At 44.8% G+C, this 57,671-nt stretch carries 49 protein-coding genes, 3 tRNA genes and 1 other RNA gene (1 of these 53 cut by a window edge); 21 read left to right on the forward strand and 32 right to left on the reverse strand.

Annotation, left to right across the window (positions count from 1 at the left end):
- The 6 genes from OO016_RS09910 to OO016_RS09935 all read right to left on the reverse strand — a co-directional run.
- Positions 1 to 1,901 carry the 5' portion of a glycoside hydrolase family 3 C-terminal domain-containing protein gene (locus tag OO016_RS09910; protein WP_266013149.1) on the reverse strand. The gene continues 280 nt to the left of window position 1, outside the view, so only the first 1,901 of its 2,181 coding nucleotides appear in the window; its start codon is at positions 1,899 to 1,901; the stop codon falls past the left edge of the window.
- Positions 1,902 to 2,447: 546 nt separating this feature from the next.
- Positions 2,448 to 2,521: transfer RNA gene (locus OO016_RS09915), tRNA-Arg, on the reverse strand.
- Positions 2,522 to 2,719: 198 nt separating this feature from the next.
- Entirely contained in the window at positions 2,720 to 3,352 is a 633-nt protein-coding gene (locus OO016_RS09920) for a hypothetical protein (protein WP_266013151.1), read from the reverse strand.
- A 12-nt stretch (positions 3,353 to 3,364) separates the two neighbouring features.
- On the reverse strand, positions 3,365 to 4,267 hold the full coding sequence (locus OO016_RS09925) for a toll/interleukin-1 receptor domain-containing protein (RefSeq protein ID WP_266013153.1): 903 nt from the start codon (positions 4,265 to 4,267) through the stop codon (positions 3,365 to 3,367).
- A 112-nt stretch (positions 4,268 to 4,379) separates the two neighbouring features.
- Positions 4,380 to 5,765 carry a caspase family protein gene (locus tag OO016_RS09930; RefSeq protein WP_266013155.1) on the reverse strand — a complete coding sequence of 462 codons (1,386 nt, stop codon included), beginning with the start codon at positions 5,763 to 5,765 and terminating at the stop codon, positions 4,380 to 4,382.
- Between the two features lie 34 nt (positions 5,766 to 5,799).
- Complete coding sequence (locus OO016_RS09935) at positions 5,800 to 7,872, reverse strand: tetratricopeptide repeat protein (protein ID WP_266013157.1); 2,073 nt, start codon at positions 7,870 to 7,872, stop codon at positions 5,800 to 5,802.
- 75 nt (positions 7,873 to 7,947) lie between these two features.
- On the opposite strand from OO016_RS09935, the gene OO016_RS09940 reads away from it, so the two are divergent.
- Positions 7,948 to 8,085, forward strand: coding sequence for a hypothetical protein (locus OO016_RS09940; protein ID WP_266013159.1), 138 nt, complete (start codon positions 7,948 to 7,950; stop codon positions 8,083 to 8,085).
- Between the two features lie 157 nt (positions 8,086 to 8,242).
- Here the strand turns inward: OO016_RS09940 and OO016_RS09945 are convergent, their stop codons facing one another.
- The gene (locus OO016_RS09945; RefSeq protein ID WP_266013161.1) at positions 8,243 to 8,929 is read right to left on the reverse strand and encodes a hypothetical protein; all 687 of its coding nucleotides are present in this window, start codon (positions 8,927 to 8,929) and stop codon (positions 8,243 to 8,245) included.
- Between the two features lie 151 nt (positions 8,930 to 9,080).
- Positions 9,081 to 10,109: a zinc-dependent alcohol dehydrogenase family protein gene (locus tag OO016_RS09950; RefSeq protein ID WP_266013163.1), complete on the reverse strand. Its 1,029-nt coding sequence runs from the start codon at positions 10,107 to 10,109 to the stop codon at positions 9,081 to 9,083.
- A 195-nt stretch (positions 10,110 to 10,304) separates the two neighbouring features.
- Here OO016_RS09950 and OO016_RS09955 point away from each other — a divergent pair, with 195 nt between their 5' ends.
- From OO016_RS09955 to OO016_RS09965, 3 genes are all read left to right on the forward strand, one after another.
- Entirely contained in the window at positions 10,305 to 10,604 is a 300-nt protein-coding gene (locus OO016_RS09955) for a hypothetical protein (protein ID WP_266013165.1), read from the forward strand.
- Positions 10,605 to 10,770: 166 nt separating this feature from the next.
- A complete protein-coding gene (locus tag OO016_RS09960; RefSeq protein WP_266013167.1) occupies positions 10,771 to 11,220 on the forward strand; it encodes a hypothetical protein in 450 nt (149 codons plus the stop codon).
- 60 nt (positions 11,221 to 11,280) lie between these two features.
- Positions 11,281 to 11,559 carry a heavy-metal-associated domain-containing protein gene (locus OO016_RS09965; protein WP_266013169.1) on the forward strand — a complete coding sequence of 93 codons (279 nt, stop codon included), beginning with the start codon at positions 11,281 to 11,283 and terminating at the stop codon, positions 11,557 to 11,559.
- A 128-nt stretch (positions 11,560 to 11,687) separates the two neighbouring features.
- Here the strand turns inward: OO016_RS09965 and OO016_RS09970 are convergent, their stop codons facing one another.
- The 4 genes from OO016_RS09970 to OO016_RS09985 all read right to left on the reverse strand — a co-directional run bounded on the left by OO016_RS09970 (position 11,688) and on the right by OO016_RS09985 (position 15,968).
- Complete coding sequence (locus OO016_RS09970) at positions 11,688 to 12,932, reverse strand: cation:proton antiporter (protein ID WP_266013171.1); 1,245 nt, start codon at positions 12,930 to 12,932, stop codon at positions 11,688 to 11,690.
- 462 nt (positions 12,933 to 13,394) lie between these two features.
- A tRNA-Pro gene (locus tag OO016_RS09975) sits at positions 13,395 to 13,469 on the reverse strand.
- Positions 13,470 to 13,705: 236 nt separating this feature from the next.
- Positions 13,706 to 13,789, reverse strand: a tRNA-Ser gene (locus OO016_RS09980).
- A gap of 130 nt (positions 13,790 to 13,919) precedes the next feature.
- Entirely contained in the window at positions 13,920 to 15,968 is a 2,049-nt protein-coding gene (locus tag OO016_RS09985) for an HD family phosphohydrolase (protein ID WP_266013173.1), read from the reverse strand.
- A 114-nt stretch (positions 15,969 to 16,082) separates the two neighbouring features.
- Between OO016_RS09985 and OO016_RS09990 the strand changes: the two genes are divergently transcribed.
- A complete protein-coding gene (locus OO016_RS09990; protein WP_266013175.1) occupies positions 16,083 to 17,258 on the forward strand; it encodes an acetyl-CoA C-acyltransferase in 1,176 nt (391 codons plus the stop codon).
- 21 nt (positions 17,259 to 17,279) lie between these two features.
- A complete protein-coding gene (locus tag OO016_RS09995; protein WP_266013177.1) occupies positions 17,280 to 18,032 on the forward strand; it encodes a C40 family peptidase in 753 nt (250 codons plus the stop codon).
- Between the two features lie 54 nt (positions 18,033 to 18,086).
- Here OO016_RS09995 and OO016_RS10000 read toward each other — a convergent pair whose 3' ends face one another.
- Both OO016_RS10000 and gyrA read right to left on the reverse strand, forming a co-directional pair.
- A complete protein-coding gene (locus OO016_RS10000) occupies positions 18,087 to 19,349 on the reverse strand; it encodes a tetratricopeptide repeat protein (RefSeq protein WP_266013179.1) in 1,263 nt (420 codons plus the stop codon).
- Between the two features lie 34 nt (positions 19,350 to 19,383).
- Positions 19,384 to 21,927, reverse strand: coding sequence for a DNA gyrase subunit A (gene gyrA, locus OO016_RS10005; RefSeq protein WP_266013181.1), 2,544 nt, complete (start codon positions 21,925 to 21,927; stop codon positions 19,384 to 19,386).
- A 260-nt stretch (positions 21,928 to 22,187) separates the two neighbouring features.
- Here gyrA and OO016_RS10010 point away from each other — a divergent pair, with 260 nt between their 5' ends.
- Both OO016_RS10010 and OO016_RS10015 read left to right on the forward strand, forming a co-directional pair.
- On the forward strand, positions 22,188 to 24,740 hold the full coding sequence (locus OO016_RS10010; protein ID WP_266013183.1) for an ATP-dependent Clp protease ATP-binding subunit: 2,553 nt from the start codon (positions 22,188 to 22,190) through the stop codon (positions 24,738 to 24,740).
- Between the two features lie 189 nt (positions 24,741 to 24,929).
- On the forward strand, positions 24,930 to 25,337 hold the full coding sequence (locus tag OO016_RS10015) for an STAS/SEC14 domain-containing protein (protein ID WP_266013185.1): 408 nt from the start codon (positions 24,930 to 24,932) through the stop codon (positions 25,335 to 25,337).
- A 16-nt stretch (positions 25,338 to 25,353) separates the two neighbouring features.
- On the opposite strand, the gene OO016_RS10020 is transcribed toward OO016_RS10015, so the two are convergent.
- A complete protein-coding gene (locus OO016_RS10020; protein WP_266013187.1) occupies positions 25,354 to 26,904 on the reverse strand; it encodes an NAD(P)H-hydrate dehydratase in 1,551 nt (516 codons plus the stop codon).
- 263 nt (positions 26,905 to 27,167) lie between these two features.
- On the opposite strand from OO016_RS10020, the gene thrA reads away from it, so the two are divergent.
- From thrA to OO016_RS10060, 8 genes are all read left to right on the forward strand, one after another.
- The gene (thrA, locus tag OO016_RS10025) at positions 27,168 to 29,612 is read left to right on the forward strand and encodes a bifunctional aspartate kinase/homoserine dehydrogenase I (RefSeq protein ID WP_266013189.1); all 2,445 of its coding nucleotides are present in this window, start codon (positions 27,168 to 27,170) and stop codon (positions 29,610 to 29,612) included.
- 3 nt (positions 29,613 to 29,615) lie between these two features.
- Positions 29,616 to 30,545: a homoserine kinase gene (locus OO016_RS10030; RefSeq protein WP_266013191.1), complete on the forward strand. Its 930-nt coding sequence runs from the start codon at positions 29,616 to 29,618 to the stop codon at positions 30,543 to 30,545.
- Positions 30,546 to 30,569: 24 nt separating this feature from the next.
- Positions 30,570 to 31,865 carry a threonine synthase gene (gene thrC, locus OO016_RS10035; protein ID WP_266013192.1) on the forward strand — a complete coding sequence of 432 codons (1,296 nt, stop codon included), beginning with the start codon at positions 30,570 to 30,572 and terminating at the stop codon, positions 31,863 to 31,865.
- A gap of 105 nt (positions 31,866 to 31,970) precedes the next feature.
- Complete coding sequence (gene gcvT / locus OO016_RS10040; protein ID WP_266013194.1) at positions 31,971 to 33,062, forward strand: glycine cleavage system aminomethyltransferase GcvT; 1,092 nt, start codon at positions 31,971 to 31,973, stop codon at positions 33,060 to 33,062.
- Positions 33,063 to 33,911: a sugar nucleotide-binding protein gene (locus OO016_RS10045; protein ID WP_266013196.1), complete on the forward strand. Its 849-nt coding sequence runs from the start codon at positions 33,063 to 33,065 to the stop codon at positions 33,909 to 33,911.
- A gap of 39 nt (positions 33,912 to 33,950) precedes the next feature.
- Entirely contained in the window at positions 33,951 to 34,235 is a 285-nt protein-coding gene (locus OO016_RS10050) for a 4a-hydroxytetrahydrobiopterin dehydratase (RefSeq protein WP_266013198.1), read from the forward strand.
- A 68-nt stretch (positions 34,236 to 34,303) separates the two neighbouring features.
- On the forward strand, positions 34,304 to 35,014 hold the full coding sequence (locus OO016_RS10055; protein ID WP_266013200.1) for a YebC/PmpR family DNA-binding transcriptional regulator: 711 nt from the start codon (positions 34,304 to 34,306) through the stop codon (positions 35,012 to 35,014).
- 138 nt (positions 35,015 to 35,152) lie between these two features.
- Complete coding sequence (locus OO016_RS10060; RefSeq protein WP_266013201.1) at positions 35,153 to 35,656, forward strand: hypothetical protein; 504 nt, start codon at positions 35,153 to 35,155, stop codon at positions 35,654 to 35,656.
- Between the two features lie 91 nt (positions 35,657 to 35,747).
- On the opposite strand, the gene OO016_RS10065 is transcribed toward OO016_RS10060, so the two are convergent.
- Genes OO016_RS10065 through OO016_RS10090 form a run of 6 tightly spaced genes read right to left on the reverse strand, consistent with a single transcriptional unit; the run spans position 35,748 to position 40,913 of the window.
- Positions 35,748 to 36,287, reverse strand: coding sequence for a 1-acyl-sn-glycerol-3-phosphate acyltransferase (locus OO016_RS10065; protein ID WP_266013203.1), 540 nt, complete (start codon positions 36,285 to 36,287; stop codon positions 35,748 to 35,750).
- A 32-nt stretch (positions 36,288 to 36,319) separates the two neighbouring features.
- A complete protein-coding gene (locus OO016_RS10070; protein WP_266013205.1) occupies positions 36,320 to 37,441 on the reverse strand; it encodes an iron-containing alcohol dehydrogenase family protein in 1,122 nt (373 codons plus the stop codon).
- A 6-nt stretch (positions 37,442 to 37,447) separates the two neighbouring features.
- Positions 37,448 to 38,146: an HAD family hydrolase gene (locus OO016_RS10075; protein ID WP_266013207.1), complete on the reverse strand. Its 699-nt coding sequence runs from the start codon at positions 38,144 to 38,146 to the stop codon at positions 37,448 to 37,450.
- Positions 38,137 to 38,865 carry a 3-deoxy-manno-octulosonate cytidylyltransferase gene (gene kdsB / locus OO016_RS10080; protein WP_266013209.1) on the reverse strand — a complete coding sequence of 243 codons (729 nt, stop codon included), beginning with the start codon at positions 38,863 to 38,865 and terminating at the stop codon, positions 38,137 to 38,139. The genes OO016_RS10075 and kdsB overlap by 10 nt, the downstream gene beginning before the upstream one ends.
- A 12-nt stretch (positions 38,866 to 38,877) precedes the next feature.
- On the reverse strand, positions 38,878 to 39,447 hold the full coding sequence (locus OO016_RS10085) for a DUF4126 domain-containing protein (RefSeq protein ID WP_266013212.1): 570 nt from the start codon (positions 39,445 to 39,447) through the stop codon (positions 38,878 to 38,880).
- Between the two features lie 32 nt (positions 39,448 to 39,479).
- On the reverse strand, positions 39,480 to 40,913 hold the full coding sequence (locus tag OO016_RS10090) for an ATP-dependent DNA helicase (RefSeq protein ID WP_266013214.1): 1,434 nt from the start codon (positions 40,911 to 40,913) through the stop codon (positions 39,480 to 39,482).
- Between the two features lie 255 nt (positions 40,914 to 41,168).
- On the opposite strand from OO016_RS10090, the gene OO016_RS10095 reads away from it, so the two are divergent.
- Genes OO016_RS10095 through rsmD form a run of 3 tightly spaced genes read left to right on the forward strand, consistent with a single transcriptional unit; the run spans position 41,169 to position 43,181 of the window.
- Complete coding sequence (locus tag OO016_RS10095; protein ID WP_266013216.1) at positions 41,169 to 41,819, forward strand: hypothetical protein; 651 nt, start codon at positions 41,169 to 41,171, stop codon at positions 41,817 to 41,819.
- Positions 41,797 to 42,630 (forward strand): DUF3822 family protein, encoded by an 834-nt coding sequence (locus tag OO016_RS10100; protein ID WP_266013218.1) that lies wholly within the window; start codon positions 41,797 to 41,799, stop codon positions 42,628 to 42,630. Before OO016_RS10095 ends, OO016_RS10100 begins: the two co-directional genes overlap by 23 nt.
- Positions 42,630 to 43,181, forward strand: coding sequence for a 16S rRNA (guanine(966)-N(2))-methyltransferase RsmD (gene rsmD / locus OO016_RS10105; RefSeq protein WP_266013220.1), 552 nt, complete (start codon positions 42,630 to 42,632; stop codon positions 43,179 to 43,181). The genes OO016_RS10100 and rsmD overlap by 1 nt, the downstream gene beginning before the upstream one ends.
- On the opposite strand, the gene rnpB is transcribed toward rsmD, so the two are convergent.
- Positions 43,179 to 43,483: RNase P RNA component class A (gene rnpB / locus OO016_RS10110), an RNA gene on the reverse strand. The two genes, rsmD and rnpB, sit on opposite strands and share 3 nt — an antisense overlap.
- Before the next feature lie 133 nt (positions 43,484 to 43,616).
- Here rnpB and OO016_RS10115 point away from each other — a divergent pair.
- Both OO016_RS10115 and OO016_RS10120 read left to right on the forward strand, forming a co-directional pair.
- The gene (locus tag OO016_RS10115) at positions 43,617 to 45,410 is read left to right on the forward strand and encodes a DNA polymerase III subunit gamma/tau (protein WP_266013222.1); all 1,794 of its coding nucleotides are present in this window, start codon (positions 43,617 to 43,619) and stop codon (positions 45,408 to 45,410) included.
- 119 nt (positions 45,411 to 45,529) lie between these two features.
- The gene (locus tag OO016_RS10120; RefSeq protein WP_266013224.1) at positions 45,530 to 46,111 is read left to right on the forward strand and encodes a MiaE family protein; all 582 of its coding nucleotides are present in this window, start codon (positions 45,530 to 45,532) and stop codon (positions 46,109 to 46,111) included.
- Between the two features lie 30 nt (positions 46,112 to 46,141).
- Here OO016_RS10120 and ppk1 read toward each other — a convergent pair whose 3' ends face one another.
- The 10 genes from ppk1 to lon form a co-directional block, all read right to left on the reverse strand.
- Positions 46,142 to 48,199, reverse strand: coding sequence for a polyphosphate kinase 1 (gene ppk1 / locus OO016_RS10125; protein ID WP_266013226.1), 2,058 nt, complete (start codon positions 48,197 to 48,199; stop codon positions 46,142 to 46,144).
- Positions 48,199 to 48,687 (reverse strand): SixA phosphatase family protein, encoded by a 489-nt coding sequence (locus tag OO016_RS10130; protein ID WP_266013228.1) that lies wholly within the window; start codon positions 48,685 to 48,687, stop codon positions 48,199 to 48,201. The genes ppk1 and OO016_RS10130 overlap by 1 nt, the downstream gene beginning before the upstream one ends.
- Positions 48,688 to 48,732: 45 nt before the next feature.
- Positions 48,733 to 49,377, reverse strand: coding sequence for a pyridoxamine 5'-phosphate oxidase (gene pdxH, locus OO016_RS10135; RefSeq protein WP_266013229.1), 645 nt, complete (start codon positions 49,375 to 49,377; stop codon positions 48,733 to 48,735).
- A 99-nt stretch (positions 49,378 to 49,476) separates the two neighbouring features.
- Complete coding sequence (locus OO016_RS10140; RefSeq protein ID WP_266013231.1) at positions 49,477 to 50,382, reverse strand: ribonuclease Z; 906 nt, start codon at positions 50,380 to 50,382, stop codon at positions 49,477 to 49,479.
- Positions 50,383 to 50,477: 95 nt separating this feature from the next.
- Positions 50,478 to 50,810, reverse strand: coding sequence for a ribonuclease Z (locus tag OO016_RS10145; RefSeq protein ID WP_266013233.1), 333 nt, complete (start codon positions 50,808 to 50,810; stop codon positions 50,478 to 50,480).
- A gap of 4 nt (positions 50,811 to 50,814) precedes the next feature.
- Complete coding sequence (locus tag OO016_RS10150) at positions 50,815 to 51,744, reverse strand: aspartate carbamoyltransferase catalytic subunit (RefSeq protein ID WP_266013235.1); 930 nt, start codon at positions 51,742 to 51,744, stop codon at positions 50,815 to 50,817.
- A 2-nt stretch (positions 51,745 to 51,746) separates the two neighbouring features.
- Entirely contained in the window at positions 51,747 to 52,286 is a 540-nt protein-coding gene (pyrR, locus tag OO016_RS10155) for a bifunctional pyr operon transcriptional regulator/uracil phosphoribosyltransferase PyrR (RefSeq protein WP_266013237.1), read from the reverse strand.
- A gap of 146 nt (positions 52,287 to 52,432) precedes the next feature.
- The gene (gene rpsA / locus OO016_RS10160) at positions 52,433 to 54,265 is read right to left on the reverse strand and encodes a 30S ribosomal protein S1 (RefSeq protein ID WP_266013239.1); all 1,833 of its coding nucleotides are present in this window, start codon (positions 54,263 to 54,265) and stop codon (positions 52,433 to 52,435) included.
- Positions 54,266 to 54,476: 211 nt separating this feature from the next.
- Entirely contained in the window at positions 54,477 to 55,169 is a 693-nt protein-coding gene (cmk, locus tag OO016_RS10165; RefSeq protein ID WP_266013241.1) for a (d)CMP kinase, read from the reverse strand.
- 49 nt (positions 55,170 to 55,218) lie between these two features.
- Positions 55,219 to 57,636 carry an endopeptidase La gene (gene lon, locus OO016_RS10170; RefSeq protein WP_439649322.1) on the reverse strand — a complete coding sequence of 806 codons (2,418 nt, stop codon included), beginning with the start codon at positions 57,634 to 57,636 and terminating at the stop codon, positions 55,219 to 55,221.
- Between the last annotated feature and the right edge of the window lie 35 nt (positions 57,637 to 57,671).

Here is a 57,671-nt window from a genome sequence, read left to right on the forward strand (position 1 = left end):
CCTTCATATTGGCCAACATTTTTAACCGTACACCTAATCTCCACCTCCTGGCCTTTTTTGATTATTGAGGATGACAGGCTAATATCACGGTAAGCAAAAGAAGTGTAACTCAATCCATATCCGAATGGATACATGGGTTCTGCGGTCATATAGCGATAGGTCCTGCCTTTCAAATTATAATCCTCATATGGAGGTAACTGATCAAGTGATTTTGGAAAAGTGATGGGTAATCGTCCTGACGGGGATACTTTTCCAAACAAAACATCAGAAAGGGCATGACCTCCTTCTTCACCGGGATACCAGGTCATTAGTACGGCGTCTGCCAGTTCGTGGACTTCAGTAAGATTCATGGGGCAGCCGCCGGTGATCACAGCTATTACAGGTTTGCCGTGATCCCCTCTGATTTTCCTCAGGTATTCCAACTGGTTTTCAGGAATGTTATAGTCTATACGATCACCAAAATAAGGGGATGAAATAGATTCTCCTTCTTCACCTTCGATGTGGCGGGTCAGCCCCATGGCTACGATGGTAACATCTGCCTCGGCCGCTTCTCCGGTTGACCAGTCGACCGGATTGATATTCTTTCTATCCAAAGTTGTTCCCGGGCTGTACTGCACCTGGCTGCTACCAGAAACCCCGGCGGTGATTCCTTCCAGGAAGGTGACCATGTTCGGGTTTACGCCAAAATAATTCCCCAGAAGTGCGTCAATAGAAGCTGCATTGGGGCCCACAACATAGAACCTTTTGAGATTATCTTTTAAAGGAAGTACGCCGTTGTTTTTAAGCATGACAATGGACCTGCTTGCGGCCTCATTAGCCAGCTCCCGGTGTTCCTTGCTATCCACTACCTCATAGGGAATGGTGTTGTATGGATTTTTCTCCCCGGGATCGAACATACCCAGTTTAAATCTTGTTTTAAGCAGTGGCCTAAGCCTTTCATCTATAAGTGATTCATTTGTCAACCCTATCTTAACAGCTTCTGCCAGGGCCTTATAAGTAACTCCACAGTTGAGATTAACACCGTTTTCCAGGGCTAATACAGCAGCTTCTATTGAATTTGATACGGTGCCATGACCAATATCTGAAAAGAAATCGGTAAGGGCCCAGCAATCGCTAACCACGTGACCTTTAAATCCCCATTTGTCAAACAAAATTTCCGAGAGCAGATAATTACTGGCACAACAGGGTTCATCATTGGTGCGGTTATAGGCGCACATAACGGATTCCACACCTGCATTCACCAGGGATTCAAATGCAGGGAGATAGGTCTCATACAAATCTTTTTGGCTTACCACGGCATTAAACTCATGCCTTAACTTTTCAGGCCCGCTATGCACCGCATAATGCTTTGCGCATGCGGCCGTTTTGAGGTACCGGGGATGATCCCCCTGTAATCCCCTCACAAATGAAACGCCGAGCAAACTGGTCAGATAGGGATCTTCCCCATAGGTTTCCTGGCCTCTTCCCCAACGGGGGTCCCTGAATATATTTAAATTGGGAGTCCAGAAAGTGAGGCCTGTATACCTGTTGTAATTCTCTGCCTCCTGAGCAGCATTATACATGGCCCGGGCTTCATCAGAAATGGCCGAAGCTACCCGATAAACCAAATCTTTGTCGAATGTAGCGGCCAGTCCTATCGCCTGGGGAAATACGGTTGCCTTTCCGGATCGGCCAACCCCATGCAGGGCTTCGTTCCAATAATCATAGGGAGGGATGTCCAGTCGGGGAATGCCTGAAGTATTCATCAGCATCTGGTCAACTTTTTCCTCAAGCGTGAGCCGACTGATCAAATCATCAACCCGGGTGTCCAAATCTACTTCCGGGTCGAGATATTTGGGTTGTGCCTGTAAGGAAGAGCACCCAATAACGGTTAAAATCAACATTATCAATTGGTTGTTCATTACCTACTATTTTGATTATTTACAGCTCATGCTCTGCCATTGCGGGAGGCCAGTTAAGGTAAGGTCTCGGTAAAGCATAATAAGGTTCTCTAAGATAACAAAATAGAGCAAGCCTTCGGAACCAATTACTCTGAAATACACCCATTTAAAACCCTTAATGGAATGTGATTTTCAATCGTCTTTGATATCCTCACTTGCGAACCAGGTGGGTTATATGCTTCTGTTGTATTTGGGTTTTTCCCCCTTAAAGGCCCAGTTTTGTGCCTAAGTGCGGCACAGGATTATCCACATGATCCTTTGCAATCCCGCCTGAAAATACATACCCTGCAATGCCTGACGGCTTTGCAGTATTTTATATCCTCTCGAAATACTAATGAATCAAGGATTACTTACGTGATCCTTTGCAATCCCGCCTGAAAATACATACCCTGCAATGCCTGACGGCTTTGCAGTATTTTATTCCCCTTCGAAAGGTTAAAGCAAGCTTTGCCTTTCTCCGGGAAAAAAAATACCCCGCAACCTTCGTTGCGGGGTATGTGCTTTAAGTGATCGCGACAGGATTCGAACCTGTGACCGTCTGCTTAGAAGGCAGATGCTCTATCCAGCTGAGCTACGCGACCTTGTGTTGCGTTGCGAAGCTGCCTGTCCTTCGGAGTGAAACGAAGAAGGAAGCCCCGCGACCTTGTAAACTTTCTTTCGGCGGGGCAAATATACAGATGTTGCTTATAGTTCGGAAATAATGCTGTCAGAATTTAACTAAATCAAAAGCCCTGTTCAAAAACAGGGCTTATAGATAGTATAATAAAAATACGACAAAGCTATTGGGCATATTCAATTAGAGCCCAGACAGACTCACTTCCCGAGGCCTCGCATCTATTCTTTATCCGGACGGTCTTCCCATTAACCAATACTCCTGTTTTGGTAGGGTTTGAAGACCCGCAATCATCTATGCCTATAGCTCCATTTCGCACGTTAATATCCGTATTGAATTTTACGAAATCACCGTCCAATGCAAGGTCTACCTTCTCGAACAACTTGTTTCCGTTGGTTTCTATCAATTGCACGTATCCGCTCTTGTTAAGGAGATTATTTACCGCACGAATCAAATCTTCACCATGGATAGAATCATTGGGGTTCTGTGCTTTATAAGAGGAATATCCTTTTAGAGTATTTATAGTTTTGGCCCCTTGCCAAAGATCACCCACACTTACCCGAACCATGGAATCCAGTTTCCGCTGTAACTCCTTTTCACTTTCAACTAACTGCTCATTGGCATCATTCAATAGTATTTTGGCATCATTCGCTTCTTCCGCTTTTGCTGAAGCATAAAAACCAAGTCCTATCGAAGCCAGTACAAATATGGCAACCAGTACCCAAAGGGTATTATTGATTCTTCGACTCTTCCTGGTAATCCTTTCAATTTCTTCAATTCTTTCTTTGATTTTACTCATAACTGTTGTTGGTTAAGCGTCTATATAAATTTGGAACTCATCTTCCAGGGCAAAAATGTCATTTTTAGTGAAGCTGATCTGACCTCTTTCCATTCTGTTCAGTCTCCGTTCAAATGTTTGTACGCCCCGAAGTCTTTCTTTGTTTACTTTTTCCGAATTCAGGTTTAATCCACTGAAGGTGGTTGGCAATCCGCCACCGACAAATCCACCAGCCCATTGGATCTTATCCTGCATCCCTTCTATGGCTTCAACAAATTCCGGGATGAAAATGGCCACGGCTACCAGGACCGCGCCTATGGAAACCCCTAAAATTTTATTGAATCTGGAATTCTTTATCTGTTGCTTGAGTTTGAACTTGTAAAATTCAAAATCATCCTTGAGATCAGCCAGCAATGCAGCTTCCTCCGAACTGCTCTGCTTATCCTCTTTAACTTCTTCAGCAACTTCAATGCTTTGTTTTGATGCTGGCTCCGCAGGAGTGGTCTCCAACTCCGGAGTCTCCTGTTTAACTTCCACGGGGGCTACCCCTGCTGCATCTAGAAGGGCGGCGATTGCCGCATTTTTATCACTTTGGAAATCGACCATTGGAATGCTTCTCCAGCGTAATTTCTTGGATAAATCACAAGGGCCTGCTTTTACAACGAACAGGCTTTTTCCATTATCCTTGGCAAGACCTTTCTGATCTTTTACCCAATCATCGGAAAGTGCATTTTTGGAAGCCACGATGGCTACCAAACCAGAAGACAAAATCGCTTTTTCAACGAGTTCAACTTCATCTTGATCAGGATCGATGTTTTTGAGATTTAAGCTTTCTATCCAAACTTCTGCGCCAGCCTTTTTAAGCATCTGTGCAATTTCCAACGCAACATTCAAATCCTTATCGGAATGAACGATAAATATAGAACCGGAAGACATTGGTTAATTGTTTTTGGTTGTTAGTACGTGAAAATGTACAAAATTTTCTTTATTAATGCCCATCTGCCCTCTGATTTTGATTTCGGCAGACAAGTTTTCTTTTTCCAGAGAATCAGCCCAAAAGGGTAGTTTCCAGGAATTTCAGGAATGGATCCTCGGGATTGTCATTATATAAAGTTGTATAAACCTTATGTGCATCCTGGTATATTTTCATCCGGGCCCGGATGCCCCCCTCCCCGCCTACTTTGGCATAGTGTTCTTTAGCTTCATCAAGTCGGTACAAATAAATGCAGGCCTCTCCCATGGTCCCAAACTTGTCCGGACTGGGGTAGAAATAATCCTTTGCCGCATCATGGGCCTGTTTTGCGTAATCCCGCATTTGTTTTTTGTTCAGGTCCAGCATCAGGTATAAAAATGCCAGGTTGATGGCATTAAGAAATACCTGTTCACCATCTTCATCGGCCAGGGCCAGTTCCAATGCCTCCTGGTGACATTTCAATGCGTGCTGACCATCTGCCTCATAATTGGTTTCCAGATAACGGCCCTTGTACAGATCCCCAAGTGCATTGAGCAAATCGGCATCGTTATGGGCGCGCTCGTGCTTCTCCAAAAGTTCAATAGCATGGTCCCTCCGCCCAATGATCTCCATGGATTGCAGCAATTTGATAAAACTGCGCTCATCTATCTTATCTGCTTTCCGCTCCAGGTCAGCTACAATAGCTTCATGGGTATCAATATTTTTAGGGAAATGGCTGAGCACTACATTTTCGGACATCTGGAACTTGGCAAAGGGTTGTTGTTGTATAGGTTCCTCAGTTTTGGGGTTTAATACCCTGATAGCCCTGCGAGGAACTTCTTCAAAGATATATTCCACTACATCCGTGATAGTTATTTTGGGGTCCATAAAAGGGGAAGTATGTTTTCCGGATAACACTTCCAGGAGGCATTCCGTAAAAAGGCTGTTTTCGTCTCCCGGCAGCCGCCAGGATTTCTGATTGTCCTGGCAGGAAGCTACCACCCACACCCCGCCTTCGTCATTGAGTTTCTGGGCAAGGCCGTAAAAATCCTCAAGGCCACTTTGCAACATCCCTTCTGCATGGCAGCAATCCAGGAACATCACCAGGTTTTTGGAATCCAGGGCATTGATCTTATCCCTCAATTCTTCAGCTTTTACCCAGGTTGTGGCGTAATTTTCCGCGGTCATCCCATAGGGTTGGAGATAAAACTTATGCTGGCTGGTATATTTCCCCCCGTGGCCTGAGTAGTAAAAAAGGATGGATGAATCCTGGTCCGTTTTTTCCCTGAGCTCGTCAAAGGCCCCTAAAATGCCAGCTCGGTCGGCCTCCTTCCCTGTACGGAGAATAACATTCTCTTTTGGATAACCCACCAAACCAGGATCAATCAAGGTGTCACGCAGTTTAATGGCGTCGTCAATGGTATAGGGAAGGTCGTCCCCCACTCCAATGATCAGGGCAAACTGGTTCTTATGTACAAGCATAATATTTAGGAATGTTTTTGGTTGGTTGAACTTTTTAATGCCAGAATTGCATAACCTTTTTAAATTTTGGCTGCTCTTTATAATCTTGTAAGAAGATATCATACTGGTAATTATCAGGCAGGTACCTTCTACCCGCAGCTGCTGCCTTCAGAAGATAGTTTAAGGCCTGATCCTGGTTTCCAAGGGCACCATAATACTGGGCGAAGGAATAATCTACTATCCCGTATTGAAAAGGCGCTCTGGAGGCCTCAATACGTTTCATCACTTCTGTTGCCTGAGCTTCTCTGCCCGTCAGCGCATAGGTTATAGCCAGGTAAGTCTGGTGTTTTATATCATCAGTGCGCCCTTCCAACAAAGCCTTTAGTGCTTTTTCTGCCTGGGGATACTGCCGGGCAAAAAAATAGCTCTCCGCCATCAGCTCCTTCTCGTATTCGGTTTTTATATCGTCCGGAATAAAGGTTTGCATTATTCTCAGGAAATAACGTTCTGCTTCCTCCTCATCTTTGACCAGAAGGAATTCTTTAGCTGTGTAAAACGTTAAATCACCCCAATCATCTTTTTTCGCAACCAGCTTAAAATTAGCCACCAGATCGTCCACCTCCTGTTTCTTTCCCAACATCACATATGCCTTTATCAGAATCTTTTTCAGAAATAGGTTTCCTCCGGTTTTTGAGAAAGGGGCCACAAGATTCACAACCTCCTCTGGTCTTCCCAACTCCAGATCGGCCAGGCCCTTCAGGTAATATCGAAATTCACACCACCTACATTTGTCCAGGTCAATGTCATCCATTTGCATCTTTTCATAAATGGTGTCCACAGCCTGCGGCATGTTTACAAATTGCTGTGCCAGGGTCATCATACTGTAATTGGTTTCCGGATCCCTGGGAGATAGATTGTATTCCTTTTGCAGGTAGAAAAAAGTATTGCGGTTGTTTCCCTCCAGCATGGCCTCATAAAAGTTGAGCAAGTCCAATTGCCTGCTGTTATTAGTCGATTCTTTGGAGAGTACACTCAATAGAGAGTCGGCGATTACGAAGTCACTATCATTGTAGTAATATGCAACCCGTAATACTTTAGGTTCGAAATAAGTACTATCCTCCTCAATAGCCTGGTTCAATAAGCGCAATTCTTCTTCTGATTCCCCTGCCCGTCCTTTTTCCTTGGCTAAAAGAAGACTCTTATATGCTTTATAGGTAGGTGGTCGTTCCTGCAAATTGTTCTTTTTATCCTTGTCTGTGATCAGGTATCCCAGCACACGTTGTTTCAGTGATTCAATACAATCCAGGGGCGATTCCGGGTTGCATTCCACCGGTGCAAAGGTCATCAGGGTCTGATCCATGTTAGAATCCGTCAGTGAGGCTTGGATCAGCAGATTTCCCTTATTGAGGTAATAATCCCCGATAATTACCTTGGAGGGTTTCAGGTATTCGGTAAGGATCCCATTTTCCCCAGATGGGATAATAGAAGCTTTCAGTATATTGGAATAGTCCTCAACTAATTTGGGGGAGATCACCTCCCCCACCTTATATTGAGTAATTCCGTGCATGATCCAGTCCACGGCAATCTTGCCTACCATATCGTATTGCTCGTCTCCGGTATTGTTGTCAAACTTTAATATGGCAATCTTATCCGTGGATTTTGCCTCTAGAAGGCTATTCAAATACGGGGTTTTATCCGGCAAAAGGTTGTTCCTTACAATGAAAAGGGTAGACAAGGCCGAAAGCAGGACAATCACGGACAGGCCTATGAAATACATCTTGCGAAACTTCCTGTCTATGCCTGCCGATAGCGTAAGGGCCTCCTTTTCGGGATCAATTTCAATCCCAGATTTGGAAGAGGCCAGGTTTTTCCCCAGTGCCTCTGTTGCCGCATCACTTTCTTCTATATGTTCTTCTTTGATGCGGTAACGCCAGATAAAATATACGTAAATGGGAAAACCTATAATCAGAATCAGCAGGAGATAGGTAAGGGAAATTTTAGGAAATCCCAGTGGTTCTGAAATCAGCGCAAATACCTGAAGAAACACCCAGCTGGAGACGATATAGATGGACAGGTTTTTAAATACATCCTTCTCCCTGCACTCTTGAAAGAATTCCTTCAGATTCATAACTTGGGCTGGTTATTTTGGATAAGTTAGATATTTTGACTAATATAGATAGAATTAACCTTTTAAACACAAGTTATGTCAAACGAAGAACACAAGAATAAAGCATCCTCCAAAGATGGAGTTAAAGTAGATCCGCGTGCCTCCTCCAAGGATGGAGTTAAAGTAGATCCTCGTGCCTCCTCCAAGGATGGAGTTAAAGTAGATCCTAAGTAAAAAGCACAGACTTCCAACCAAATGATCTAAAGAGAACCGACTTTGAATAGCAAAATTGTTTCTTAAAAAAACTAAAAACCGGACCAATTGGCCCGGTTTTTTATTCTATAGGATTGTTATATATCTTCTCCTAAGTTTATTTGCTTTTCATGGATACCTACTCGGAAACCGATGCCTTGCTAAGATTAACTCCGTTCATGAGCAACATAATACCCATTGCCAGTGCCCAGATCACTTTAACATGGAAAAGGGGCTTGTAGATCTCCCAGTGCTCCGGGATGAGCATTACAATTCCCATAGCGGCAAATCCCAGAACTATAGTAAACCAGCCTAGCCAGGACTTTACAATACTCCATTTAACAAGTCCGCTACCCAGCAATACAAGGCCCACTCCGGAAAATACACGCCCGAACCTGAAAAAACAGGTAACATATTGATTGGTGAAGAGGAGGCCGTCCATGAATTCCTGGATTTCTTCAGGAGATTTTCCCATGGTTTTTCCAACACCCCATGCACCGAAGTTGTAATAGTATGCACTTCCTATAGCCAGGATTAGGCTTCCAGCAATGACCATTCCTGCCCCGGGCGACAACAGCACTCCAAAGGGCCTTTTGGCAGTCACTGTCAAAAAGGCAAAAAGGGCAACGGCCAATGCAACCCATCCAAAAATATGGATCCTGAACATCCAGATCCAGTACCATACATCTTTACCAATCTCTGTGAAATCCTCACTTTTAATGTACTCCCCGATATGATGCGGAGACAAGGCCCAGCCAACCCATAAAAGAGCTGCAGCCGCAATAAAAAACCAACCGGTTAATCTTGTTTCAAAATTTTTAATCATGATCTAACTTTAGTCTTTGGTATTTAATTTGAAGGTTTGTGTCAGGAAATTTTTCCAAAAAAAGCTGGAATAACTACCAGAAATAAAACGCAGCAAAATAGGACTAATAAAAGGCTAGGAATGTAACTATTGTTACACTGCCTGTTCAGTCTTAACTGATAACCAATACTTTGGCGCCACGTATTTGCTTATTTTTTAAATCGATCAAAGCCGAATTGGCGGCTTCCAGAGGATATTCCTTCACCTTAGGTCGTATACGGGCGGCGGCGGCCAGTGCAAGAAATTCAGAAACATCCCTGCTGGTCACATTTGCCACGGATTTTACCTCTTTCTCCAGCCAAAGGTGATCCGGATAAGATAATTTAATCAGATAATCCTTGTCTGTATTTTCCTTTCGAATAGCATTGATGATCAGTCGACCTCCTTTTTCAAGATTACACAGTGCCTCAACTACCGGCTTCCATGCGGGGGTGGTATCTATAATGCAATCGAGTTTCACGGGAGGTTTATCCGATGTATCCCCGGCCCATGCAGCGCCTAATTCCACTGCAAATTTCCTTTCTTCCGGATTTCTCGCAAAAACATAGACTGACGTGTTGGGAAACAGGAACCTGACCATTTTCAACACCAGATGGGCCGAGGCACCAAACCCCGTAAGGCCTAAACATTGTCCGTCTTTTAATTGGCTTAGTTTTATGGATCGATATCCAATGGCTCCCGCACATAGTAACGGGGCAGCTTCGGCGTCGCTGAAAAATTCAGGAATTAGGTGTACATATTTTTCAGGAGCTACCATATATTCGGCGTATCCACCGTTAACATCCCTTCCTGTTGCCCTGAATTCATCGCAAAGGTTTTCATTTCCGGATGTACAAAATTTGCAGTTGCCACATGCAGAGTATATCCATGCTACCCCTACCCGTGTTTCCAGCTTCAATGATTTAACGCCTCTTCCTAGTTTTACAACGGTACCAACAGCCTGATGCCCCAATACCACTGGTAGTTTTTTGGGGGGCGTTCTTCCCTCAATCTCATCCAGTTCCGTATGGCAGACCCCACAGGCAGCTACCCTGATCAGCACTTCGCCAGGGCCAGGATTGGGGACAGGTATATCTGCCAACTGGAGTGGATTTTTGTTCTCCTTTAAGGAGGTCAACTGATAGAGCATCATTGCTCTCATAGTTCAAATTTTGTCCTAAAAGTACCCGTTGGCAGACTGATTGACAATGACTTAAATCATTCAGAAATCAGATAAGGAATAATCAGTAATTCATTTCTATCCAGCCCTGAAATTATATTCGTCTACTGATCAAAATCATTTTATAAAAAGCTAATCCGGGCTAGCTTTATACATAATCTATAAATGCTTTAAGCTATGATGGATTTCATATACAGGCCTAAAAATCAAAACATTAATGAAGCTGAATGGCAGGAACTTAACGCATTGACAGAACAATGGCGTTCGGATCTTTCCTTTTACGCAGAAGACCTGCAGTATCTACATCAAATTATTGGAAATTACTTTCTGAAGTTGTCCAAAAAGGGGGATACTGAATTAGTTCGAAAAATAAAATTGAGCCTGATCGAAATGGATGAGGAGTCCCAGGTGCTGCAGGATCGTGTGAAAAGGCATCTACACTACCTGCAGGGACTCATGGATGGCCCTTTTAAATAGAAAGGCTGTCGGAAATACATTTAATCCGCTTAGGAAAATAGGTTTATCCTTCATGATTATGCTGATAAACTTCAGCAAGGAAATCCTAGACTTATAATGACCAAAATCATTTCAATAGAATCTGATTCGGCCTAGCTTTATATATAATCTATAAATGCCTTAAGCTATGAAAGATTTCAGATATCGACCCAAGGACCAGTACATTAATGAAGCCGACTGGCAGGAACTTTATGTATTAACAGAACATTGGCTTGCGGATCTTACCTTTTACGCCGAGGACCTTGATTTTCTGCGTCACATTATTGGTAAATATTTCATGTGGCTCTCTAAAAAAGAGGATATTGATTTGGTTCGGGAGATAGAACTAAGTCTTATCGAAATGCATCATGAATGTGAAGATTTAATGAAAAGAGTGGAAAAACACCTGCACCATCTGGCAGAACTGATTGATGATCCTTTTAAGTATGACTCACATGCATTCAGAGTGGAACATGAACTGCTGGAAGATGACATCATGGTATTTGTCAAAAAGGTAAGGAAACAGCGAAAGGAAACCTTCTCGGTTACCAACTATGTTGTGGAAGAGGAGGAACTATGGGATAAAGAAGAGGTTTAAAGCCTTGTAGCAAATAACAATGCAAAAAAGTTCAGTAAGACAACTTATAATTTAATTAAAATGAGTCTATTATCAGATCATATTATTCCCGGGGATTCCGGAAAGATTTTCACAACCAATGCATCTGAAGAAAAGGATTTAAAGCGAATTAAGCGCGTTGTAATGGCTGTTGAAGGAGTACATGATGTTTTGATCGTAAAAGAGGTATTTCCAAGGGAATTTATCGTTCATACACGCAAACTCGTGGCGATCAGCGATATCGAAAATGCCGTAAAGCTTACAGGCTTTCATGTGATTCCTAAAGGTATTTTCACCTGGCAGTCTCAGGAGCCTAAATAAAGGGTATTACAAACTTATAGAAGCATTGATTGTATACAGGTTTAATGACCTTGCTGTATAGTCTCCATTCCTATGCGCAAAGCCATACGTTTATCCTTGTGTCTCATAAGTATGAAGTACTCCCGTTACTATGGTTTTAATTTAAGCTTTGTTATCAGTTTCTCAACGGTAAGCCCCTGCACCAGTATTGAAAATATGACTATCACATAAGTTACCACTAAAAAAAGATCTCTTTCCGTTGATTCTGTCAGGCTCAGTGCCAGGGCTATTGAAATTGCCCCCCTGAGGCCTCCCCAGGTCATCAGTAATGTTGTGTTGGGAACAAAATCCAGTCGTTTTTGAAAGATTTTCACCGGAGCCAGCAAGGAAATAAAGCGACATGCCAGAACAATAGGAATTGCAATAAGTCCGGCATAGATATAGGTTGTGTTGAATTCCAGGACCAATATTTCCATGCCGATCAAAACAAACAAGATAGTATTGAGAAGTATGTCTATCAATTCCCAAAATTTATCAACGTATTCCTCAGTCAGTTCAGACATGGCTTGCTCCCGTGTTTTATTAGCTCCTATCATTAGTCCGGATACCACCATGGCCAGTGGTGCTGATACGTGAAGGTGTGTTGCTATAACGGTTCCGGTCATTACCGTTGCCAGGGTAATAATCACTTCTATATTGTAATCATCAATTTTTTTCATGAAGAAATAGGTCAGCCAGCCAAGAATGAATCCCAATAGCAATCCTCCAAAAACTTCAACCGCAAATAATTCTAAAATAGCGGAAAGAGAAAACCCGGTTCCGCTTCCACTGGCCAAACCAAAAATGGTCAGAAAGATAACAACACCCACTCCATCATTGAATAGGGACTCGCCAACAATCTTTATTTCCAATTTTTTTGGTGCTCCTGCTTTTTTAAGAATTCCCAGGACCGCAATGGGATCCGTAGGTGAAATAAGGGCCCCAAAGAGGAGGCAGTAAATCAGTCTTACGTGAAGCCCCAAAGCCGATAATACATAAAACATGGCAATGCCAATCAAAAAAGTAGAAACCAAAACACCAAAAGTGGCAAAAACCAAAACAGGCCAACGTTGTTCCCTTAATTTCTTCAAATCAGTGTGCAGGGCACCGGCAAACAAGAGAAAGCTCAACATGATATCGAGCAACACTACCTTAAAGTCAATTTTTGAAATGATAAAGCGCTCTGCCCTAAACAGCGTATCATCAACATAACTTAAGGCAAATACACCCAGGGTAAAGAGTATGGTAATCAGTGTTAACCCAATGGTATTAGGCAATTTGAATACACGAAGGTTAATATAGCCAAAGGCCGCAGAGAGAAAAACCAGAACGCTTGTTATGATGAAATATTCCATTACGTTTTAAAGCTATGGCAGACAATTATATTGATTTGTCAAAATAGAAATTATTTCCAGATTGTTAACAGGAATATTTATTAAAATGAATTTTGCCTAAGTTAGATCGGATATGATGCTCATAAAAGCCAAACGCAAAGCGTGGACTGCACAGATGCAAAAAATAACGGTTACGTTGGACCAGCACGACGAAGCCCTCAGAACAAAGGCTTTTAAGGAAAATAAAGAAAATAAAAAGCCCTCCATCGCTCTCGGGATTCCTCGAGCTATGGAGGGCGAAGTCGGGGTGGCAGGATTACCTCTCCCAATGGTTATCGGGATCGGTGATCCTATTGTAGGGTGTTGCTCATAAAATCCAAACGCTTAGCGTTTGTGGTGTTTTCATTTCCTTAGCTTAAAAAAGTAAACTTTTGAAGCATGGAAATGAAAAAAGCCAGACAATTTCTTGTCTGGCTTTTACGGTCGGGGTGGCAGGATTCGAACCTGCGACCTCCTGCTCCCAAAGCAGGCGCGATAACCGGGCTACGCTACACCCCGATACAGCCAAAGCTGTTATCTAAAATTTCTTCCAAATTCCCTTACCTTTTAAATTGGTAGACCGGGAACCGGGTGGAGTCTATCCCGCATGAGTTCTTCAGAACTACAGCGGGGCTACACCCCGATACAGCTTGCGCTGTTATTTTTATACTTGTCAAAGTTAGGCGGATAAAACCGCCGTAGCCCTCCAAGTTTTAATAAATGCCCTCCAACGCTAACGCTATGGAGGGCGAAGGCGGAGAGACTGGGACTCGAACCCAGGCGACACTTACGCGTCGACAGATTAGCAATCTGCTCCGTTACCACTCCGGCACCTCTCCCAGGATCAAATTATTTATGATCGTTTGCTCAACTTACTTACGTACTGAGCGGGTGCAAAGGTAATTTTTCGTTTGAAGGAACGCAACTTTTTTTCTCAATTTTTTGAATGCCATATCCGGTTATTGAAGTTTATTCCGGATACTCAACCCGCAGGTGGTAAATATTGGTCAGCTTATGCTTAAGTACCTTTTTTACCATTTCAATTTCCTTGAATGTTATGTTGGCATTTACGAATTGATCCGCATTCATCTGCACACCGACAATGCGGTCTACAAACTCATCGATTATCTTGTATGTGGGGTTTTTGAGGCTTTTTGATGCCGCTTCCACGGAATCGGCCATCATGAGTATGGCTGTCTCCCTGGAAAACGGAATGGGGCCCGGATAACGGAACAGCTCCTCATCAACCTCATCCTCCAGTTCCTGTTGCTTACGGTAGAAATAATACACCAGGTTGGTTCCATGATGTGTCCTTATGAAATCAATCACCCGATCTGGTAAATTGTTCTTCCTGGCTATCTCAATCCCTTCGATAACATGATTGATTATGATCCTGGCACTTTCTGTGGGAACAAGGTCGTCATGTGGGTTTATATTGGTCACCTGGTTCTCAGTGAAATAGGTTGGCCTGTTCATCTTTCCAACGTCATGATACAGGGCCCCTACCCTTACCAGCATGGCATTAGCCCCTATTTCATTGGCCGCTGCCTCCGCGAGATTGGCTACCTGAAGCGAATGATGGAAGGTGCCCGGTGCTTTGTTGGCCAGCTCCTTCAGCAAGCGCGAATTGGTATCCGACAATTCCAGCAGTGAGACATCGGAGACCATTCCAAATATCTTTTCATAAATATAGATCAGGGGCTGGGCAAAAAGGGTAATCATACCATTGAGAAGGAAAAATCCGAAGGTTAACCAGATAATGTTATCCAAATTGCCTTCCTGGATCACATTGAAGGCAAAGTAACCCACAATGTAGATCAGGGTAATTTGTCCGACCGAGATAAACAAGTTGGCCCTTTTATATAACTCAGACACAGTTAAAATGGTTACAATCCCGGCTATGATCTGCAAAAAGATATATTCGAAGCTATTGGGAACCACAAATCCCAGAATAAGGACTGTGAGCACATGCACAAATAAACCGAGACGTGCATCAAAAAAGGTCTTCAATATCAATGGCAGGATACACAATGGCACCACAAACACATAGGTATCATTATACTTCACAACAAAGGTGGTAATGAACACCATTAACAATATGTTGAAGAAGATAAAAGTGACCTTTACATTGTTCCGGAATACTTCAGGACGGTAGCGCTTGATAAACAGGAACAGCATCATTAAAACAAGTGCTACCAGAATAGTATAACCAGCTAGGATAAAATAGTAATTACTTTCGGCCCATAATTCAGATTCATATTCTGATTTCAGCGAATTGAGTATGGTAAGATTCTCAGCTTCTACCACCTCCCCTTTGGCCACTATGAGTTCACCTTCATTTATATTTCCAAGCGTAAGCGAAACTTTGGCCAGTTCATTTTCCAGCTCCCTTGCGCTGAGTTCAGCATCATAGCGAATATTGGGCTTAAGTATGGGCAACAGGACTTTTTTGAAATCATTCCCAAGCCTGCCGAGACCCTTATTTCTTATTTTATCCCCAATCAGTTGATCAAGATCGACCGCGCTAATCAGCTCGTCTGTCTTTACCGAAACGGCCTCATTATCCCGAACCAGGTAGATATCCCTTCCTTTATCCGCACCCTCCAGCTCTGGCCAGATACCAGCACTGTTAATCTCCTGAAGTGCTTCACGACCTATTCGGTTATATACCCGCAATTGACTATCACTGTATTCTCCGCGTGTAAATACTTCTGCAAATGCAGCGTCATAGGCCTCTTCAGATGCTTGGGCTACTTGTTCATCGTAAGTGTAATAACTAACCTGATTCTTCCTGATCAGTTCTTTTTCTCCTTCTATCTCACTGTCCGATTTCCTGATGGAAAAATCAAATGGCGCATAAAGGTTTTCGTATTGCCAGGGTTTGCCTTTCTGGAATTCATATTTGAACTTACCGCCTTTGGGAAAGAAAAAGACAATACATCCTATGGTCAGGAAATACAGAAAGTACTTATAAATCAGGGACTGACTCCTGTATACTTTATCCATCGAATTGGCCATGTGGTACAATATTGCATTCAAAAATAGAAAATATAAAAGGAATCTTTCTTTCCGCGCCATGTAATGCGCAAATGCTCATTAATTTCTTAATTTCGCATTAGCAAAATCGAACATATGAAAGAGGTTGTTATTATTTCCGCCGTAAGGACTCCAATTGGTAGTTTCCTGGGCTCCTTATCCACTGTACCAGCCCCGAATTTAGGGGCAACTGCTATTAAAGCAGCACTTGAAAAAGCAGGTGTTAACCCGGATCAGGTAGATGAGGTTTTAATGGGGCAGGTAGTTCAGGCCGGTTCTGGTCAGGCCCCTGCAAGACAGGCTGCAATCCTGGCTGGGATCCCGGATACCGTTCCGTGCACTACTGTGAACAAAGTATGCGCATCGGGGATGAAATCGGTAATGATGGCAGCCCAGTCAATTGCCCTGGGGGATAACGATATTGTAGTCGCCGGAGGTATGGAAAATATGAGCCTTATCCCGCATTACATCCACATGAGAAACGGACAGAAATTTGGTCCGGCCACCCTGATGGATGGCATGCAAAAGGATGGACTGGTAGACGCCTATGATCAGAATGCGATGGGAGTCTGCGCCGATGCCTGTGCTACCGAATATAATTTCAGCCGGGAAGATCAGGACACCTTTGCCATACAGTCGTATGAGCGCTCTGCCGCAGCCTGGAAGGCCGGTAGATTTTCCGAAGAAGTAATTCCGGTAGAAGTACCTCAACGCCGGGGAGAGCCTCTTGTAATTATTGAAGATGAAGAATACAGGAATGTAAAAATGGAGAAGATCCCGGCCCTGAGACCAGCCTTTACCAAAGACGGTACGGTTACAGCGGCCAATGCATCCACCATTAACGACGGTGCCGCTGCACTGGTTTTAATGAGTGCCGAAAAAGCAAGTTCACTGGGATTAACCCCTCTGGCTACCATAAAAAGCTATGCCGATGCTGCCCAGGAACCCAAATGGTTTACCACCGCACCAGCCAAAGCGCTTCCCAAGGCCCTGGAAAAAGCAGGAATAGGCATTGAGGATGTAGATTTTTTCGAATTCAACGAAGCATTTTCAGTGGTTGGACTGGCCAATATCAAGCTTTTGGGACTGGATGATAGCAAGGTTAATGTCAATGGTGGCGCAGTCTCTCTGGGGCACCCGCTTGGGTGCTCAGGAGCCCGTATACTGGTTACACTTATCCATGTGCTAAAACAGCAAAATGCACGGACAGGAGCTGCTGCCATATGTAATGGCGGAGGTGGTGCATCAGCAATGGTACTTCAAAGCAACTAATACTCCCCAGAAACCGAGCTTATGCCTTATGGAATCTGTCCGCTAAGTCTTATTGCTGTGAGATCTACTGCAGATGATAGCAGTAGGATGATCACGCAACTGCTTTACGGAGATTCCTTTAAGATCCTGGAATCACGCAGGCACTGGAGTAAGATCCGCATATCAGAAGAGAAGTCCGAAGGCTATATCAAAAACGACCAGTTTATAGCACTGGGCGACGCGGATTATGAGGCCCTGTCGGAGGTGAAAAATTCAAATCATGCGCTGGACCTGGTTTCCTTTGTTAAAACAGGACAAGGGATATTGATCCCGATTTTGCTAGGTTCCAATATTAGTAATGCAGCTATTATGTCTCACGATTTTGAAGGATCGGCATCTAAAGCTGCGGTAGACAAGGACAACCTCATTTCCACTGCACTGTTATATCTGAACGCCCCTGAACAGGACGGAGGAAAAAGCCCTTTTGGTATTGACAATTCTGGATTTACCTTGATGGTATACAGGATTAATGGTGTGCAGCTCATGCGGTCTGCGGAGGAGCAAGCCGCTCAGGGGGAGCCGCTAAGTTTTATTGAAGAGAGCGAAGCGGGAGACCTGGCCTTTTTTGACGACAGGGACGGAAATATAAATCATGTTGGGATTATAATGCCCGACAATTACATTATTCATGTAGATGGGAAGGTACGGATAGACCGTCTGGACCATACAGGTATTTTCAATAGGGAAAAACGCAATTATACCCATCAGCTTCGGGTAATAAAGAAGATCATATAAAAAAACCCCGACGATAATAGTCAGGGCTTTTTACCTTATTGAGAAATGCGGGTGCTATTCGCCCAGCAATTTCTTAAGTCTCATAAAATTCTCGGTATCCCCAAGTGCTCCGTATATGTTCTTAAGCTGGGTAAGGATTCCCTGGTTATCCGGGTTGTTCTTCAAAGCTTCTTCCAGAACACTTACTCCTTCCAGAAACAGGGCGTCTTTCTTCTGCTTCAGTTCATCATACTTAGCGATATCTGCCTTGGAATTGCCCAGTGAATTCATCTCATCGATCAGGGCATTACCTTCGTTAACGTAAGTGGTAGAGAGGTTCAGGGAGGCATTTACATAGCCTGGATTGATTTCCAGTGCTTTGCGGTAGGCCGCACGGGCATCCTCAAAATTATCCTGCTCCATGTTGATTACCCCAATATTGTAGTGCAGGTCAGGATTATCTGGTGCAACAGCAGCAGCCTCTGCCATCAGGGCCTTAAACTTATCCTTGTCACCTAACTGGTAGTATAAATTGGCTTCGTTCAGGATAAGATTAACATCGTCAGGACTATCGGCCCTGGCCTCCTGAAAGGCGGCAATGGCCTTGTCGTTCTGACCTAACTGGGTATAGATCAGGGCAATATTCTTAACAATTTCAGGCCTTCTGGATGGTGTTTTTTCGTCCACAGGATCCTTGTAATCACCTGATTTTATCATAAGGTCGCGCTGTATCTTTTCCATTACCTCTTCCTCTCCGGTAGCCACATTGGTTGCCTTGTACACCATGGTGCTTCCGTCGTAGTCCAGATCCTTCAGTTCATTGTAATATTTAAGTGCCGTCGGATAATCGGCGGCGTTAACAGCGCTACTGGCAGCAAAATAGAGGTAAGTGGTATCCTTAGGACTCATGGTGTAGCTCATATACAGCTTTTCAGCGGCTTCAACAAAACGCTTGTTCTGGTTATCATCTACAGCAGCATTTACCAGATCAGCGGTCATGGCCGTCATCAGTTGGCGGGTCTCGTCAGAATATTTGACCTTACCACTATTCTCTTCGGTGCTTAATACCATATTAAAACTATCTGCAGCTTCCTTAAAGGCAGAATTATCTCCTTTCTTTGCAAGATCTGAAAAGACCTTTCCCCTGAGATAGTAGTATTGTGCCTGTACACGGGCGTCAGCACCACCGATCATACCGGCTATACTTTCCAGCTGCGCTTTAGCCTCCGTGCTCGAGCCGTTTTTCAGGGCTTTTTCTGCCGCTTTCAATTCAGTTTTTTGTGCAACACCAACCATGGAAAATGCCATAGCCAGTACTATCAAAATCCTTGTTTTCATGTTGTGCATGTATTTATGTATTAGTGTTTATTAATTATTCGTTCCCGGATTCAGGTTCTTCGTTCTTATCAGTATCAAGAGCCGTGCCATCCTCGGTTTGCACCTCAATATTACGGATTTCTGCATCATCAAGGTCATCCTCATCGTGCATTACTTTCGCAACCGCCGCGATAGAGTCATTGGATTTTAGGTTGATGAGTTTCACGCCCTGGGTTGCCCTTCCCATGGTCCTGAGGTCCTCCACACTCATTCGGATTGCGATTCCAGATTTATTGATAATCATGAGGTCGTCTGAATCCGAAACGTTCTTGATTGCAACCAGGCCACCAGTTTTTTCGGTAATAGAAATGGTTTTCACTCCTTTTCCACCCCGGTTTGTGACGCGATAATCGTCAATAGTGGACCTCTTTCCATAGCCATTCTCTGACACCACGAGGATATCATCATCAAAATTATGGACAGAAACCATGCCAATAACCTCATCCTCTTCACTGGCAAGTGTAATTCCGCGAACCCCTGAAGCAGACCTTCCCATCGGACGTGTCTTGCTTTCTTCAAAGCGAATGGCCTTGCCTGATTTCAGTCCCAGGAAGATCTGGCTTGTTCCTGTGGTAAGCTTAGCTTCCAGTAGCTCGTCACCTTCACGGATTCCAATGGCAATGATACCATTTTGCCTGGGTCGGGAATACTGTTCCAGGGAAGTCTTTTTCACAGTGCCTTTCTTGGTAGCCATGATCACATAATGGCTGTTCACATATTCCTCGTCCTTGAGGTCCTGAGTGCAGATAAAGGCTTTTACCTTATCATCCTGCTCAATATTGATCAGGTTCTGGATTGCCCTACCCTTTGAAGTTCTGCTACCTTCAGGTATTTCGTATACCCGCATCCAGAAACACTTACCTTTCTGGGTAAAGAACAGCATGTACTGGTGATTGGTTCCTACAAAGAGGTGTTCCAGGAAGTCTTCATTCCGGGTTGCAGAGGCTTTTTGACCAACCCCACCCCTGTGCTGTGTTTTGTATTCGGTAAGAGGTGTTCTTTTGATATATCCGGCATGGCTAATGGTAATTACCACCTGCTCATCCGGGATCATATCTTCTATACTGAGGTCTCCTCCGGCAAAATTTATTTCAGACCGCCTTACATCCCCGTACTTTTCCTTTACTTCGGTAAGTTCGTCCTTGATGATTTCCATACGGCGATCCTTGTTTGCAAGAATATCCTTTAGATCGGCGATGGTCTTGATGATCTCTTCATACTCGGACCGTAGCTTATCCTGTTCCAGGCCGGTAAGCTGTCGCAATCGCATTTCCACGATAGCCTTGGCCTGAATTTCAGAAAGCTTAAAGCGCTTCATCAGGTTTTCCCTGGCTTCATCGGCATTTGAGGATGCCCGTATCAGGGCGATGACTTCATCAATATTGTCTGAAGCAATAATCAGACCCTCAAGTATATGGGCGCGGTCTTCTGCTTTTTTGAGTTCAAACTTGGTCCTTCGCACAACCACTTCATGGCGATGGTCTACAAAATGACTGATGATATCCTTGACATTGAGTAGCTGCGGCCGTCCGTTAACAAGGGCAATATTGTTTACGCTAAAAGAAGACTGAAGTGCAGTATACTTGAAGAGTGTATTGAGAACAATATTAGGAATGGCATCCCGCTTAAGTATATAAACGATTCGCATCCCTTTGCGGTCAGACTCATCCCGGATATTGGCAATCCCTTCGATCTTTTTGTCGTTGATCAGGTCTGCCGTTTTCTTGATCATGTCGGCCTTGTTCACCTGATAAGGAATCTCGGTGACTATAATAGCCTCCCGCCCATTCACTTCTTCAAAAGTAGCCTTACCGCGCATAACAATGCGTCCTCGCCCGGTGTGAAAGGCTTCCTTTACTCCATCATATCCATAAATAATTCCACCAGTTGGGAAATCAGGTGCCTTAATATGCTCAATGAGTTCGTCTATTTCAATGCCATGGTTGTCAATATAGGCGATTGTACCATCCACAACTTCCGAGAGGTTGTGCGGGGGCATGTTAGTGGCCATACCAACCGCAATACCAGAGGCTCCGTTTATCAGCAGGTTGGGTATTCTTGTGGGAAGAACAGTTGGCTCCTGCAGGGAGTCATCAAAATTGAGCTGGTGGTCCACAGTATCCTTATCGATATCGGCGAGCATCTCGTCTGCAATTTTCCGCATCCGTGCCTCGGTGTATCGCATTGCAGCCGGACTGTCACCATCCACAGAACCAAAATTTCCCTGCCCGTCTATTAGCATGTAGCGCAGGCTCCATTCCTGAGCCATACGCACCATGGTATCGTAGACAGAGGTATCACCATGGGGATGGTATTTACCCAATACCTCACCCACTATACGCGCTGATTTCTTGTGGGAACTTGTAGAACGAACTCCTAACTCATGCATGCCATATAGTACTCTGCGGTGTACTGGTTTCAATCCATCCCGCACATCTGGCAGGGCACGTGACACAATGACCGACATTGAGTAGTCAATGTAGGCCGATTTCATCTCATCTTCAATATTTATGGGAATCAGTTTTTCTCCTTCCGCCATGTGAAATTCTTATCGTTTTAATGAGGTTAAAATATCACGCCAATATACGCAAAATCACCGCGTACATAGTATTTATATAGGAGTTTATTAAAGAATTTATCAACACTTTTGGGCCCGGTTTCCGTTGATAATTTGGGTGTTAATTATTTTGTAAATCAATGTTTTTTTCGTCATTTAGACCAACTTTGTCGAATATAGGTACGGTATTTGCCTTTGTTAGAGCGATAATCACTAATTTTATTACGGAATAAGTATACTTTATGGACGATAATTTTTCACCCAGAGTAAAAGATGTAATTGCCTACAGCAAGGAAGAAGCATTGAGGCTTGGCCACGATTTCATTGGCACAGAGCACCTTATGCTTGGTTTGTTGCGTGATGGCAATGGCAAGGCTATCAGCATACTGGATGCTCTGGATGTGGATTTGGATCATTTGCGGAGGAAAGTTGAAATATTGAGTCCGGCCAACCCCAACTCGGGAAGCAGCCAGAAAGATAAAAAGAACCTGCACCTTACCCGGCAGGCCGAAAGGGCGTTGAAGACTACATTTTTGGAGGCCAAGCTCTTCCAAAGCTCTTCTATCAATACTGCCCACCTGCTTTTGTGCATTCTTCGGAATGAAAACGACCCCACTACCAAACTCCTGCATAAGCTTAAGGTAGATTATGATGGAGTAAAAGAACAGTTCAAATCCATGATCACCAGTGAGGATGATTATGTGGAACCAACCACATCAGAATCCTTTTCCAGTGAATCTGATGACAGCACGGAAGGTAAGGAAGGTTCCTTCGGGTCAACTTCCTCCCAGAAAGGAAGCAAAAAATCCAAGACCCCCGTACTGGATAATTTTGGTCGTGACCTTACCCAACTGGCCGAAGAAAACAAACTGGATCCCGTGGTTGGACGGGAAAAAGAAATTGAGCGGGTTTCTCAGATCCTCAGCAGAAGGAAAAAGAACAACCCCCTTCTTATTGGCGAACCCGGAGTAGGTAAAAGTGCCATAGCAGAAGGACTGGCACTGAGAATCATTAACAAAAAGGTTTCGCGGATTTTATACAACAAGCGCGTGGTTACCCTGGACCTGGCTTCTTTAGTTGCAGGCACCAAATATCGCGGGCAGTTCGAAGAGCGAATGAAGGCGGTGATGAACGAGCTTGAAAAGAATGATGATGTTATCCTCTTCATCGATGAAATCCACACCATCGTAGGTGCTGGTGGCGCCACAGGAAGCCTGGATGCTTCAAACATGTTCAAACCGGCTCTTGCCCGGGGAGATATTCAATGTATTGGAGCCACTACACTTGATGAATACCGTCAGTATATAGAAAAAGATGGTGCCCTGGAACGTCGTTTCCAGAAAGTCATGGTAGAACCCACTACCGTTGAAGAAACCATAGAGATCCTGAAAAATATCAAGGGCAAATACGAAGAACACCACAATGTTAATTATACCGATGAGGCACTGGTAGCCTGTGTAAAACTGACCAACAGGTACATGACAGATCGTTTCCTCCCGGACAAGGCCATTGATGCCATGGATGAGGCTGGATCCCGAGTGCACATTGTGAACATGGATGTTCCCAAACAGATCCTGGAGTTGGAAAAACAACTTGATGAAGTAAGGGAACTCAAAAACAGCGTGGTCAAGAAACAGCGTTACGAAGAGGCCGCCAAACTTCGGGACGATGAAAAGCGGCTGGAAAAAGAACTTGCGGTAGCCCAGGAAAAATGGGAAGAAGACAGCAAGCTGCACAGGGAAACTGTTTCAGAAGATAACGTTGCCGACGTGGTATCCATGATGAGTGGAATACCGGTAAATAAAATTGCCCAGACAGAAAGCAATAAGCTTGCCGAGTTACCAGCCCTCATAAAGGGGAATGTAATCGGACAGGATGAGGCCGTGGCAAAAGTTGCCAAGGCAATCCAGAGAAACCGTGCCGGCCTTAAAGACCCGAACAAACCCATTGGATCTTTCATTTTCCTGGGGCAAACCGGAGTGGGTAAAACCCAGCTGGCAAAAGTCCTGGCCAAGGAATTATTTGATTCTGAAGATGCCCTCATTCGGATAGATATGAGCGAATACATGGAGAAATTCGCCATTTCCCGACTGGTAGGAGCACCTCCCGGGTATGTGGGATATGAAGAGGGCGGACAGCTTACCGAAAAGGTACGCAGGAAGCCGTATTCCGTAGTCCTGCTTGATGAAGTTGAAAAAGCGCATCCGGATGTATTCAATATGCTTCTGCAGGTACTTGATGATGGATTCCTGACCGATAGCCTGGGCAGGAAGATCGATTTCCGAAACACCATAATCATCATGACCTCCAATATCGGAGCACGACAGTTGAAAGATTTTGGTCAGGGAGTTGGTTTTGGAACAGCTGCCAAGAAATCCCAGGCAGACAGCCACCAGAAAGCAGTCATTGAAAATGCTTTAAAAAAGGCTTTTGCCCCTGAATTCCTTAACAGGATAGATGATGTTATTGTCTTTAACCCGCTGGAAAGGGAGCACATACACCAGATCATTGATATTGAGCTGGCTAAGTTGTTCCAGAGGATCAAGGAAATCGGGTATAACCTTAGCCTTACCAAAAAAGCCAAGGATTATATCGCAGATAAAGGATTCGACAAGCAATACGGTGCTAGACCGCTGAAAAGGGCTATACAGAAATATATTGAAGATGCCCTGGCCGAAGAAATCGTTAACTCCAAACTGGAAGAAGGAGATAGTATTTCAATGGATTACAATGAGAAAGAAGACAAACTTTCCATTAAAATCAAGAAAGCCAAGAAGTCTTCCGAGGCAGAGTAAAACAATAGTATTTTTTAATAATGTAGTGGGCCCTTCAAAGGGCCCATTTATTTTCCTCCACCTCAAGTAGGAAAAGCAACACAGCTGAGCACACCCTGCAACCGGATAAACGATATTTCTGCTATTGGTCTAAATTATTTTTTGTCCATTGCACTTGCCACTACTTTCGTTAAGAGACACTATTAGAGAATGAAAATTGGAGGGGCTAACAAAAAGACCGTAGTAGTCCGCGAATATCAACTGGATATTGGCAAGGTACAGGTCTATAAGAAATACATGGTTGGGATCTTTAACGAAGGAGCCACCATAACCCTGGAAAGGGCATATCAGATTATTGGAATTGCGGAAATTCACTTCAAAGACCGCGATTTTGGATTCATAAGCCTGCGCAAGAATTCCTACGCCATTGATCCTATTATCTACACCTACGTGCGAGAAATGGAAAACCTTAAAGCCTTTGCTATTGTTTCGGTCAAACAAATGGATATGCACAACTTCAAGATCGAAAAGATGTTCTTCAAAAAACCCATGAAGTTCTTTATCGATTACAACAATGCCGTTGCCTGGGTGAACAGAAGGGTAAAAACCCCCAAATAAGATCTTAATATTTTGATTATTGTTCCTCCTGGGCTTTGTCTTCAGGATCTGATGGGATATCCCTATTCCTTAAATAGGCAAAAGCGGCAGATATATGCTCCAGAATTCCTGATGCTGTAAGGCTTTCCTCTCCAAGTTTATGTGCCCCTATATCACCGGCTAGTCCGTGAAGATACACACCCAGTCGGGTGGCAGCCAGGGGATCATATTTCTGAGCCAGAAGGCTGGTGATAATACCTGCTAGTACATCACCGCTACCAGCTGTGGCCATACCAGGATTGCCAGTGGGGTTAATATACCCCTTACCTTTATGAATAATCAGCGTATAAGCCCCTTTAATAACGAGCACACACCCGTATTGATCAGCAAAGGCCTTTGCTTTTTCCAATTTTTCAAAATCGTCATTCCAGGCTCCAATTAAGCGGGCCAGTTCTCCGGGATGCGGGGTGAGAATAGTACCTTCTGGCATCAACGACAACATCTCCGTGTTTTCAGAGAGAATATTCAGGGAGTCTGCATCCAGCACCAGGGGTGTTTTGTGCTTTTTCAGGAATGCCCCCAGAGCTGATGCCGTGGCATTTTCCCTCCCAAGGCCTATGCCTATACCTATGGCGTCTGCTTTCCAGTCAATCTCAATACCAGTAACATACTTTTCGCCCTTGTCTGTCTGTACCATAGCTTCGGGAACGGCTGTTTGCAAAGGCACATATCCACACCCAGGTACATGCAAGGTGAGTAATCCGCAGCCGGTAAGCAGGGCTGCACGAGCTGAAAGTATTACTGCACCAATCTTCCCAAAACTTCCCCCTGCAATCAACGCATGGCCGTAAGTTCCCTTGTGGGAGAATCTATCCCTGAACTTCAAACAACTCCTGACTTCCTCCTGTTCCGTTAAAAAATAATCTGCTTCCTCATTCCGGATGAATTCCTCATCCAGACCAATATCCAGTATAGCCCATTGATCAACATATCTTCCGGTATCAGGGAGGAAAAAAGGCAGTTTGGGTGTCTGAAAGCTCAGAACGTAGGTGGCATGTATCACACCCTGATCTTTTTGTAAGGCCTGATCCATAAACATACCTGAAGGGATATCTACTGAAAGCACAAATTTCCCGGAATTATTTATCCCTTTTATTATTTGGGAAACCCAGGGCGCAGGAGGCCTGTTAAGCCCAATACCAAAGATCGCATCTATAACCAGCTCTGTGTCTTGCAGATTCGGTAACACGGAGGCTTCATCAAGATAATTGGGCCATATCTTACGATCCTTTAATCTGGCTAAATTTGTAAGAAAGTCCTCTGAGCGATATTCACTATAGTTCACAACGAACACTTCTATATGGTAACCGTGTTCCCAGAGATGCCTGCACAGGGCCAGGCCATCTCCCCCATTATTGCCAATACCGCAAAACAGGCTTATTTTCACGGGAGCCCCCTGCAATCTCTTGTGGATCCAATGAAAAAGGCCCATGGCTGCTCGTTCCATCAGTTCATCACTGGAAATCTTCTGGGAATCCATTGTGGATTTATCAGCTTTACGGACCTGTTCTGCATCAAAAATCTTCATTTTCCAAAATATCACACCGGTTGATTAGGACTTGTCAAAAGTATGTCCGGTAGTTTGTTGCGGTACTTAAATGTACTACTTTTGAATCTTAAATTGAAGCCAATTAATAAAGGAATTAACGGGTAGTCAGGCATGGGAGGTTAACCGCTCCTGTTCCTGGTAAAAAGCTTTTTCGCTCCCTTCAGGGAAAGGAAATAACACCAAAGATTCCGGATCCTGTATGATACAGGATCGCAAATTGCTTTTCTTAAGGCAAATAGAATATGGTAGTTTTAAAATTCGGGGGGACTTCTGTAGCTAACGCAGAGAATATTCAAAAAGTCAGGGAAATTGTCGACCAGTCAGTAACTGGTAGTTGCGTTGTGGTTGTATCTGCACTGGGAGGCGTTACAGACCTGCTTCTGGATGCACTGGACATGGCAGCTTCCCGGGATGCGGGATATGGCGACAAACTTTCTGTTATTGAAGAACGGCATATCAAAACCGTTAAAGCCCTGCTCCCCGTGGCCAATCAAAGTGCCTGCCTAAGTAAGATCAAATCAGAGCTTAATGTTTTGGAATCCCTCGTAGAAGGTGCCTTTCTAATAGGGGAAAGAACCCCTCAACTGGCAGACAAGATTGTAAGTTTTGGCGAACTCCTGAGCGCTTATCTCATCGGCCAGTATTTTCAGGCCGAAGGAATGGACGCGGTGTTCAAGGATAGTAGGGAACTGATCAGGACCAACAACACTTTTGGAAAAGCTGTTGTAGAATTTGAACTCACCAATCCTAATTGTCAGGAATATTTTGCAAAAAACACAAATCGGATTAATATCCTGCCCGGTTTTATAGCATCTTCGGTCACCGGTAACGCTACTACACTTGGGAGAGGTGGATCTGATTATACAGCCGCCGTTATAGCCGCGGCAATTGATGCGGAAGAATTGCAAATATGGACGGATGTCAGCGGTATGTTTACCGCCAATCCAAAAATTGTGAAGCAAGCAAAGTCCATACCGGAAATCTCTTATCAGGAGGCTATGGAGTTATCCCATTTTGGAGCCAAAGTCCTGTATCCACCAACCGTACAACCCGTGCTCGCCAAAGGCATACCCATGCGGATCAAAAATACATTTGAACCCGATGCCCCGGGCACGCTTATTTCAAAGGGTCAAATTTTGGAAGGCGGAACAGTACGGGGGATCAGCAACATCCCCGATATTGCACTGCTTTCCCTTGAAGGCCCCGGCATGATTGGTATACCCGGTATTTCCAAGCGCTTTTTTGAAGTACTTTCCCTGGCCAATATCAGTGTGGTTTTGATCACCCAGGCCTCTTCCGAACATTCCATCTGTGTGGGGATTTCCAGCAATGAAGCCGATAGGGCCGAAACCGCGGTAAACGAGGCTTTTGCCTATGAGATTAGCCTGGGTAAAATCAAACCCGTTATTGTTGAGAAAAGTCTTGCCATTATTGCTTTGGTTGGGGACCATATGAAAAGCCACCAGGGTTTGAGTGGTAAAATGTTCAGTGCCCTGGGAAAAAATAATGTCAACATAAGAGCTATTGCACAGGGGGCTTCAGAACGAAACATCTCAGCGGTTATAGATGAGGCCGACGTTAAAAAAGCCCTGAATACCCTTCATGAGGAATTTTTCGAGGAACAGGTCAAGCAGCTCAATCTCTATGTAATGGGTACCGGCAACGTCGGGGCCAAACTACTGGATCAAATTGAGCAGCAGCAGCGTTACCTGAAGAAAAATCTCAAAATGAACCTGCGTGTAATTGGCATATCCAACTCCCGAAAAATGACCTTTAACGAAAAAGGCATCCCTTTAAAACAATGGCGTGAGGAATTGGATAAAGGGGAGGCTGCCAATCGTATAACCTTCCTGGATACCATTAAACAAAATAATTTCCGCAATAGTATTTTCGTGGATAATACGGCAAGTGAAGTAATTTCCCAGACCTATCCCGACTGCCTCAGGAAAAGTATTGCAGTAGTTACCTGCAATAAAATTGCGTGTTCTTCTGCCATTGAAAACTACCAGGAACTCAAAGCACTTTCCAGGGAATACAATGCACCTTTCCTTTTTGAAACTAATGTTGGGGCAGGGTTACCTATCATTGATACGCTCAAGCACCTGATCGCTTCGGGGGATAAAGTACACAAGATACAGGCTGTGCTATCGGGAAGCCTGAACTTTGTATTCAACAAGTTCAATGAACAAACTACGTTCCAGGAGGTGGTAAGGCAGGCCCAGGAGCAGGGTTTCACTGAACCCGATCCCAAAATAGATCTCAGCGGCATAGACGTAATGCGCAAGATTCTGATCCTGGCCAGGGAGAGTGGTTACCCCATTGAGCTGGATCAGATTGAGAATAAGTCGTTTCTGCCTGAGGAAAGCCTCAACACCCCGGACAACCAGACCTTTTTTGCCTCACTTGAAAAATATGAGGAACACTTTCAAAAACAGTATCAGCAGGCAAAGGCAAATAACTGCCGATTGAAATATGTTGCCGAATTCGCAAATGGAAAGGCAAGTGTGGGGCTACAGCAAATCCCAAAAGGACACGACTTTTACAACCTGGAGGGAAGTGACAATATAGTTTTGTTTTTTACCGAACGGTATCCAAACCAGCCTCTTATGGTCAAAGGAGCCGGTGCCGGTGCAGATGTTACTGCGTCCGGACTATTTGCGGATATTATCAGAATAGGTAACTTTTAAGCCATGGAAGGGGTACGCATATTTTGTCCGGCCACAATTGCCAATATTTCCTGCGGGTTCGATGTGCTTGGAGTGGCCCTGGACAGCGTTGGGGATGAGATGACACTAAGGAAAACGGATACTCCCGGGATCCGAATCACCAAAATCATTGGGCAGGAAATACCGCTGGAAACGGAACAAAATGTTGCCGGGGTTGCAGCTCTGGCGCTATTAGGCGAATGTGATTTTTCAGGTGGGATTGAGATTGAAATTGAGAAAAAAATAAAGCCGGGAAGCGGTATCGGCAGCAGCGCGGCTAGTGCGGCCGGAGCAGCTTTCGGACTAAACCTCTTGCTTGGAAATCCCTTTAACAGGCATCAGCTGGTTCGATTCGCCATGCAGGGAGAAAAACTGGCAAGCGGAGTAGCGCATGCAGACAATGTGGCCCCTGCCCTTCTTGGTGGGTTTACCCTGGTACGCAGCTACGACCCCCTCGATGTTATTAAACTGAATACGCCTGAACAATTATACGCAACCATAATACATCCGCAGATAGAAGTTAAGACGGCAGACTCCCGTAAGATCCTGAAAACGGGTATATCCTTAAAAGATGGTATAAGGCAATGGGGAAATGTAGGCGGATTAATAGCAGGGTTGTATACGGAAGATTATGACCTCATAAGCAGGTCATTGGAAGATCATATAGTAGAGCCTATTCGCTCCATGCTGATCCCCGGGTATGACGATCTTAAAGGGGCGGCCGTAAAAGCCGGTGCCTTGGGGGTGGGTATTTCCGGTTCTGGCCCCTCAGTATTTGCCCTGAGCAAAGGTTCTGCAAAGGCCAGGGAGGTAGCCGATGCTTTTAGATCCGCATATTCAGTTGTAGGAGTTCCCTTTGAAATTCACGTTTCCAAAATCAACCAGGAGGGAATTAAAGTACTGGAGCAATGGTAGGTAATTCCCAGCGAGTAGGTATATATGAAATATTACAGTTTACATCATAAAGCACCCAAAGTTTCCTTCCGGGAAGCCGTAATTCGGGGCATAGCTCCTGACAAAGGCTTGTATTTTCCTGAAAATTTTACTGCCCTTCCCCAAACCTTTTTCAATTCTATTTCCTCCTTAAGTAAAACGGAAATAGCCTTCCAGGCCATATCACAGTTTGTTGCCGGGGAGATCCCGGACCACGAGTTGGAATCCATATTGGAAAATGTTCTGGATTTTGATTTTCCTATGGTGGAACTGGACGAGCATACATCCGTGCTGGAATTATTCCACGGTCCTACCATGGCCTTTAAAGATGTGGGTGCCAGGTTTATGGCTGAATGCCTGGGCTACTTCAATCGAAACAGTGACCAGGAGGTTACTATTCTTGTAGCTACCTCAGGGGATACAGGCGGCGCAGTGGCCAATGGGTTTCTGGGAGTTAAGGGGGTACAGGTAGTAATCCTGTACCCGTCAGGAAAGGTTAGTGACATTCAGGAAAAACAACTCACTACCCTGGGGCAAAATATTACCGCCCTCGAAGTGGAGGGAACTTTCGACGATTGCCAGAACATGGTCAAAACAGCCTTTCTGGATGAAGACGTTAATGGCAACAGAAAACTAACTTCGGCCAATTCCATCAATGTAGCACGCTGGCTGCCCCAGATGTTTTACTACCTGTTTGCTTACCGGAAAGTTTCAGGTCATAACAGAGAATTGGTTTTTTCGGTGCCCAGCGGTAATTTCGGAAACATCTGTGCGGGCATGGTTGCTCATAAGCTGGGAATGCCCTGCAGGCATTTTATCGCAGCTACCAATGTCAATGATACGGTTCCCAATTTCATGGAAAGTCAGGTGTACCACCCCAAACCCTCCATTGCCACCATTTCCAATGCAATGGATGTAGGGAATCCTAGTAATTTTATCAGGATTATGGAGTTATTTGGGAATGACTTCCAACAACTGAGCAAAATACTTTCCAGCTACTCCTATACCGATTCCCAAACCCGGAATGCCATGGTCCAATTAAAGCAGACATTCAATTATATTGCTGATCCGCACGGTGCTGTGGGTTATTTGGGACTGAAGAGGTATCAGGAGGAACATCCGGATTCCTATGGAATATTCCTGGAGACGGCACATCCAATCAAATTCCTGGATGTAGTTAGGGAAACCCTGGGATCGGAGCTAAGCATTCCCCCCCAAATTGAAATGGTTTTGAAACGAAAAAAAGTTGCACTATCCATCTCAAACTACCAGGAACTAAAGGAGTACCTTCTCAACTCCTGATCGGGGGCTGAAGCAATTAACATTAATTTAAATAAACGGATAACCTGGCACCTGCGGGTCTCTGTTATTTTAGGTAAATTTGGACGATCAAAATTCATAATTGAAATGAAGCAAACAGCGCTGGCCGATGTGCATAAATCCCTAGGGGCTAAAATGGTTCCCTTTGCCGGTTTCGAAATGCCGGTATCCTATGAAGGAGTAAACATTGAACACGAAACCGTAAGAAAAGGCGTGGGGGTTTTTGACGTATCACATATGGGAGAGTTCCTTATCGAAGGTCCTGATGCCCTTAGTCTTATACAAAAGATATCCTCCAATGATGCCTCCAAACTAACTGTTGGGAAGGCACAGTACAGCTGTATGCCTAATGAAAGCGGGGGCATCGTGGACGACCTGATAATTTACAGGGTCAAGGACGAAGTATACCTGCTGGTTGTAAATGCCTCAAATATTGAAAAGGACTGGGCACATATATCCAAATACAACACGGGCATTGGTGCGCAAATGCGCAATATTTCCGATGCCTATTCCCTGCTTGCCATACAGGGGCCGTTGGCCGTGGAGGCCATGCAGTCCCTAACCTCCGTTGACCTCTCTGAAATCAAGTTTTACAATTTTGTTGTAGGCGACTTTGCCGGAATCGACCATGTGATCATATCTGCAACGGGGTATACCGGTTCGGGTGGATTTGAAATCTATTGTAAAAATGAAGAGGTGGAACAGGTCTGGAACAGGGTGTTTGAGGCAGGAGAAGCTTACGGAATAAAACCTATCGGACTGGCCGCTCGGGATACTTTGCGCCTGGAAATGGGCTATTGCCTGTATGGAAACGATATAGATGATACCACATCGCCTATTGAGGCCGGACTTGGATGGATTACCAAATTCACTAAAGACTTTGTGAACCATGAGGCACTTGCCAGAGAAAAGGAAGAAGGTCCAAAAAGAAAGCTGATCGCTTTTGAATTACAGGAGAGGGGAATACCACGACAGGGTTATTCAATTGTGGACGAAGCGGGAAAAGAGATGGGAAAGGTTACCTCCGGAACTATGTCCCCTTCGCTTGGCTTAGGTATAGGACTGGGTTATGTGCCTGTATCAGAGGCATCTGCAGATAACATCATATACATTCAAATCCGTAAAAAAGCTGTACCCGCAAAAATTGTAAAACTACCTTTTTATAAAGTGGAAAAGTAAATGTCGGACGACAGGGGGAAGAAGGAAAAAGGGAGTAAAAGGGTTTTGATTCTGGGAGGAAGCGGATTCCTTGGAAATGCCATTTACAAGGAGCTTTGCAACTATTACAATACTTACGGCACCTATTGTTCTGCCAGGAGGTCATTTGAAGACAATCAACAATTCCTTAAGTACGATATGCAGGAAGACGATATTGTACAGTTGCTTGAGAAAATAAGACCCGATGTTATTATTTCCGCCCTCCGGGGAAGCTTTGCAGCCCAGATACAGGCACATCAGCATATGGTGGAATACCTCACTAAGAATAACTGTGCCCTGTTCTTCATATCATCGGCAAATGTTTTTGATGCTTACAGCAAATTTCCTTCGTACGAAGACGACAAGACCCTGTCTGAGAGCGTCTATGGCCGATTGAAGATTAAAATCGAGAACATGCTACTGAGGCTGCCCAAATCCAAAATGGCTATACTCAGAGTTCCCATGGTTTTTGGCAATACATCGCCACGCATCCGGGATATTAAGAAACAGATCTGGAAGAATGAGCCAATTGAGGTATTTCCCAACCTGGTCATTAATGTGACCAATGATGACCGGCTGACACAACAAATACACTACCTCATAAACCGAAACAAAAGGGGTATCTTCCACCTGGGGAGCAAAGACCTTGTACACCATGAGGATTTTATCAAGGAAGTAGTAGAGAGAATAGGGAGTTTCAACCCCATCTTCAAGCGGGTTTACACTACAAACCAGGAGCGCTACCTGGCTGTTTTACCCAGGAAAAACCTGCTTCCCAAAAACCTGAGGATCAGCTATCAGGAAATCATAGATCACCACCTCGTAGTTTAAAAAGGGAATGTACATTGTTTTATATTTAAAGGGATTAAAATGGAAAAACTTACATCAGCACAAATTGAAGAACGGATCAAAGAAATACCCGGCTGGAACTACACCGGAAAAGCCATTGAGACCAATCTGAAATTCAAGGATTTCCGGGAAGCTTTTGCTGTAATGACCCGGATTGCATTTGAGTGTGAGGCACTGAATCATCATCCGGACTGGAAAAATGTATACAACCAGTTGCATATTGCACTGAACACCCATGACGCCCAGGGGATAACCGAAAAGGATTTTCAGTTGGCCCATGCGGTCCAGGATATTATTTCGAACTAGTGACAATGTCCCGGGCATCTTGCCGGAGCGGTAAAATATGCTAAATTTGATACCGTCAAAAACGAAGCATGGGAAGAGCATTTGAATTCAGGAAAGCAAGAAAAATGAAGCGTTGGGCAGCCATGTCCAAGGCCTTTACACGCATTGGAAAAGACATTGTGATGGCCGTAAAGGAAGGCGGACCTGACCCGGATTCCAATTCACGACTGCGGGCTGTGATTCAGAATGCGAAATCCGTCAATATGCCCAAAGACAATATTGAACGGGCCATCAAACGGGCGACGGATAAATCACAGGGCGATTATAAGGAGGTCCTGTTCGAGGGGTATGGCCCACATGGCATTGCCATCCTAATAGAAACCGCAACTGATAACAACACTCGGACGGTTGCCAATATCCGTAGCTATTTCAACAAATGCAACGGCAGCCTGGGCACCTCGGGTTCAGTAGAATTTATGTTTGATCATACCTGTAACTTCCGCATAAACGGAGAAGGTCTTGATCCGGAGGAACTGGAACTGGATATGATAGATTTTGGCGCGGAAGAAGTCTTTACAGATGAAGACGGTATCCATATCTACGCTCCATTCGAAAGCTTTGGTGCTATTCAGAAGGAACTGGAATCCCGTGGAATCGAAATCCTGTCCTCCGGTTTTGATCGCATTCCACAGGTCACCAAGGAACTCGCCCCTGAGGAGGTTGAAGACGTAGAAAAACTGCTTGAAAAAATTGAAGAAGACGACGATGTTCAGAACGTCTTCCACACCATGCAGGAGTAAAACATCCTTTCTTACATCTCATCTGAGCTGATCAGGATCATTTCAATTCAATGGGCTTACCATTATTTTTGGTTTAGTAATCGTTTCAAGGCTATTTTTCCCACCTGGCCCTGTTGTTTAACCTAAATATGTGTCACCATGAAAACGCTGTCCAAAATCCTCATTGCTCCCTTATTCCTTTTTGCCTTTTTGCTTCTCTCCTGTTCTTCAGATGATGAAGATGCAAAAGTTAACGAAGGTCCATCTTATGCCATTTCCGATCTGGCAGGAACGTGGATTGCCACTGAAATCAGATTTTCCTATTGTGGAAGCGGAACGGTAGAACCATCATCTGTCGACATCATTGCCGAAGGTGCTACTGCAACTATGGTTGTACAGACCACCGGTAGGTTCACTCTAACCATTACCTTCCCGGATGATGTGGATGATGAAATTATTACAGGAAAAATGTACTTTGAAAACGGTGAATTTTTCGCCATTCAATTTGATGATGACCCACCCGACGATCCTACTTATTTCGGGGATACTTTATCTGGGAATACCTTCACACTTAATGGAGGCCCTGAAACTGCGGAATTTGATTTTGATGATGATGGAAATGAAGAATGTGCTTCCGTATATCTGAAATTTGTCAGGGACTAAAAGTATTTTCAAACGATAATGCTTTGCTTTAAGAGTCTGGTGGTAGATGCCTCCTGTGCCTGAACTAAAATTCAGGCATTGGAGGATTTTTTTATATCCCAAATTCAGGTATTTTACCCTCCACCCCCTTATAGAATTCCAGGTAAGTTTTAAAGTCCATTTCCTTATCATCCGTGGGCCATACCGGATCAGAGATCTTCACTTCCTTTTTACCAAAGTCAAAGGCAACCATAACTATGGGAACTTCCGCCGCCTTAGCAATATAGTAGAAACCGGAACGCCATTTTTCCACTTTTTTCCGCGTGCCTTCAGGGGATAATGCCAGGCGGAATTCATCCCTGGAATTAAAGATCCTGCTAATAGATGCCACCGTATCCTCATTTTTGAAACGATCTACCGGGGTACCGCCCAGGGATCGGAACCACCACCCAAAAGGTGGTCTGAACAGGCTCTTTTTGCCAATGAAGTTGATCTCCAGACCTACTATTTTCCGCACCAGTAAACCCACAATAAAATCTACCCAGCTTGTATGGGGGGCAACGATTACCACGCATTTGCGTACATCCGGGAAATTTCCAGTGAGTTTCCATCCCATGAGTCTGAAATAAATAAATGAAGCCAGTGCTTTCATAAAAGTGCTGCAGTAATAATGTCCCTTATTGGTTAAATCTTACGGTAAATTCTTTTCAGGTCTTCACGGCTCACCTTAGATCTCCAATCCGGTCCGAGGGCGTTTTCCCATAAGGGAACCATGCCCAGGGCAATTTCGACTATCTGATCCAGCTCCTTTTCAGTGAGTCCGGCACATACCCCAGTGGGCAGGCTTATATTGTGCTTGACCATCATGCGGTGAAATTGGGCAACACCCTCGGGATAATAGTCCTGCAGGTGCTGGAATACCAGACAGTTGCCAAGCCCGTGGCGTATGCCCAGGATAAATGACAGCCCATAGCTCATAGCGTGGGCTACTCCAACCTGCGAATAGGCGATGCTCATGCCCCCGTGCCAGGAGGCCATCATCAATTTATCCCTGGATTCCTCCGGTGGTAGATCTCCCAGAAAAACTTCCCGGCATAATTGCAGGGCTTTATCACCATAGCTCTGGCTGAAAGCATTCAGAAAAGTACCCTGCAGGGATTCAATACAGTGGATATAGCAATCCATTCCGGTGTAAAACCACTGATCTTTAGGAACCCCCTCGGTCAGATCCGGGTCCAGGATCACCTGGTCAAATGTGCTGTAATCCGAATTGATTCCCAGTTTGCGCTCAGGTCCGGAGAGTACAGTAGTTCTGGAGACCTCAGCACCGGTACCGCTTATAGTAGGTATCCCCACATGATAGCAAGAAGGACGCTGTACCAGGTCCCACCCCTGATATTCGGCTGCACTTCCTTTATTATTTAACATTACAGAAACTGCCTTGGCAAGATCCAGGAGAGTGCCTCCGCCAATCCCAATTATCCCGGAGGGCCTTTCCGAATGATCTGTCTTAATCCGCGCCACAAGGGTGTCTACCTGAATTGTACTTGGCTCTTCATCAGCAGAAATAAAGATCACCTGGTCCTGAAAGATAACAGGCAGGCGTCCAACGAGTTCAGTTCCTTCAAAAACATCATCTACCAGGTAGATCATAGGCGCATCAATACTTATCCTCCGGGCCAGCAGGATATCTCCCAACTGGTCGAAACTACCCCGTCCAAAAACAACTCTTGGTACCATAGGGAAGTTTCTGAAGGGTTTTCGTGCCTTCATGGTGTCTGTTTCTATTTCCTTCTTCTCGTTCATAGCCTATTAAAGATAATGCAAGAGCTCCTTAAGTGAACCCAGTGTAATATGGTCATTGTTGTGATCTTCCGGGGAGACCACTTCATGAGCCCATGTAGTATGGAAGGGAACATGTATGGCCTGCGCTCCGATATTTAATATGGGTAGCACATCGGACTTAAGGGAATTACCCACCATAAGAAACTCCTTTACATCTACTTCCAGATGGTCCAGTAGGTGCTGATAATTGGATTCTTTTTTGTCACTCAGCACTTCCACATGGTGGAAATAACGGGAGAGCCCGGACTTGTCTAGTTTACGTTCCTGATCCAATAAATCACCTTTGGTGAGGACAATGAGGCGGTATTTTGATTCCAGTGCTCTAAGCACTTCCTCTACCCCATCCAACAACTCCACAGGTTTGGAAATCATTCGCTTTCCCATAGTAATAATCTCGTGAATCGTTTCCTGTTCGATATTATTATTGGAAAGTTCCAGAGCGGATTCTATCATGGACAACATGAAGCTCTTGATCCCATATCCGTATAATTCAAGGTTTTCCATTTCTTTCCGAAACAGTTCCTGGTCTACTTTGTTCTTCGTTTCGTACTGCTCGAGCAGATCTGCAAACTTTTCCTCAGTTTCCCGGAAATAGGTTTCATTCACCCAAAGTGTATCATCGGCGTCAAACCCAATAACCCTGATATGGCTCAAATCTAACTCCATAGTGCCTTTGCTTTTTCAAGATCTTCCGGAGTATCAATTTCTACCCCGGTCACTTCTGTTTCCACCATCTTGATCTTTTTGCCGTATTCCAGGTAGCGAATAGCCTCAATCTTCTCTGCTGCTTCCAGTGGAAGCATGGGTAGCCTCCTGAAATCCAGCAAGGCGCTCTTCCTGAAAGCATAAATCCCCTTGTGTTTGAAATAAGAAATCTCCCTGGTGTCGTCCCTGGGATAGGGAATCGGAGAACGCGAGAAGTACAGGGCGAAACTTCGCTGGTCCACGATGACCTTTACGGTATTGGGATTATTTATTTCAGAGGTATCCGTGATCCTGGTCATCAGGGAGGCCAGGTCTATTTCATTCTCTGTATCATCCCGGAAAACTTCCAGTACAGCTTCCAGGCTTTTCTTTTCCGTAAAGGGTTCATCCCCCTGTACATTCACAATAATGTCTACGTCCATGTCCTCCACTGCCTCGGCAATTCGGTCGCTGCCCGTCTGATGTTCTCTCTTGCTCATCAATGCCTTACCTCCTTCATCTATAATTGTATCATAAATCACAGGGCTATCAGTTACCACGTAGACCTCATCGAAAAGCCCGGTACTTACCGTGGCCTGATAGGTACGCAGAATAACGGGTTTGCCGGCCAGGTCCTTCATTAGTTTTCCCGGGAAGCGGGACGCAGCATAGCGGGCAGGAATCATGGCAATTATTCTCATTTCAACAGGGCTTTAGCGATTTAAACGTGGTCGTAATTTGCGATAAATAACAAAAATTACAGCGAGGATCAGGATAACTAATATGGCGGCAATGACAGGCAAAAATACTGCGGTAAGGGAAACCACTGTTGCTGTCCCCGTTTCTATAGTGGATACCACTGGATTCCCCAGGCCACCGGTTGTGGCGGTGGATGCCAGGCGACTTGTCGCCGAAGCTCCTTTTATGGCCGATGCTGTACCTCCTCCTGCTATGATGGCCAGAGACCAGGTCACCAGAGGGTCCATATTGGTTAGCGTAGAAACCATTACGGCCGTTCCTGCGATTGCTGCCAATGGAACAGCCAGGCCGTCCAGCAGGTTATCAACCCAGGGGATATAATAGGCAAACACCTCTACCACCATAGCTACTCCGAAGGTGATCACAGCCGCCAGGCTCCCCATCCACTGCCAACTGGCATTAAGGTCCCAAATCCCATTGTAGGAAGCCAGGCTAAGCACAAACAGGGGCAGGAATACCCGAAAACCCACAGAAGCTGCAAGGCCAACGCCCAGGAATATGCTTATTATGGTTTCGGAGGTCATAGTATACGCTTTGCTACTAAAATAACCCTTTCCTAATCAAGAAAAAAATTGTCCTTAAAGCCAATCAGGTAGAGTTTACTCCTGGCCCTCGTAATTGCCGTGTACAACCAGCGTAGGTACTCTTTGTCTGCTCCGTCAGGCAGGTAAGGCTGCTCCACAAAAACGGTATCCCATTGTCCACCCTGGGATTTATGGCAGGTTATGGCGTAAGAAAATTTCACTTGTAGCGCATTGAAATACTTATTGTTCTTTACTCCCATGAAACGTTTGTAGGAGGACTTCTCATGGGCGTAATCTTTTTGCACCTCCTGATAGAGGCGATTGCCCTCTTCCCAGGACAATGACGGGGTTTCTGCCTTGATAGTATCCAGCAGCAATACCGTTTCAAAAGGACGCTGATCGGGATAATCCACCATTTGTACCCGTACTTCCGCAAATCTGAAGCCATACAATTCACATACGGCAAATATCTCCAGTACCTCAATAATGTCTCCATTGGCAATAAAACCAGCTTCAGAATTCGGTTTCAACCAAAAGTAATTGTTCTTCACCACCATGAGGTAATCTCCGGCCGACAACTCACTTTCCAGGAAAAGGATGCGTTTTCTGATATTCTCATTATACAGGTTGGCCCTTTTGTTAGACCGGACTATAAAAACCGTTTCTTCCTTCCCCAGCTTACTGTAAGCATCGTCTATAGCCTCCTGGGTCTCATAGCCATCAGTGAGCCTGACGATGTCCGTGAACCCTTCGAGATTAAATTTAAATCCGTCATAATAGCCACTTTCAATCTGTTCCCTTACCAGGGTAGCATTCCAGAGGATTCCCGAAGACTTGCTTTGCCGTACCACCTCATCCAGTTCAAGTCCCAGTACCTCCTTCTGATATGTAAGTCCCAGTTTGCCAGGATCCAAAGCCGGGCTGAGTGACAGCTTCACAGGTGGCAGCTGTGCCGTATCCCCAATCAAAACAAGCTTGCACTGATGTCCGGAATATACAAACTGGATCAGATCGTCCAGCAGGGACCCGTTCTCAAAGAGCCTGGAATCTGCAGGTGTATCCGGAATCATAGAGGCCTCATCAACAATAAAAACGGTATTGCGATGCTTGTTGGGAGCCAGGACAAACCGCATGGCACCGCTCTTTTCCTTTCTCGGAAAATATATCTTTCGGTGTATGGTATAAGCGCGGGTATTGGCATACTGACTCATTACTTTGGCTGCCCGACCAGTTGGGGCCATCAGAACAGACTTGAGACCGGTTTTCCACAGGCACCTGACCATAGTGGCAATAATAGTGGTCTTTCCCGTACCGGCAAACCCACGTAGCATGTAAACGGTGCCTTTTTCAGTTGAAAGCAGATACTGTGAAAGCTCCTCCAGAGCGCGGTCCTGCTTTAGGGTAGGTTCATGCGGAAAAGCATCATGGAGTATCTTGAAAAAAGCTTTGGGAGAAAGATCGCGCATAGGGACACAAATATAGGCCAATTATAAGTTGTACAGGAATCCAGTTCCACAAATAAACGCGAGGCCTTTGTACCGGATTAAGGGATCCCTTTGACTAACTTATATCGCTTAATTTCAATGCCTTATCAAGGAAAGAAATAACAGCTTCAATCCCCTGAATTCAGGGGAAAAATCCAGCTGTAAATAATTAGGCAGTTCACAAAAAAATTGTAGATTTGTGGGAACTGCTAAATTTAACTAACAACTTCATAAAATATGAAAACCATTGTTCAGATAGTACTTTGGATAGTATGTGTAGGCCTGGGGTTCCTTATCTACAGATCGGTAACAGGTCCCATCGAATTTAAGAAAGTCAAGCAAGAGCGATTTACTCAGGTAATCAACACTCTGAAAGACATTCGTGATTCCCAAATGGCTTACAGGACTGTGAACGGGAAATATGCCAATGATTTCGAAAGCCTGATTGCCTTTGTAGACACGGGACGATACACCATTACACAACAAAGGGATTCTTCTTACATGGAATACGATAAGGTATATGGCATTGACATGTTAAAGGAAATCACCATAATTGACACCCTGGGATTTGTTTCTGTAAAGGATTCATTGTTCGGTACAAGTGAGCGCTATAAATCCATGATGAACGTTCCATATGCTCAGGGAGGCGAAAAGTTTACGATCAAAGCTGATGTAATCGAAAAAGGCGGTTATTCTGCCCCGGTTTTTGAAGTTAAGGTTGCTAAGGATGTTATCCTGGCAGATCAACCCAAGGATTTGCGTGCCAGGGAAAATGCGCAGATAAGTGTGGAAGAGGTTAATGGATCTGAAATCAAAGTGGGATCCCTGACTGACGTAAGTACAAACGGAAACTGGCCTCCTATTTATGACAAAAAAGGCAATCAATAGGGAGGCAGAAGACTCGCTTGAACATTATCATAAATTGTCCATTCAGGTAAGCTTGAATGGACTTTCTTTTTGTGTACTGGACACTATTGGAAATGCCATTCCACTTTCTAAACGGGTAGACTTCGGCAAACAATTATCGCCTTATGAAGTGCTGAAAGAGCTAAAAAACCTTGTCCGCTCAGAGGGGATTCTGGATTATAAATATTCCGATGTGGTAGTCATCCACAGGAACACCCTATTCAGCCTTGTCCCCAGGGATTTATTCAATTCGGATGAATTGGCCAACTACCTTAAATTCAACGTTAAAATGCTGGCAAATGACCTGGTAGTGTATGATGAGATCCCCAATCACGATCTGGTGAACGTGTACGTACCCTTTGTTAACCTGAACAACTATATCTATGACCTCTTTGGTGAATTCGAATTTAAACACCACGGAACCATACTGCTGGATTCACTTTTGAATTTTCATTACAAGGGGAAATCTCCCATTTGTTATGTCCACCTGGACGGTGATCAAATAGACATTACCGTTTTGGAAAACAAGAACCTGCTTTTCTATAATAGCTTTACCATAAGCACTAAGGAAGATTTTATTTACTATCTCCTTTTTACCCTGGAACAGTTAAAACTGGATCCTGAAACGGCCAAAGTTCGACTTTTCGGGACCATTACAGAGGGAGATGAGTACTATGAAATAGGGTACGAGTATATACAAAACATAGCCATTTTCGAACCGGAATCTGAATATAATGACCAGGGTGAGCCGGATCAGGACCGGGTAGACTTTACTGTGATCAACGCACTTTAATGCGCATAATCTCTGGCAAATACAAGGGAAAAAGACTGCAGGCCCCCAAAAAGCTCCCTGTGCGGCCAACCACAGACATGGCCAAGGAAGCGCTGTTCAATATCCTTAATAACCATTACCATTTTGATGAAATCGCCGTTCTGGACCTGTTTGCGGGCACGGGAAACATCAGCTTTGAATTTGCATCCCGGGGTACTGAAAATATTGTTAGTGTAGATAAGGACCACGGTTGCATCAAGTTTATAGCCTCAGTTTCAAGGGAACTCGACTTAAATATTAAAGCTTTTAAGGAAGATGTCTATAAATTTCTGGAAAAGAACCGCCTGCAATTTGATATCATTTTTGCAGACCCTCCTTACCAGTTTGGGGACGATGATTTTAAGAGATTGGTAGCACTGGTATTCGGGAATGAGTTACTGAGAGAAGGCGGTATGCTGGTGGTTGAACATTCCAAATTCACCGATCTTTCGGGGCTGCCTTGGTACACAGAGGAGAGAAGGTATGGAGGAAGTGTGTTTAGCTTCTTCCAGGCCAATAACCCGGAAAAATAAAAAAGCAGGCCATAAGCCGAATTCTGTAAAGCCCTAAAGCTCCCCCATCATTTATCTGGACCAAAGGTTGCCCGTTGGTTCTATCCGCCTACCCTTCAGCTCGGGCGTGCAACCCTCAAACGCTGATATACATGGCGTTTCACCGCATAGAGTTTACCTGATTTCACTACAGCATTACCTGTACATACTTTCTGCTGCACTTGTCCTTCCCTAATAAGGGAGGCGGGCGTTACCCGCTATGCCGCACTACGGTGTTCGGACTTTCCTCCCCGGATAACCGGAGCGACAGGGAGACCTGCTTGTTGCAAAATTACAATTTTGATGCCAAGCCTTAAAATTGTTGATAAGTATTAACTCCAAAAGCCTATTTTTAAAGACGGGAAGAATCCCTATTTTTATATTTGTAGAACACCTGATTTAAATAAGTTTAGCAAGTTGGAACCCTTCATTGTCTCAGCCAGGAAATACAGGCCCCAATCTTTTAAAGATGTGGTGGGACAGGAGGCTATTACCAATACTCTGAATAACGCCATTGAACATAACCACCTCGCTCAGGCGTTATTGTTTTGCGGGCCGAGAGGGGTAGGTAAAACAACTTGTGCCCGTATTCTTGCCAAGAAAATAAATCAGGAAGGCACGGAAAACCCGGACGAGGATTTTGCCTTCAATATTTTTGAGTTGGATGCTGCCTCGAACAACTCTGTTGACGATATCCGAAATCTGATTGATCAGGTGCGCATACCCCCTCAGGTGGGTAAATACAAGGTCTATATCATAGACGAGGTGCATATGCTTTCGCAATCGGCTTTCAATGCATTTCTGAAAACCCTGGAAGAACCCCCAAAGCATGCCATATTTATCCTGGCAACTACCGAGAAGCACAAAATTATTCCCACTATACTGTCCAGGTGCCAGATCTTCGATTTCCGGCGGATATCCGTAAAGGACGTTGCCCAATATCTTAAATATATAGCGGAGGAACAAGGAATTCAGGCCGACGAGGATGCGCTCCATATAATTGCCCAGAAGGCAGATGGGGCTATGCGGGACGCCCTCTCCATCTTTGACCGTGTAGTAAGTTTTTCAGGGAAAAACCTGTCCCGGCAGGCGGTAACGGAGAACCTGAACGTACTGGATTACGACACCTATTTTGAAATTACCTCCCTGCTTCTGGATCACGATATTCCGGGGGCACTACTGCTGTTCAATACGGTACTCTCCAGGGGATTTGAAGGACACCATTTTATCAATGGTTTGGCCTCACATTTCAGGGACCTTCTGGTATGCCGAAATGAAGATACTCTTGAATTGCTGGAGGTCGGGGAAAAAGCCCGGGAACAGTACAGGGAACAGTCTTTGCTAACCTCCGAGAACTTCCTGCTTAAAGGCGTTGATTTATGTAACAGCTGTGATCTGAACTACAGGGCCAGCAAAAATCAAAGGCTCCTCGTAGAACTTACCCTGATGAAGATAGCATCCTTAGAATTCCAGGGTGAAAAAAAAAATGACGGCCTCAACACAGACCGGGTTCCATTAATTCCTGCAACTTATTTTAAGTCGGCCAACAAGCCCAAAACAAAAACAGTTGACTCTCCCCCACCTGAAGGGGTTTCACCAGCGGTTATTCACCAGGCTGAACAAGCAGAAACAAAAGAGGCATTACCTCCTGTAGAGACGGTGATTAATAAAACAGAGGAACCGGAAGGTATAATCGCAGAAAAAGACAAGGTAGAGGCTGCAAAAGAGATCCTGATCAGGGAACGCAGCAAACGGGTTTCAGGATTATCACTTTCCAGCCTTAAGGCCAAAAAAGCCCACGAGCAGCAGAAAAGAGAAAAACAGCCCAGTTCTGAGGTACTCCCCACCGATCCCTTTACCGAAGAAGAACTGCAGACACATTGGAACGCCTTTATTAAAAAACTGGAAAATTCCGGTAAAAAGATACTGGCTTCCAGCCTGGCCACAGATGTTCCTAAAGTTTCAGATGGGTATGTGATATCTATTGAATTGCCCAATCATACCATGAAAAAAGAAATTGAAAGGGAGCAATCAGGATTGATGAACTACCTCAGGAAGAAGCTGCGAAATTATGATATCACCCTCAGAATCAATGTGAATGAAGAGGCTGCCAAGCAGTACGCCTATACCCCTGAGGAGAAATACGAGAAACTTCGGGAGAAGAACCCTGCAATTGACCTCCTTAAAAACCAGTTCGACCTGGAGCTTTAGGTTGTCTTGGAAGAGCTTATTCAAATTACCGAGAATACAGCTAATTCCAGCCTTAATTAGCTTCCCTTAAATTCAAAAGTAAATAAGGGATCTTTTTACCTTTGCAAAAAGAAACGATTATGCTCGGTCTAAAACTACCCACAGATCCCAGATGGGTCAATATCGTAGAGAAGAATATAGATGAGATACTCACAGATCACGCTTATTGTGAACAGAAGGCTGCCAGCACAGCGATTTCCCTTATCGTAACCTTCCCGGAATACCCGGATCTCGTGCAGGAGATGGTTGCCCTTTCACGTGAAGAGATGGGGCATTTCAAAATGGTGCACGACCTTATCCTTGCCCGGGGTAGTAAACTGGGCAGGTATCGCAAGGATGATTATGTGGTGGAATTGATGAAGTTCTTTCCAAAAGGAGGAGAACGGAAAACCCAGCTTGTGCATCGCCTGCTATATGCAGCTTTGATCGAAGCACGCAGCTGTGAAAGGTTCCGGCTGCTCTCTGAAGAACTACAGGACAAGGAACTTGCCGAATTCTACCGAAAGCTCATGATCAGCGAAGCGGGGCATTACACAATGTTCCTCAAATTTGCCAGAAAATTTGGGGATCGAAAAGAAGTTGACCAGAAATGGCAGGATCTTCTCGAGTATGAAGCAGATATCATGAAGAACCTGGGTAAAAAAGAGACCGTACACGGCTAAAACCGCCGATCATAAAGGAACTGCACTGAGCTAATTCTCCAGCTTTTTTTTGTAATAATCGTAAAGGGCAAACTGGGAACGCAACTTAGGCTCCTTATTGTTCTTGTACCGGTTGTCATGGTCCGGAGAGAATATCCGGGCTTTTACATTATCCATCCAGCATATCTCAAAAGTATCCAACAATTCAGCCTTTACATCCTCATCATAAATTCTGCATCCAACCTCCACCCTGTTGTCCAGGTTACGGGTCATCCAGTCGGCAGAAGAAATAAACACTTCAGGATCTCCTTCATTAGCAAAGATGAACAACCTGGGGTGTTCGAGGAACTTGTCGACCACACTGATGGCTTCAATATTTTTACTAAGCCCCGGCATTCCCGGAATTAGGCAACAGACTCCGCGAATAATCAGTTGTATCTTTACCCCGGCCTGACTTGCTTCATAAAGCTTGTCTACCATAGTGTAAGAGGTAAAGCTGTTCATCTTGATCTTGATATAGGCCTCCTCACCGGCTTTCGCGCTGGCAATTTCATTGTCGATTAACTTGTTGAAGGTCGCCCTGGTGTAATGTGGGGACACCACAAGATGCTTGTATTTGGGAACCCGATAGGTGGTTTCAAAAAACCCGAATACCTTGTCTATTTCTTTCAGCATGGGTTGATGTGCTGTAAACAAGGTATAATCCGTATAAATCCTGGCCGTCGTCTCATTAAAATTGCCTGTGCTTATAAAACCATACCTTTTTACGCCATCCTCTTCTTTGCGTTCAATGACCCCAACCTTGCTGTGCACTTTAAGTCCGGGGATACCAAAAATTACTTTTACCCCTTCGGCCTGAAGCTGCCCGGCATAATCAATATTGGCCTGTTCGTCAAAGCGTGCCCGGAGTTCAATCTGTACAGTTACCTTTTTGCCATTTTTTGCAGCATTGATCAGGGAGGATATTACCTGGGATTCATTGGCCAAACGATAAATAGTGATTTTGATACTACGAACTTTAGGATCCAGGGCGGCCTCTCTCAGGAATTTAATCAGGTAGGAAAAGGTATGATAGGGAGCGTACATGAGGTAGTCTTTTTTTGCAATGGCCTGGAGCAAACTGCTTTCCAAATGCAAACCCTTTATCTGAAGGGGCGTAATTTTCTCATACAACAGGTCCTTTCGCCCCAGGCTTGGGAAACTCATATAATCCTTGCGGTTATGATATCTTCCCCCGGGTATGATACTATCTGTATCATGGATATTCATTTTGTCCTTAAGAAACTGGAGCGTATCAGGTTCAATTTTTTTGTCGTACACAAATCGAACCGGCGCACTGATCTTACGCCCGGCAACACTGGTGGCCAGCTTTTCGATAAAACTTTTACTCAGGTCATTGTCAATATCCAGTTCCGCATCCCGGGTTATTTTTATCATATGGGCAGAAATGGATTCGTATTCGAACATGGAAAAAACCCGATCCAGGCAATAGCGGATCAGGTCGTCCAGGATAATGATAAAATTCTTGTCGCCTTCCCTGGGCAGTACAACAAAGCGGTCTATACCCTTTGGGATTTCAATTAGTGCATATCGCTTTTCACCTTCCCCTTTCATGACCATCTTAACCGCCAGATAGGCCGCAGTATCCTTTAGCGTTGGAAATTCGGCCAGGTCGTTGAGGATAATGGTCATAAGCTGGGGGCTCACATGCTGCATAAAGTAGCGCACCACATACCGGGCCTGAGACTCTGAAAGCTGAGACTCCCTTAGCATGTAAATCTCCTGCTCTTCCAGTTCCTTTTCTATTTCGTGGAGAATCTCCAGGCTTTTGGCCTGGTGCCTGATAACGATTTCGGTAATGGCAGCAAGCAATTCTTTTGCGGTTTCTCCTCCCAGGGCGCTCTTTCCCTTTTTTCCTGCAAGCACAATACGCTTTACCGTGGCGTAGCGTACCTTAAAAAACTCATCCAGGTTATTTGAAAATATACCCAGGAAACGGAGTCGTTCAATCAGGGGAACATTCTTATCAGCACTCTCCTGCAATACCCTTTCATTAAAATGGAGCCAGCTGATCTCCCGGTTAATATACCGGTTCTTGTGTATAACCATTATCGAATCTCTTTGGGGAAAAGAATAAGTTCTGTTGTTCCTTTATCCAGTTTTTTCCAGTTGTCTACCTGGAAGTTAATCTTGACAAGACCAGAAGTAGGGATATTGTCTATGTGCATACTTCCCAGCTGGTTGGCGATATTGGTAAAGGCATAATTATGTCCAAAGATAGCAACGGAATTGAGGCTATTGTCCAGGCCTTTTACAAAACCAAGCGCACTATCGCCCGAAAAGTCATATAAACTGGGTGTCAGGGATACTTTTTCCATGGGATATTCCAGTGTCCTGCAAAAAATCATACAGGTGTGCAGTGCCCGGTTGGCAATACTGCTGAATACACGGTCTGGCAGTTCTTTAGTGTTTTTCATAAAGGTACTGGCAACCAGGTGGCCATCCTTGATACCACGAGGTTTAAGCGGACGGTCCTGGTCCCTTACATCGTAATCCCATGAAGATTTTCCATGGCGGAATAATAACAAGCTTTTCATAGGTTTTGCTTTTAATAGTTAGACTGGAATATATTTACCTAGAAATCAGGGTGCCAGTCGTTCAATTTTCCAATTATAGTCTTCCTCGAGTGTAAATCGTATGCGATCGTGCAAACGATTGGGTCTTCCCTGCCAGAATTCGATAGAATAGGGCCTTACCAGATAGCCTCCCCAGTATTCCGGCCTGGTTATCTCCTTTCCCTTGTAAGCCTTCTCCAGTTTTTCAAGGGACTCATCCAGGGATTCCCTGGAGGGGATCACCTCACTCTGTCGTGAAACTATAGCTCCCAGTTTACTTCCGTCCGGACGAGATTCAAAATACCCGTCTGAAAGGTTTTCAGCAAGCTTTTCGGCCACCCCCTTGATTATGACCTGGCGTTCCATAGCAGGCCAGAAAAATGAAAGACAAACCCTCGGGTTCTTCGCAATGGCTTTGCCCTTCTCACTTTCGTAATTGGAATAGAAAATAAAACCCTCGTAGGTGTATTTTTTCAGCAATACTACCCTTGATTTAGGGTATCCGTCCAAACCCAGGGTTGATACGGTCATAGCGTTGGGTTCGTCCATAGTACCCGAATCCTCAACCTCATAAAACCATTTCTGGAAAAGGGTAATGGGGTCATCGGATATATGATCTTCATGAAGATTCTTTTTATCGTATGATTTCCGGTAATTACTTAAATCCTTCATCCAATCCTTCCTTGCTTTTATGGTTTACAAAGTTCTCAAAAAGATAGTGAAATACGAAGTTATAGCGGTAAATATAGGGTCCTAAATGATGTGCGGAGCCTAAAACTCGAATTGTCTGCCGTCATCAGCCAGCAGTACATCCTGAAATATAGGCCTGGCCTCATCGGCAAATGAGGAGATATCTTTATACCGTGTTGAGAAGTGCCCCAGGATTAGGGTTTCAACACTGGCATCACGTGCTATCCGGGCAGCCTGTTTGGCGGTACTGTGCCTGGTTTTTTCCGCCAGATGCGCCTCCGTTTCCAGAAAAGTAGCCTCATGGTAAAGGACACGCATATCCCTTAGTGCGGAAACCAGATCAGGTTTGTAAGCCGTGTCGCTACAGTAGGCGTAGTTCCATGGCTTTGGTGGGTCAAAAGTAAGTTCACGGTTGGGTACTACCTGTCCGTTATCCAGTGTAATGTCCTCTCCGGATTTAATTTTTCTAAAATAGGCCATATCCACCTTGTACTTCCCCACGGCATCCATATTGAGCTTACGCTGCCCAATTTTTTCATGGAAAAGAAAACCATTGGTATACACGCGGTGATCCAAAGGAAGGGTCTCCACATATACCTGATCATCTTCAAATATCCGTTGCGGAGTACTGGCTGTTAATTCGTGGAATATAAGTGGGTAATTCGTCCAGGAGTTGCCCAGTTTTAGCATCAGGGTAATGGCTTCCTTTATACCTTTTGGGCCATAAATATGCAGTTCTTTTTCCCTGCCCAGGAGCCGAAAAGTGGAAATGAGCCCCGGGAGACCAAAAAAATGATCCCCGTGCAGGTGTGAAATAAATACATGGCAGATTCTTGAAAACTTGATCTTGTATTTTCTGAGCTGAACCTGGGTACCCTCTCCACAGTCGATAAGAAAGAGATGATTCTTTAATTCAAGAACCTGAGCAGTAGGATGGGTAAGGGTCCTGGGTGTAGCGGCATAGCAACCAAGAATACTGAGCTTCATCAATCAGCACAATTTAAGGGAACTAACTTGTCTGCGAAGACCTTGTTAGCCTGTTCTTCCATATGCCTGAATGAAATCCGATGGATACCCATGGGCTAGAGTTCCAGATCCCTTTCTATCTCTTCCATTTCTATAATATCCCGGGCTTCCTGCAAGGTAGGGACAACACAAATCTCATCAGGTGTTTCATCATAGGCTACCTTATTGGTAACCAGGACAAAAGATTTCCTCCGGCCGCGATGCTTGTTGGATATATTTAAAAATTCAAGGATATCATTAGCCGTGAGGGAAGAAAAGGAAAACAAGTTAATGATCAGGTGGTCATCCTTTATTCTGGGATAGGCCTCATTGAGGTTTTTCAGAAATTCTGCCAGCGTAATTTTCTCCTGGAAAACGATAGTCGTGTTCCCGTCCTTATCAAATATCATAATACTACTGTTTTATTTTCGAAGCCAGCAGGTAGATCACTGCCATTCGGATTGCCACCCCGTTTTCTACCTGGTCCAGAATAATGGATTGTCCGGAATCTGCCACATCGCTGGTGATCTCCACCCCACGGTTTATGGGTCCCGGGTGCATCACCACAATCTCCTTGTCCAGACTTTTCAATATGGCCGAATTTAAGCCGTATTGCTGGGTGTATTCCCGTGTTGACGGGAAATAGCTCAGGTCCATACGTTCCTTCTGAATCCGAAGCATATTAGCCACATCACACCAGTTGAGCGCTTTCCTGAGGTTGGTTTCCACCCCTACCCCCAGGCTCTCGATATACTTGGGAATAAGTGTCCTTGGCCCACATACCTTTACTTCAGCACCCTGAAGTTGCAGAGCAAAAATATTAGACAGGGCAACCCTGGAATGCAGGATATCCCCTACGATCACCACTTTTTTACCCGCCACGCTTCCCAATCTTTCCCGTATGGAAAAGGAGTCTAGCAAGGCCTGAGTAGGATGTTCATGGGCACCATCACCGGCATTGATAATGGAGGCGTTTACGTTCTTCGATAAAAATATTCCAGCTCCCGGATTGGGGTGTCGTATCACCACCATATCCACTTTCATGGAGAGTATATTGTTTACGGTGTCTATAAGGGTCTCCCCTTTTTTAACGGATGACTGGCCTGCTGAAAAGTTGATAACATCGGCAGATAATCTCTTTTCGGCAAGTTCAAATGAAAGTTTGGTTCGGGTGCTGCTTTCAAAGAAAATATTGGCTATGGTAATATCGCGAAGTGAAGGTACCTTCTTTATCGAACGGTTGATCACTTCCTTAAAATGATCTGCAGTCTCAAAAATGAGTTGAATGTCTTCTTCCTTGAGGTATTTAATTCCCAGCAGGTGATTCACACTTAACTCACTCATATTTAACTATTTATCAAATATATTATGTCTTTATCCGGGTCATCGGACCAGACCACCTGAACCCTCTCTTCATTTATGGCGTCTACCTGCCTGCCGCGATAATCGGGTTGTATGGGCAGATGCCTGCTAAACCTGCGGTCTATTAGTGTTAGCAATTCTATAGACCGCGGCCTTCCAAATGATTGAATGGCCGTTAAAGCTGCGCGAATACTCCTTCCCGTATACAATACATCATCAATCATAACCACATCTTTGCCCTCAACCAGGAAGTCGATTTTGGTACTGCTCGCCTCCAGGGTCTTGTCACCCCTTCTAAAATCGTCCCGGTAAAAAGTAATGTCCAGATAACCCAGCTGAATGTCCTTTACCTTGTAATCGTTCACGAGCATATCAGCCAGGCGCCGTGCCACGTGTATACCTCTGGGTTGTAATCCGATAAGGACAGTGTTCTTAAAATCGAGGTGCTTTTCCAAAAGCTGACAAGCCAAACGGTGAAGGATGATGTGAATTTCTTTTGAAGAAAGGAGGACTTTTTGACTCATGTGGGTAAGGAATCCGTCACGTTAAGCACAAAAATAGACATTTCTTGCGAATCTGCTCAGGCATAATCGACCTGAGCTTCTTATTATTTGATTCAAAAAAACCCCGGCAAAAGCCGGGGTTTTTGAATTAGTGGTCAATGGAATCCTTACTTTTTCTTGTTGGCTTCCATTTTATCCTTCAGCGCCTGAAGTTGCTCGTTTGCATCACCCAGAGTAGGCTTGGCCTCATCAGCTGCTGCTGCAGCCTTCTTCTTGGCAGCCCTTACATTGCGCTGTTCTTCTTCCTTGAAAATAGCAGTATGACTTGCCACTACTCGCTTGTAGTCCTTATTGAATTCAATGATCTTGAACTCTGCTTCCTCACCTTTGCCTAATTTCTTGCCATCTTCTTTCTCCATATGGCGTTGTGGCACAAAGGCAGTGATGTCGTCATTGAAAGCAATAATAGCACCTTTATCCACGATCTCAGTGATAGAAGCCTTATGTACCGTTCCCAGTGCAAATTCTGCTTCGTATTTATCCCACGGATTTTCTGTGGTTTGCTTGTGACCAAGGCTTAATTTACGCCCTTCAACGTCCAATTCCAGAACCTCCACTTCAAGTGTGTCCCCTACAGCTACAAATTCTGATGGGTGCTTGATTTTCTTGGTCCAGGAAAGGTCAGAGATATAAATCAAACCGTCGATACCTTCTTCCAGTTCAACAAATACTCCAAAGTTGGTGAAGTTTCGAACTATACCTTTATGTCTTGATCCCACAGGGTATTTGGAAGTGATATCGGTCCATGGATCCGGGGTCAACTGTTTAAGACCCAGAGACATTTTGCGGTCTTCACGATCCAGGGTAAGCACAACGGCCTCCAGTTCATCTCCAACATTTACGAAATCCTGAGCGGAACGCAGGTGCGTAGACCAGGACATTTCAGAAACGTGAATCAGACCTTCCACACCTTCAGCAACTTCCAGGAAGGCACCGTAATCGGCAATTACCACTACTTTTCCTTTTACCTTGTCTCCTATTTTGATCTCATCTCCAAGTGCATCCCAGGGATGTTTTTCCAGCTGCTTTAACCCAAGCTGGATTCTGGATTTGTTATCATCAAAGTCAAGGATTACAACGTTCAGTTTCTGGTCGAGCTCAACCACTTCGTTAGGATGGTTGATACGGCTCCAGGACAGATCCGTGATATGAATAAGTCCATCTACCCCTCCGAGGTCTATAAATACTCCGTAAGAAGTGATGTTCTTCACAACACCTTCCAGTACCTGACCTTTTTCGAGCTGTCCGATGATCTCGCGCTTCTGCTCTTCGATATCGGCTTCGATAAGTGCCTTGTGCGATACTACAACATTTTTGAATTCCTGGTTGATCTTAACCACCTTGAACTCCATGTTCTTGCCTACGTACTGGTCGTAATCCCTAATAGGTTTAACGTCGATTTGAGAACCGGGCAGGAACGCCTCGATACCAAACACATCAACGATCATACCTCCTTTTGTTCTGCACTTGATATAACCGGTAACTACCTCTTCCTTGTCGTGTGCGGCATTTACCCTATCCCAGGCCTTAATGATACGCGCCTTTCTGTGTGAAAGAACGAGCTGGCCACTTTTATCTTCCCTGATATCAATGAGTACCTCAACCTTGTCGCCTACTTTCAGGTCCGGGTTGTAGCGGAATTCATTAAGAGAGATGACCCCTTCGGATTTGGCATTGATGTCGATAATAGCTTCTCTGTCTGTCAGGTGAGTTACCGTTCCTTCTACTACTTCTTCATCTGCAGTATCTACGAAATTCTCGGCAACCAGCTTTTCAAATTCTTCCAGTTTAGAGTCGTCGACACGCTCAATACCCTCCTCGTACTTTTCCCAGTCGAAATTTTCAAGAAATTCCTTTGGATCCTGCTGCGGGGTTGTTTGTTGTTGTTCTTCTACCTGCGCAACTTCCTGCTCAGGTGCTGTTGTTTTTTCTTCAGCCATCTGCTGATTTGATTTGTATTCTGCAAGTTCTCAGGAGTTAGGCAACACCTGCAGAAGAAATTATCATTGTTTTTTACAGTCCTTTTCGCTCCTGAACATTCGCCAAAAAGGAGCGCAAAAATACAATTTAATTCTTGTATATCAAACCTTTGGGTGATTTACCTTAAATAAGTCGGACAGCAATTGCAATGGGGCGGTCCTTACTCTGCTATTATTTTTGTCCTATGATCTGCTTCGCGAGGAAAAGCAGTCGTTCAAATTGTTCTTCCCGTCCCATATCAGAGTTGTCTACCACTACGGCGTCATCGGCCTTTTTCAGTGGAGATACTGCCCGATTGGCATCGATATGGTCTCGTTTGCGGACATTTTCGAGTACATCTTCATACTTCACATCTTCCCCCCGATCCAGCAGCTCCTTATACCGGCGCGCCGCCCTGATATCAGGCGATGCGGTCATAAATATCTTGAGTTCAGCATCCGGAAACACCACGGTACCAATATCTCGCCCATCCATCACCAGAGCCTTATTCTCACCCATCTTTCGCTGAAGGGCCACGAGTTTTGTCCTGACCTCCGGAAGAACGGACACCTGGCTCACCAGACTGGAGACTTCGAGAGTGCGGATTTCCTTTTCCACATTTTCACCATTGAGGTACATGTCAGACCTCCCCGTATCGCTATTGTGCCTGAATTCCAGGTCCAGCGAATTCAAATGGTCTACCAGGGCTTTGTGATCAACATTTTCTCCTGAGGTAAACCCGGATCTTATGGCATACAGGGTAACCGCCCTGTACATAGCACCTGTGTCTACATAAACATAGGACAAGGCAGAGGCAAGTTGTCTGGCAACAGTGCTTTTTCCCGTGGAAGAGAAGCCATCTATGGCAATTGTAATATCGGGCATTGCTTAAAATTAATCAGAATTACCCGGTTTTGCAGCCGGGTATTTACAATTATAACTTTTTCGCGTTTTTTACCTTCTGATTGGTAATAGCAATTTCTATTACCTCACTCATATCAGTAACGTAGTGGAAGGTGAGTCCTTTGCGGTATTCCTCCTTGATTTCCTCAATATCCTTACGGTTGCCCTCACAAAGAATTATCTCCTTGATACGTGCCCGCTTGGCTGCAAGAATTTTTTCCTTGATCCCTCCAACCGGCAACACCTTACCCCTCAGGGTAATTTCTCCGGTCATCGCCAGGCTCTTTTTCACCTTCTTCTGGGTGAAGAGGGAAACCAGAGAGGTCAGCATAGCTATCCCTGCACTGGGACCGTCTTTGGGTGTTGCTCCTTCGGGAACATGGATGTGGACATTGTATTTGTCAAATATCTCCGGGTTCAGGCCGTAGGTTTCTGCATTGGAACGGATAAACTGCATGGCAATTGCCGCAGACTCCTTCATCACCTTACCCAGGTTTCCGGTAATATTCAGGGCTCCTTTTCCCCTGGATATAATAGATTCAATGAAGAGGATGTCTCCGCCCACCTGTGTCCAGGCCAAACCGGTAACTACTCCAGCCACTTCGTTATTCTCGTATTTGTCGCGCTCCAATCTGGCCGGACCTAATACCTTTTCAATATCCTCATTGGTTACTTTTACCTGGTAGGGCTCTTCCATAGCGATGGATTTGGCCGCATAGCGAACCATTTTTGCCAGTTGCTTTTCCAGCCCCCGCACGCCAGATTCACGGGTATACCCCTCTACGATCTTCTCCAGCTGTCGCTTGCCAATTTTTAAATGATCCCTGTTGAGGCCGTGTTCTTTGAGCTGTTTGGGAAGGAGGTGCCTTTTTGCAATCTCCACTTTTTCTTCGATGGTATAGCCGGTAACGTTAATGATCTCCATACGATCGCGCAGGGCTGGCTGAATAGTGGCTAAATTGTTGGCTGTAGCGATGAACATAACCTTAGACAGGTCATAGCCCATCTCCAGGAAGTTGTCATAAAATTCATTGTTCTGTTCAGGGTCCAGTACCTCCAGCATAGCTGAAGAAGGGTCTCCCTGGTGTGCGCTGGACAGTTTATCTATTTCATCCAGGATGAACACCGGATTGGAGGTTCCGGCTTTCTTAATACTCTGAACTATCCTTCCCGGCATAGCTCCTATATAGGTTTTTCGGTGTCCCCTGATCTCTGCTTCGTCACGGAGGCCTCCAAGGGACATGCGCACGTATTCCCGGCCCAGGGCTTCTGCCACAGATTTGCCCAGGGAAGTTTTACCAACGCCCGGAGGTCCGTACAGGCAAAGGATGGGAGATTTCATATCATTTCGCAGTTTCAGCACCGCCAGGTATTCTATGATACGTCTTTTTACATCCTCAAGTCCGTAGTGGTCACGATCCAGTATGCGCTCTGCACGTTTCAGGTCGAATTTATCCTGGGAGTATTCATTCCAGGGTAGGTCCAGCAGAAGATCCAGGTAATTGCGTTGTATGGAATATTCCGCTACCTGAGGATTCATCCGCTGCAATTTGGCCAGTTCCTTATCAAAATGCTCAGCAACTTTTTTACCCCATTTTTTCTTCTTTGCCCGCAGCTGCATTTCCTGCACTTCCTCGTCATAGGAAACACCACCCAGTTCTTCCTGGATAGTTTTCATCTGCTGGTGAAGGAAATATTCCCTTTGCTGCTGATCCATATCACTGCGTACCTTAGACTGTATATCGCGCTGCAGTTGCAGTTTCTGATACTCCACATTCATGTACTTCAGCGTTGCCAGGGCGCGTTCCTGCAAATTCCCTATTTCCAGCAATTCCTGTTTTTCATGTACTTCCAGATTCAGGTTGGAAGAAACAAAATTGATCAGGAAGCTATTGCTCTGTATATTTTTAATGGCAAATGAAGCCTCAGAGGGGAGGTTAGGATTTTCCTTGATGATGGTCAGGGCAAGATCCTTTATCGATTCTATAATTGCAAGGAACTCCTCGCTGGTCTGATCTGTAGGATCTTCCTGGGTCTCCCTTATGGTGGCCGTAATGTAAGGCTTCTCTACCAGTACGCCGGAGATTTCAAATCGTTTCTTTCCCTGTATGATAACCGTAGTGTTCCCATCGGGCATCTTCAATACCCGCAGAATCCGGGCCACTGTGCCAACCGTATTGATATCCTTGAATCGCGGATTTTCCGTTGCTTCATCCTTCTGAGCAACCACTCCGATTACCTTATTGCCATTATTGGCATCATTGATAAGCTGTATGGAGGAGTCCCTGCCTGCCGTAATCGGAACCACAACACCGGGAAAAAGCACGGTATTGCGCAAGGGAAGTATGGGAAGCGTTTCCGGGAGCTGCTCATTGTGCATCTCCTCCTCGTCCTCCGGAGTAAGGAGAGGGATCAGTTCGGAATCCTCATCGATTCCCTGAAACGCCATATTGTCAAATTTTATAAAAAAGGTGTCCTTCATAT

It is taken from the genome of Lentiprolixibacter aurantiacus (assembly GCF_026241225.1).
GTDB lineage: Bacteria > Bacteroidota > Bacteroidia > Flavobacteriales > Flavobacteriaceae > Lentiprolixibacter > Lentiprolixibacter aurantiacus.

Excerpts from the sequence above, each read along its gene's own strand:
- thrC (WP_266013192.1), top strand. The coding sequence starts at position 30,570 with ATGAAATATTACAGTTTACATCATAAAGCACCCAAAGTTTCCTTCCGG.
- OO016_RS10050 (WP_266013198.1), top strand. The coding sequence starts at position 33,951 with ATGGAAAAACTTACATCAGCACAAATTGAAGAACGGATCAAAGAAATA.
- OO016_RS10000 (WP_266013179.1), bottom strand. The coding sequence starts at position 19,349 with ATGAAAACAAGGATTTTGATAGTACTGGCTATGGCATTTTCCATGGTT.
- OO016_RS10130 (WP_266013228.1), bottom strand. The coding sequence starts at position 48,687 with ATGAAAAGCTTGTTATTATTCCGCCATGGAAAATCTTCATGGGATTAC.
- OO016_RS09935 (WP_266013157.1), bottom strand. The coding sequence starts at position 7,872 with ATGAATCTGAAGGAATTCTTTCAAGAGTGCAGGGAGAAGGATGTATTT.
- OO016_RS10090 (WP_266013214.1), bottom strand. The coding sequence starts at position 40,913 with ATGCGCGATCTTTCTCCCAAAGCTTTTTTCAAGATACTCCATGATGCT.
- pdxH (WP_266013229.1), bottom strand. The coding sequence starts at position 49,377 with ATGAAGGATTTAAGTAATTACCGGAAATCATACGATAAAAAGAATCTT.
- OO016_RS10145 (WP_266013233.1), bottom strand. The coding sequence starts at position 50,810 with ATGATATTTGATAAGGACGGGAACACGACTATCGTTTTCCAGGAGAAA.
- OO016_RS10100 (WP_266013218.1), top strand. The coding sequence starts at position 41,797 with ATGACAAAAAAGGCAATCAATAGGGAGGCAGAAGACTCGCTTGAACAT.
- cmk (WP_266013241.1), bottom strand. The coding sequence starts at position 55,169 with ATGCCCGATATTACAATTGCCATAGATGGCTTCTCTTCCACGGGAAAA.
- OO016_RS10150 (WP_266013235.1), bottom strand. The coding sequence starts at position 51,744 with ATGAGTGAGTTAAGTGTGAATCACCTGCTGGGAATTAAATACCTCAAG.
- OO016_RS09990 (WP_266013175.1), top strand. The coding sequence starts at position 16,083 with ATGAAAGAGGTTGTTATTATTTCCGCCGTAAGGACTCCAATTGGTAGT.
- OO016_RS09955 (WP_266013165.1), top strand. The coding sequence starts at position 10,305 with ATGATGGATTTCATATACAGGCCTAAAAATCAAAACATTAATGAAGCT.
- OO016_RS10065 (WP_266013203.1), bottom strand. The coding sequence starts at position 36,287 with ATGAAAGCACTGGCTTCATTTATTTATTTCAGACTCATGGGATGGAAA.
- OO016_RS10140 (WP_266013231.1), bottom strand. The coding sequence starts at position 50,382 with ATGAAGCTCAGTATTCTTGGTTGCTATGCCGCTACACCCAGGACCCTT.
- OO016_RS10015 (WP_266013185.1), top strand. The coding sequence starts at position 24,930 with ATGAAAATTGGAGGGGCTAACAAAAAGACCGTAGTAGTCCGCGAATAT.
- pyrR (WP_266013237.1), bottom strand. The coding sequence starts at position 52,286 with ATGAGTCAAAAAGTCCTCCTTTCTTCAAAAGAAATTCACATCATCCTT.
- OO016_RS09995 (WP_266013177.1), top strand. The coding sequence starts at position 17,280 with ATGCCTTATGGAATCTGTCCGCTAAGTCTTATTGCTGTGAGATCTACT.
- rsmD (WP_266013220.1), top strand. The coding sequence starts at position 42,630 with ATGCGCATAATCTCTGGCAAATACAAGGGAAAAAGACTGCAGGCCCCC.
- OO016_RS09920 (WP_266013151.1), bottom strand. The coding sequence starts at position 3,352 with ATGAGTAAAATCAAAGAAAGAATTGAAGAAATTGAAAGGATTACCAGG.
- OO016_RS09965 (WP_266013169.1), top strand. The coding sequence starts at position 11,281 with ATGAGTCTATTATCAGATCATATTATTCCCGGGGATTCCGGAAAGATT.
- OO016_RS10055 (WP_266013200.1), top strand. The coding sequence starts at position 34,304 with ATGGGAAGAGCATTTGAATTCAGGAAAGCAAGAAAAATGAAGCGTTGG.
- rpsA (WP_266013239.1), bottom strand. The coding sequence starts at position 54,265 with ATGGCTGAAGAAAAAACAACAGCACCTGAGCAGGAAGTTGCGCAGGTA.
- OO016_RS09970 (WP_266013171.1), bottom strand. The coding sequence starts at position 12,932 with ATGGAATATTTCATCATAACAAGCGTTCTGGTTTTTCTCTCTGCGGCC.
- OO016_RS09930 (WP_266013155.1), bottom strand. The coding sequence starts at position 5,765 with ATGCTTGTACATAAGAACCAGTTTGCCCTGATCATTGGAGTGGGGGAC.
- OO016_RS09960 (WP_266013167.1), top strand. The coding sequence starts at position 10,771 with ATGAAAGATTTCAGATATCGACCCAAGGACCAGTACATTAATGAAGCC.
- OO016_RS10020 (WP_266013187.1), bottom strand. The coding sequence starts at position 26,904 with ATGAAGATTTTTGATGCAGAACAGGTCCGTAAAGCTGATAAATCCACA.
- OO016_RS10010 (WP_266013183.1), top strand. The coding sequence starts at position 22,188 with ATGGACGATAATTTTTCACCCAGAGTAAAAGATGTAATTGCCTACAGC.
- lon (WP_439649322.1), bottom strand. The coding sequence starts at position 57,636 with ATGGCGTTTCAGGGAATCGATGAGGATTCCGAACTGATCCCTCTCCTT.
- OO016_RS10075 (WP_266013207.1), bottom strand. The coding sequence starts at position 38,146 with ATGGAGTTAGATTTGAGCCATATCAGGGTTATTGGGTTTGACGCCGAT.
- OO016_RS10030 (WP_266013191.1), top strand. The coding sequence starts at position 29,616 with ATGGAAGGGGTACGCATATTTTGTCCGGCCACAATTGCCAATATTTCC.
- OO016_RS10120 (WP_266013224.1), top strand. The coding sequence starts at position 45,530 with ATGCTCGGTCTAAAACTACCCACAGATCCCAGATGGGTCAATATCGTA.
- OO016_RS10095 (WP_266013216.1), top strand. The coding sequence starts at position 41,169 with ATGAAAACCATTGTTCAGATAGTACTTTGGATAGTATGTGTAGGCCTG.
- gyrA (WP_266013181.1), bottom strand. The coding sequence starts at position 21,927 with ATGGCGGAAGGAGAAAAACTGATTCCCATAAATATTGAAGATGAGATG.
- OO016_RS09925 (WP_266013153.1), bottom strand. The coding sequence starts at position 4,267 with ATGTCTTCCGGTTCTATATTTATCGTTCATTCCGATAAGGATTTGAAT.
- OO016_RS10045 (WP_266013196.1), top strand. The coding sequence starts at position 33,063 with ATGTCGGACGACAGGGGGAAGAAGGAAAAAGGGAGTAAAAGGGTTTTG.
- thrA (WP_266013189.1), top strand. The coding sequence starts at position 27,168 with ATGGTAGTTTTAAAATTCGGGGGGACTTCTGTAGCTAACGCAGAGAAT.
- OO016_RS10060 (WP_266013201.1), top strand. The coding sequence starts at position 35,153 with ATGAAAACGCTGTCCAAAATCCTCATTGCTCCCTTATTCCTTTTTGCC.
- OO016_RS10070 (WP_266013205.1), bottom strand. The coding sequence starts at position 37,441 with ATGAACGAGAAGAAGGAAATAGAAACAGACACCATGAAGGCACGAAAA.
- OO016_RS09985 (WP_266013173.1), bottom strand. The coding sequence starts at position 15,968 with ATGGCCAATTCGATGGATAAAGTATACAGGAGTCAGTCCCTGATTTAT.
- OO016_RS09940 (WP_266013159.1), top strand. The coding sequence starts at position 7,948 with ATGTCAAACGAAGAACACAAGAATAAAGCATCCTCCAAAGATGGAGTT.
- OO016_RS09945 (WP_266013161.1), bottom strand. The coding sequence starts at position 8,929 with ATGATTAAAAATTTTGAAACAAGATTAACCGGTTGGTTTTTTATTGCG.
- OO016_RS10085 (WP_266013212.1), bottom strand. The coding sequence starts at position 39,447 with ATGACCTCCGAAACCATAATAAGCATATTCCTGGGCGTTGGCCTTGCA.
- kdsB (WP_266013209.1), bottom strand. The coding sequence starts at position 38,865 with ATGAGAATAATTGCCATGATTCCTGCCCGCTATGCTGCGTCCCGCTTC.
- ppk1 (WP_266013226.1), bottom strand. The coding sequence starts at position 48,199 with ATGGTTATACACAAGAACCGGTATATTAACCGGGAGATCAGCTGGCTC.
- gcvT (WP_266013194.1), top strand. The coding sequence starts at position 31,971 with ATGAAGCAAACAGCGCTGGCCGATGTGCATAAATCCCTAGGGGCTAAA.
- OO016_RS09950 (WP_266013163.1), bottom strand. The coding sequence starts at position 10,109 with ATGAGAGCAATGATGCTCTATCAGTTGACCTCCTTAAAGGAGAACAAA.